The 54,443-nt window shown below is 71.2% G+C and carries 55 protein-coding genes (1 of these 55 running past the window's edge); 37 read left to right on the plus strand and 18 right to left on the minus strand.

All coding sequences use genetic code 11. From position 1 onward, the window contains the following. Positions 1-490: 490 nt before the first annotated feature. A complete protein-coding gene (locus ASF52_RS05345; protein ID WP_156629971.1) occupies positions 491-1,387 on the plus strand; it encodes a glyoxalase superfamily protein in 897 nt (298 codons plus the stop codon). Here ASF52_RS05345 and ASF52_RS05350 read toward each other — a convergent pair. Then, the gene (locus ASF52_RS05350) at positions 1,374-2,297 is read right to left on the minus strand and encodes a manganese catalase family protein (RefSeq protein WP_056168855.1); all 924 of its coding nucleotides are present in this window, start codon (positions 2,295-2,297) and stop codon (positions 1,374-1,376) included. The two genes, ASF52_RS05345 and ASF52_RS05350, sit on opposite strands and share 14 nt — an antisense overlap. A 278-nt stretch (positions 2,298-2,575) precedes the next feature. Between ASF52_RS05350 and ASF52_RS05355 the strand changes: the two genes are divergently transcribed. The 3 genes from ASF52_RS05355 to ASF52_RS05365 all read left to right on the plus strand — a co-directional run bounded on the left by ASF52_RS05355 (position 2,576) and on the right by ASF52_RS05365 (position 5,856). After that, complete coding sequence (locus tag ASF52_RS05355; RefSeq protein WP_056169028.1) at positions 2,576-4,261, plus strand: L-lactate permease; 1,686 nt, start codon at positions 2,576-2,578, stop codon at positions 4,259-4,261. A 175-nt stretch (positions 4,262-4,436) separates the two neighbouring features. Continuing rightward, complete coding sequence (locus tag ASF52_RS05360) at positions 4,437-5,297, plus strand: DMT family transporter (RefSeq protein ID WP_056168859.1); 861 nt, start codon at positions 4,437-4,439, stop codon at positions 5,295-5,297. Positions 5,298-5,328: 31 nt separating this feature from the next. Further along, the gene (locus ASF52_RS05365; protein ID WP_056168862.1) at positions 5,329-5,856 is read left to right on the plus strand and encodes a GNAT family N-acetyltransferase; all 528 of its coding nucleotides are present in this window, start codon (positions 5,329-5,331) and stop codon (positions 5,854-5,856) included. Positions 5,857-5,903: 47 nt separating this feature from the next. Here ASF52_RS05365 and ASF52_RS05370 read toward each other — a convergent pair whose 3' ends face one another. The 8 genes from ASF52_RS05370 to copM form a co-directional block, all read right to left on the minus strand. Next, complete coding sequence (locus ASF52_RS05370) at positions 5,904-6,176, minus strand: helix-turn-helix domain-containing protein (RefSeq protein ID WP_244473702.1); 273 nt, start codon at positions 6,174-6,176, stop codon at positions 5,904-5,906. 78 nt (positions 6,177-6,254) lie between these two features. Beyond that, positions 6,255-6,539: a BrnT family toxin gene (locus tag ASF52_RS05375; protein ID WP_056168865.1), complete on the minus strand. Its 285-nt coding sequence runs from the start codon at positions 6,537-6,539 to the stop codon at positions 6,255-6,257. A gap of 104 nt (positions 6,540-6,643) precedes the next feature. After that, positions 6,644-8,074: a methylenetetrahydrofolate--tRNA-(uracil(54)-C(5))-methyltransferase (FADH(2)-oxidizing) TrmFO gene (gene trmFO, locus ASF52_RS05380; protein WP_056168868.1), complete on the minus strand. Its 1,431-nt coding sequence runs from the start codon at positions 8,072-8,074 to the stop codon at positions 6,644-6,646. A gap of 31 nt (positions 8,075-8,105) precedes the next feature. Then, positions 8,106-9,080: a S1C family serine protease gene (locus tag ASF52_RS05385; RefSeq protein WP_056168873.1), complete on the minus strand. Its 975-nt coding sequence runs from the start codon at positions 9,078-9,080 to the stop codon at positions 8,106-8,108. Between the two features lie 124 nt (positions 9,081-9,204). Beyond that, positions 9,205-11,436 carry a xanthine dehydrogenase family protein molybdopterin-binding subunit gene (locus tag ASF52_RS05390; protein ID WP_056168876.1) on the minus strand — a complete coding sequence of 744 codons (2,232 nt, stop codon included), beginning with the start codon at positions 11,434-11,436 and terminating at the stop codon, positions 9,205-9,207. Beyond that, complete coding sequence (locus tag ASF52_RS05395) at positions 11,433-12,470, minus strand: FAD binding domain-containing protein (RefSeq protein WP_056168879.1); 1,038 nt, start codon at positions 12,468-12,470, stop codon at positions 11,433-11,435. Before ASF52_RS05395 ends, ASF52_RS05390 begins: the two co-directional genes overlap by 4 nt. Beyond that, positions 12,467-12,985, minus strand: a complete 519-nt coding sequence (locus ASF52_RS05400) for a (2Fe-2S)-binding protein (protein ID WP_056168881.1) — start codon at positions 12,983-12,985, stop codon at positions 12,467-12,469. Before ASF52_RS05400 ends, ASF52_RS05395 begins: the two co-directional genes overlap by 4 nt. Before the next feature lie 137 nt (positions 12,986-13,122). After that, positions 13,123-13,596 (minus strand): CopM family metallochaperone, encoded by a 474-nt coding sequence (gene copM / locus ASF52_RS05405; protein ID WP_056169030.1) that lies wholly within the window; start codon positions 13,594-13,596, stop codon positions 13,123-13,125. Between the two features lie 338 nt (positions 13,597-13,934). On the opposite strand from copM, the gene cobF reads away from it, so the two are divergent. Then, positions 13,935-14,696 carry a precorrin-6A synthase (deacetylating) gene (gene cobF / locus ASF52_RS05410; RefSeq protein WP_056169032.1) on the plus strand — a complete coding sequence of 254 codons (762 nt, stop codon included), beginning with the start codon at positions 13,935-13,937 and terminating at the stop codon, positions 14,694-14,696. 243 nt (positions 14,697-14,939) lie between these two features. Further along, positions 14,940-16,253: a hypothetical protein gene (locus ASF52_RS05415; RefSeq protein WP_056168883.1), complete on the plus strand. Its 1,314-nt coding sequence runs from the start codon at positions 14,940-14,942 to the stop codon at positions 16,251-16,253. A 32-nt stretch (positions 16,254-16,285) separates the two neighbouring features. On the opposite strand, the gene ASF52_RS05420 is transcribed toward ASF52_RS05415, so the two are convergent. Together ASF52_RS05420 and ASF52_RS05425 are read right to left on the minus strand one after the other, a co-directional pair. Further along, positions 16,286-17,560: an NAD(P)/FAD-dependent oxidoreductase gene (locus ASF52_RS05420; protein WP_056169036.1), complete on the minus strand. Its 1,275-nt coding sequence runs from the start codon at positions 17,558-17,560 to the stop codon at positions 16,286-16,288. 248 nt (positions 17,561-17,808) lie between these two features. Beyond that, complete coding sequence (locus tag ASF52_RS05425; protein WP_056168888.1) at positions 17,809-18,432, minus strand: hypothetical protein; 624 nt, start codon at positions 18,430-18,432, stop codon at positions 17,809-17,811. Between the two features lie 365 nt (positions 18,433-18,797). Here ASF52_RS05425 and ASF52_RS05430 point away from each other — a divergent pair, with 365 nt between their 5' ends. The 10 genes from ASF52_RS05430 (at position 18,798) to ASF52_RS05470 (ending at position 28,391) form a co-directional block, all read left to right on the plus strand. Continuing rightward, a complete protein-coding gene (locus tag ASF52_RS05430; protein ID WP_056168893.1) occupies positions 18,798-19,436 on the plus strand; it encodes a ParA family protein in 639 nt (212 codons plus the stop codon). Continuing rightward, positions 19,420-19,734, plus strand: coding sequence for a ribbon-helix-helix domain-containing protein (locus tag ASF52_RS05435; protein ID WP_056168895.1), 315 nt, complete (start codon positions 19,420-19,422; stop codon positions 19,732-19,734). The genes ASF52_RS05430 and ASF52_RS05435 overlap by 17 nt, the downstream gene beginning before the upstream one ends. Before the next feature lie 455 nt (positions 19,735-20,189). Beyond that, a complete protein-coding gene (locus tag ASF52_RS05440) occupies positions 20,190-21,599 on the plus strand; it encodes a septal ring lytic transglycosylase RlpA family protein (protein ID WP_056168898.1) in 1,410 nt (469 codons plus the stop codon). A gap of 181 nt (positions 21,600-21,780) precedes the next feature. Continuing rightward, complete coding sequence (locus tag ASF52_RS05445) at positions 21,781-22,968, plus strand: D-alanyl-D-alanine carboxypeptidase family protein (protein WP_244472927.1); 1,188 nt, start codon at positions 21,781-21,783, stop codon at positions 22,966-22,968. A 30-nt stretch (positions 22,969-22,998) separates the two neighbouring features. After that, a complete protein-coding gene (gene tmk, locus ASF52_RS05450) occupies positions 22,999-23,718 on the plus strand; it encodes a dTMP kinase (RefSeq protein WP_244473703.1) in 720 nt (239 codons plus the stop codon). Beyond that, a complete protein-coding gene (locus ASF52_RS05455; RefSeq protein WP_056169043.1) occupies positions 23,708-24,772 on the plus strand; it encodes a DNA polymerase III subunit delta' in 1,065 nt (354 codons plus the stop codon). The genes tmk and ASF52_RS05455 overlap by 11 nt, the downstream gene beginning before the upstream one ends. 68 nt (positions 24,773-24,840) lie before the next feature. Further along, positions 24,841-26,409 (plus strand): methionine--tRNA ligase, encoded by a 1,569-nt coding sequence (metG, locus tag ASF52_RS05460; protein WP_056168903.1) that lies wholly within the window; start codon positions 24,841-24,843, stop codon positions 26,407-26,409. 139 nt (positions 26,410-26,548) lie between these two features. Further along, positions 26,549-26,728 (plus strand): hypothetical protein, encoded by a 180-nt coding sequence (locus ASF52_RS22435; RefSeq protein WP_156368879.1) that lies wholly within the window; start codon positions 26,549-26,551, stop codon positions 26,726-26,728. Positions 26,729-26,734: 6 nt separating this feature from the next. After that, positions 26,735-27,514 carry a TatD family hydrolase gene (locus tag ASF52_RS05465; RefSeq protein WP_056168905.1) on the plus strand — a complete coding sequence of 260 codons (780 nt, stop codon included), beginning with the start codon at positions 26,735-26,737 and terminating at the stop codon, positions 27,512-27,514. 73 nt (positions 27,515-27,587) lie between these two features. Next, entirely contained in the window at positions 27,588-28,391 is an 804-nt protein-coding gene (locus tag ASF52_RS05470; protein ID WP_056168908.1) for an MBL fold metallo-hydrolase, read from the plus strand. A gap of 28 nt (positions 28,392-28,419) precedes the next feature. Here ASF52_RS05470 and ASF52_RS05475 read toward each other — a convergent pair whose 3' ends face one another. Then, the gene (locus ASF52_RS05475; RefSeq protein ID WP_244473704.1) at positions 28,420-29,262 is read right to left on the minus strand and encodes an SGNH/GDSL hydrolase family protein; all 843 of its coding nucleotides are present in this window, start codon (positions 29,260-29,262) and stop codon (positions 28,420-28,422) included. 360 nt (positions 29,263-29,622) lie between these two features. On the opposite strand from ASF52_RS05475, the gene ASF52_RS05480 reads away from it, so the two are divergent. From ASF52_RS05480 to ASF52_RS05490, 3 genes are all read left to right on the plus strand, one after another. Next, positions 29,623-30,522, plus strand: a complete 900-nt coding sequence (locus ASF52_RS05480) for a DNA-3-methyladenine glycosylase family protein (protein ID WP_244473705.1) — start codon at positions 29,623-29,625, stop codon at positions 30,520-30,522. Between the two features lie 4 nt (positions 30,523-30,526). Next, complete coding sequence (ada, locus tag ASF52_RS05485) at positions 30,527-31,681, plus strand: bifunctional DNA-binding transcriptional regulator/O6-methylguanine-DNA methyltransferase Ada (protein WP_056168911.1); 1,155 nt, start codon at positions 30,527-30,529, stop codon at positions 31,679-31,681. A gap of 86 nt (positions 31,682-31,767) precedes the next feature. After that, positions 31,768-32,694, plus strand: coding sequence for a DMT family transporter (locus ASF52_RS05490; protein WP_244473706.1), 927 nt, complete (start codon positions 31,768-31,770; stop codon positions 32,692-32,694). Positions 32,695-32,707: 13 nt separating this feature from the next. On the opposite strand, the gene ASF52_RS05495 is transcribed toward ASF52_RS05490, so the two are convergent. Then, complete coding sequence (locus ASF52_RS05495; protein ID WP_244473707.1) at positions 32,708-33,634, minus strand: trypsin-like peptidase domain-containing protein; 927 nt, start codon at positions 33,632-33,634, stop codon at positions 32,708-32,710. Positions 33,635-33,988: 354 nt separating this feature from the next. Here ASF52_RS05495 and ASF52_RS05500 point away from each other — a divergent pair, with 354 nt between their 5' ends. The 14 genes from ASF52_RS05500 (at position 33,989) to ASF52_RS05565 (ending at position 46,847) form a co-directional block, all read left to right on the plus strand. After that, entirely contained in the window at positions 33,989-35,872 is a 1,884-nt protein-coding gene (locus ASF52_RS05500; protein ID WP_056168914.1) for a methanol/ethanol family PQQ-dependent dehydrogenase, read from the plus strand. A gap of 162 nt (positions 35,873-36,034) precedes the next feature. Further along, entirely contained in the window at positions 36,035-36,919 is an 885-nt protein-coding gene (moxJ, locus tag ASF52_RS05505; RefSeq protein ID WP_056169055.1) for a methanol oxidation system protein MoxJ, read from the plus strand. An 83-nt stretch (positions 36,920-37,002) separates the two neighbouring features. After that, positions 37,003-37,596, plus strand: a complete 594-nt coding sequence (gene moxG, locus ASF52_RS05510; protein WP_056168920.1) for a cytochrome c(L), periplasmic — start codon at positions 37,003-37,005, stop codon at positions 37,594-37,596. A gap of 89 nt (positions 37,597-37,685) precedes the next feature. Next, positions 37,686-37,976, plus strand: a complete 291-nt coding sequence (locus ASF52_RS05515) for a methanol dehydrogenase [cytochrome c] subunit (RefSeq protein WP_056168921.1) — start codon at positions 37,686-37,688, stop codon at positions 37,974-37,976. Positions 37,977-38,295: 319 nt separating this feature from the next. After that, on the plus strand, positions 38,296-39,327 hold the full coding sequence (locus tag ASF52_RS05520) for an AAA family ATPase (protein WP_056168926.1): 1,032 nt from the start codon (positions 38,296-38,298) through the stop codon (positions 39,325-39,327). Beyond that, complete coding sequence (locus ASF52_RS05525) at positions 39,324-40,217, plus strand: DUF58 domain-containing protein (RefSeq protein WP_056168929.1); 894 nt, start codon at positions 39,324-39,326, stop codon at positions 40,215-40,217. The genes ASF52_RS05520 and ASF52_RS05525 overlap by 4 nt, the downstream gene beginning before the upstream one ends. Then, on the plus strand, positions 40,217-41,140 hold the full coding sequence (locus ASF52_RS05530) for a hypothetical protein (RefSeq protein ID WP_056168932.1): 924 nt from the start codon (positions 40,217-40,219) through the stop codon (positions 41,138-41,140). Before ASF52_RS05525 ends, ASF52_RS05530 begins: the two co-directional genes overlap by 1 nt. Next, a complete protein-coding gene (locus tag ASF52_RS05535) occupies positions 41,140-42,204 on the plus strand; it encodes a vWA domain-containing protein (RefSeq protein WP_244473708.1) in 1,065 nt (354 codons plus the stop codon). Before ASF52_RS05530 ends, ASF52_RS05535 begins: the two co-directional genes overlap by 1 nt. A 265-nt stretch (positions 42,205-42,469) precedes the next feature. Beyond that, positions 42,470-43,090 (plus strand): hypothetical protein, encoded by a 621-nt coding sequence (locus ASF52_RS05540; protein WP_056168934.1) that lies wholly within the window; start codon positions 42,470-42,472, stop codon positions 43,088-43,090. Next, positions 43,087-44,085: a VWA domain-containing protein gene (locus tag ASF52_RS05545; protein ID WP_056168939.1), complete on the plus strand. Its 999-nt coding sequence runs from the start codon at positions 43,087-43,089 to the stop codon at positions 44,083-44,085. The genes ASF52_RS05540 and ASF52_RS05545 overlap by 4 nt, the downstream gene beginning before the upstream one ends. 5 nt (positions 44,086-44,090) lie before the next feature. Then, a complete protein-coding gene (locus ASF52_RS05550) occupies positions 44,091-44,639 on the plus strand; it encodes an SRPBCC family protein (RefSeq protein ID WP_056168943.1) in 549 nt (182 codons plus the stop codon). After that, positions 44,639-45,604 (plus strand): YncE family protein, encoded by a 966-nt coding sequence (locus ASF52_RS05555; protein ID WP_156629975.1) that lies wholly within the window; start codon positions 44,639-44,641, stop codon positions 45,602-45,604. Before ASF52_RS05550 ends, ASF52_RS05555 begins: the two co-directional genes overlap by 1 nt. Next, positions 45,601-46,209, plus strand: a complete 609-nt coding sequence (locus ASF52_RS05560) for a hypothetical protein (protein ID WP_244473709.1) — start codon at positions 45,601-45,603, stop codon at positions 46,207-46,209. The genes ASF52_RS05555 and ASF52_RS05560 overlap by 4 nt, the downstream gene beginning before the upstream one ends. Further along, positions 46,206-46,847, plus strand: a complete 642-nt coding sequence (locus ASF52_RS05565; RefSeq protein WP_056168945.1) for a response regulator — start codon at positions 46,206-46,208, stop codon at positions 46,845-46,847. The genes ASF52_RS05560 and ASF52_RS05565 overlap by 4 nt, the downstream gene beginning before the upstream one ends. Positions 46,848-46,871: 24 nt before the next feature. Here the strand turns inward: ASF52_RS05565 and ASF52_RS05570 are convergent, their stop codons facing one another. After that, positions 46,872-47,486, minus strand: coding sequence for a flavin reductase family protein (locus ASF52_RS05570; RefSeq protein ID WP_056168948.1), 615 nt, complete (start codon positions 47,484-47,486; stop codon positions 46,872-46,874). Positions 47,487-47,491: 5 nt separating this feature from the next. Beyond that, complete coding sequence (locus tag ASF52_RS05575) at positions 47,492-48,055, minus strand: nitroreductase family protein (protein WP_056168952.1); 564 nt, start codon at positions 48,053-48,055, stop codon at positions 47,492-47,494. Between the two features lie 176 nt (positions 48,056-48,231). Between ASF52_RS05575 and ASF52_RS05580 the strand changes: the two genes are divergently transcribed. The 3 genes from ASF52_RS05580 to cysC are packed head-to-tail and all read left to right on the plus strand — an operon-like array spanning position 48,232 to position 50,142. Beyond that, positions 48,232-49,152, plus strand: coding sequence for a hypothetical protein (locus ASF52_RS05580; RefSeq protein ID WP_056168955.1), 921 nt, complete (start codon positions 48,232-48,234; stop codon positions 49,150-49,152). A gap of 38 nt (positions 49,153-49,190) precedes the next feature. Continuing rightward, positions 49,191-49,580 (plus strand): hypothetical protein, encoded by a 390-nt coding sequence (locus ASF52_RS05585; RefSeq protein ID WP_056168956.1) that lies wholly within the window; start codon positions 49,191-49,193, stop codon positions 49,578-49,580. Between the two features lie 28 nt (positions 49,581-49,608). Next, positions 49,609-50,142, plus strand: a complete 534-nt coding sequence (cysC, locus tag ASF52_RS05590; RefSeq protein WP_244472920.1) for an adenylyl-sulfate kinase — start codon at positions 49,609-49,611, stop codon at positions 50,140-50,142. Positions 50,143-50,154: 12 nt separating this feature from the next. On the opposite strand, the gene ASF52_RS23125 is transcribed toward cysC, so the two are convergent. From ASF52_RS23125 to thrS, 3 genes are all read right to left on the minus strand, one after another. Then, positions 50,155-50,760: a hypothetical protein gene (locus tag ASF52_RS23125; RefSeq protein ID WP_056168962.1), complete on the minus strand. Its 606-nt coding sequence runs from the start codon at positions 50,758-50,760 to the stop codon at positions 50,155-50,157. Further along, entirely contained in the window at positions 50,757-50,936 is a 180-nt protein-coding gene (locus ASF52_RS05600) for a hypothetical protein (RefSeq protein ID WP_156368878.1), read from the minus strand. Before ASF52_RS05600 ends, ASF52_RS23125 begins: the two co-directional genes overlap by 4 nt. A 134-nt stretch (positions 50,937-51,070) precedes the next feature. Further along, the gene (gene thrS, locus ASF52_RS05605) at positions 51,071-53,083 is read right to left on the minus strand and encodes a threonine--tRNA ligase (RefSeq protein ID WP_056168967.1); all 2,013 of its coding nucleotides are present in this window, start codon (positions 53,081-53,083) and stop codon (positions 51,071-51,073) included. Between the two features lie 345 nt (positions 53,084-53,428). Here thrS and ASF52_RS05610 point away from each other — a divergent pair, with 345 nt between their 5' ends. After that, positions 53,429-54,443 carry the 5' portion of a 2-hydroxycarboxylate transporter family protein gene (locus ASF52_RS05610; RefSeq protein WP_056168970.1) on the plus strand. Its footprint extends 347 nt past the window's final position, so the window shows 1,015 of its 1,362 coding nt (coding positions 1-1,015); its start codon is at positions 53,429-53,431; the stop codon falls past the right edge of the window.

Below are 54,443 nucleotides of genomic sequence, written 5' to 3' on the forward strand. Positions count from 1 at the left end.
TGTGCGTCCGTCAGCCAAAACTCGTCCATCCGATCCTCCTTCGTCACAAAGGAATCACGGACACTCCTGACAAGCCAAATTTATGGGTCCGGAGCCTAAGACAATTGTGTAGGGCGGGATCAGGCTCGGGAAGAAGTCCGACCGACGCAGATCGCGGCAGCACTCCAACGATGGACGTTCCAAAGGCTCCAGTTCGTTGAATTTCGGTCATTACGGAGGGCACACCCCAACGCCGATGATGGGCCGGGGGCGGAGCGTCCGCTTCAGGGCAAGGGGTCAGGGCCCGCTCCCCACCCACCAAGGGCGCCACGCTCCCGGGTTGACAGCGAGGTCTGCCGGCGCTTCTGTCATGTCGGCTCGTGCAGCCGGCCGCTCGCGCCGCAAGGCATGGTGAATGTACGTTTCCCCCGATTCGGTCTGACCCCCTGGGCGGTCCCCTCGGCAAAGCGAGCCCCGATACGAGCGACTGCCCGGTTCGAGGATCGGACGCATGCATATCCCACATGACCCGAAGGCGATGGCCAAGAGCCTTCGTCAGGCGCTCGCCGAGCGCCGTGTCGAGATTTCCCACGGCGACAGTCTGGAATGTGTCGCGCGTCAGTTCGGCTGGCGCGACTGGAATACCCTGGCGGCCCAGCTCGACCGGCCCGTCCTGCGCCTCCCCGAAGATTGGACCGTCGCCGGCACCCGCAGCGACGATTACGAGATGGGTCTCGATCCGGCGGAAGGCTGCGCGCTCATCCGCTACCGGGTCGCCCTGGCCGACCCGTCCCTCGGTCCGGCATCGACGGGCTTCGGGGCGCTCATGCAGAACTTCCGCGCCGATGGCTTCCGCGACAAGCGCCTCGAACTCAGCGCGCACCTGAGAGCACGGGACGTCACGGGCGCCGGATCGCTGTGGATGCGGATCGATGGTGACAAGGGGCGCATGTTGGCCTTCGACAACATGGATGGGCGCACGTGCGAGGGGCCGCTCGTCGGCACCGTCGGGTGGCAGGAACGGTCCATCGTCATGGACGTGCCCCCGGAGGCCCAGTCGATCCATTTCGGGTTTTTCCTGCGCGGCGGAGGCAGTCTGTGGGCCCGGCGGTTGCGCTTTGCCGAAGTGGGGGCGTCCGTGGCGGTGACGGATCACGCCGTCCCCCGGCGGGCGGCCCCGACGAATCTCGATTTCGCAGCCGGCGCGTCGTCTCGGGGCCAGTCCGGGCGACGGTCGCCCGGACTGGCCCCGTGCTCGCAAACCACCCGGACCAAGATGCGCAGCCGCCGCAGACGGAGCGATCCGAGCGCGCAGTCAGGGTCGACACGTTTGGCCGAACCAGAAGGGGCGGCCCCGAAGGAGCCGCCTCTGTTTCACATCGAGAGAACCCGCCTCAGCGCGCCTTGAGGGTCAGCTTCTTGGCGATCTCGAACATCTCCTCCGGGGCGTAGTCCGGGGTGAAGGCCGAGGGGACACCCGTGAGCTGGTGGATCTTGCCGCCGTCCGGCATGCCCTCGACGACGGAGAGCTCGCCGGGCGGATCGCCCGGAAGGGCGACTTCGCCGTTGCCCCAGATGCCCGCCATCTCCTTGTAGTCGCTCGGGCTGAAGGTGTAGAGCCGGCGGTGCGAACCCTCCTGCAGGTACTTCTGACACTCGGGGATCTTGTCGAGATTGATGTTCGGGGTTGGCAGGAACTTGTCGAGCTCGACGCCGGTGATCTTCTTGAGCGCCAGGGCGTAGGCGTGGGCGTGGACCGAGCCGCGCACCAGAAGATAACCGCAGACTTCGCGGCCCGTCGGGTCGGTCAGGGTTTCGTAGACCCGAAGCTTATGCAGGCGCGCGCCGCATTCGAGGTGGAAGTTGTGCAGCAGATCGACCACCACGTTGCCCGTGGTGGTGATGAAATCGTTGTTCCACGAGGCACCGTTGGAATTGACCGGGGTCACGCCGCCGCCGTTGGACAGGAACGCGGCCGCGAGGCGAATGTCCTTCATGTCCTCGAACGGGGCGCCCGAGATGTCGCCGCCGTTCGTCTCGTCGCCGTCGTTGTCCGGGCCGTTGTTGAGCATGGCGACGCCGTTGCTCACGAGCTCGACATGGCCGAGTTCCTCGGCCGTGATGGCTGCAACCAGACTATAGAACGGACGCAACTTGGACTTGCTGCGGAAGTTGAAGCTCTGGAACATGTAATTGCCCAGTGTCGACATCTCCCCGTACTTGCCGCCGAGCAGTTCCTGTAGGGCCGCGGCGGCGTTCGGATCTTTCTTTTTCGGGGCGGGAAGCTCGGCTTGAAGCTGATCGACACGCATAAACATAAGTTATTCTCCGGTTCCGGGGCTGATCGGCGTCTCGGTGGAACCGGAGCGAAGCGGGCATGTTCCGCCGTTGCGCCATGATCACGCAGGCGCGACCGAGCCGGAACCGACGGGCCGCACGCGCCACGGCCCCGGCCGGCGCCGTGGTGGCGCGCTCGCAACTGTCTCTGAATACATGATTAACCCGCGTTGAGCCGGCTCCGGGCGTCTGCTAGCAACGATTCCAAGGTTCCGGCGGAGATCGGGGCCACCTTGGGAGGACGTTGCCCGTGAACACCGTGACCACCTGGAATCAGGTCTACGACCCGTTCGGGAGCCCCTGGCTCTCGACGCTCGCCGCCTCGCTGCCGGTCATCGCGCTGCTGGGCATGATCGCCAGCGGCAAGGTCAAGGCCCACATCGCCGCCGTCCTCTCCCTGGTGCTGGCCTTCTGCGTCGCCGTGTTCCTGTTCGGCATGCCCGCCGATCTCGCCGCCCGCGCCTCCGGCTACGGCATCGCGCTCGGCCTGTTCCCCATCGGCTGGATCATCCTCAACGTCATCTTCCTCTACCGCCTGACGGTGGAGAAGGGGTGGTTCGCCACCCTTCAGCAATCGGTGGCGGGCATCACCACCGACCGGCGCCTGCAGCTGCTCCTCGTCGCCTTCGCCTTCGGGGCGTTCTTCGAGGGCGCCGGCGGCTTCGGCACCCCCGTGGCGGTGACCGGCGCCATCCTCATCGGGCTGGGCTTCTCGCCGCTGGCGGCTTCCGGCCTCTCGCTCATCGCCAACACAGCGCCCGTGGCCTACGGGGCGCTGGGCGCCCCCATCGCCGGCCTCGCCTCCGTGACGGGCTACGACCCCTACATCCTCGGCGCGATGATCGGCCGGCAGCTGCCGTTCTTCTCCGTGCTGGTGCCGTTCTGGCTCATCTGCGTGTTCGCGGGCTTCCGCGGCATGCTCCAGATCTGGCCCGCCATCCTCGTCTGCGGCGGCTCGTTCGCGCTCGCCCAGTTCGGCATCTCGAACTACGTCAACCCGTGGATCGTCGATATCGGCGCGGCGCTGGTCTCCATGGGCGCCCTGGTGCTGTTCCTGCGCTTCTGGCGCCCGGCCGTGATCTGGACCTCGCCGGCCCTGCGTGGCAACGACCCGTCCATCGGCTACGTCACCGCCGTCGACGGCCCCAAGGCCGCCGCCGCCACCCGCACCGCCACCTCCTCCGAGATCCTGCTGGCGTGGGTGCCGTGGATCATCCTCTCGGTGATCGTGGCGATCTGGGGCACCAAGTTCTTCAAGGATATCGTCGATCCGATCTTCATCTGGAACTATCCGGTGCCGGGCCTGCACAACGTCATCATGAAGGTGCCGCCGGTGGTGGCCACCGCCCATCCGGAGGCCGCCGTCTTCAAGTTCGCCTACATGTCCTACACCGGCACCGGCGTGCTGTTCGCGGCCATCCTCTCCGGCCTGCTCATGCGGTTCTCGCCGTGGCGCCTCGTGACCGCCTACATCGAGACCATCTGGGTTCTGCGCTACTCGCTCATCACCATCTCGGCGATGCTGGCGCTCGGCGTGCTGACCCGCTACGCGGGCGTCGATGCCACCCTCGGCCTCGCCTTCGCCGGCACCGGCATCCTCTACCCGTTCTTCGGCACCCTGCTCGGCTGGCTCGGCGTCGCGCTCACGGGCTCCGACACGGCCTCGAACGTGCTCTTCGGCGGCCTGCAGAAGATCACCTCGGAGCAGCTCGGCCTGTCGGGCATCCTCATGGCCTCGGCGAACTCGTCCGGCGGCGTCATGGGCAAGATGATCGACGCCCAGTCCATCGTCGTCGCCTCCACGGCCACGGGGTATTTCGGCCAGGAGAGCAAGATCCTGCGCTTCGTGTTCTGGCACTCCATCGTGCTCGCCTGCCTCGTCGGCGTGCTGGTGATGCTCCAGGCCTACGTCTACCCGTTCAACGCCATGGTGATTCACCCCTGAGGGTGAACGCCCGACGAACGCGACGCAGCCCGCCCCGGTCCGCCGGGGCGGGTTTTTTCGTGCGGGGTGTCCGGCCGGGGCCCCGGACAGTGTGGCCGGATCGTCCGGCGCCATCGCTGTCGCGGGGGCGGGGAGGCAGCTATCGCCGGGGTTCCTCGCCAGAAAAGGGACCCCGATGCGACGGACGACGCGGGGATGGGGCAGCGGCCTCCTCGGAATCCTCATCTTCAGCGCCTCCCTGCCGGCGACGCGGGTCGCCGTCGGGGGCTTTTCGCCCCTGTTCCTCACCGCGGCACGGGCGGTGATCGCCGCGCTCCTCGGCGCGGGGCTGCTCCTGGCGCTCGGCCATACCCGGCCGGCCCGGCGCGACCTCGGATCCCTGGCCCTCGTGGCCGTCGGGGTGGTGGCCGGCTTTCCGCTGCTCACGGCCCTGGCGCTCCAGCACGTCACGTCCGCCCATTCCGTGGTGTTCGTCGGCCTGCTCCCGCTGGCCACCGCCGGGTTCGGAATCCTGCGCGGCGGCGAGCGGCCGCGTCCGGCCTTCTGGGCGTTCTCCGTCACCGGGGCGGCGGTGGTGGCGGGCTTCGCCCTGGCCCAGGGCGGCGGCGGCTCGTCGGTCGGCGACCTCCTGATGCTCGCCGCCATCCTGCTCTGCGGCCTCGGCTACGCCGAGGGCGCGGTCCTTTCGCGGCGCCTCGGCGGCTGGCAGGTGATCTCGTGGGCCCTCGTCCTGTCCCTGCCGGCGATGGCGGCCCTGGCCCTCGCGACCTTGCCGGCGACCTGGCGCGGGATCGGCTGGCCGGCCTGGGCCGGCCTCGCCTACGTCTCGGTGTTCAGCATGCTCGTCGGCTTCGTGTTCTGGTATCGTGGGCTCGCGCTCGGCGGGATCGCGGGCGTCGGGCAGCTGCAGCTCCTGCAGCCGTTCTTCGGCCTGGCGCTGGCCGGGCTCCTCCTGCACGAGCCCGTCGCCTGGTCCATGCTGGCGGCGGCCGGCCTCGTCGTCCTGTGCGTGGCGGGAGCCAAACGGTTCGCGTGAAGACCCGATGATGGGCTAGGATGGCGGCGCCATGTTCAAGCTCGCCACGCGCTACTCCCTCGCCAAGCTCTCCCCCGTGGAGACCGCCCGCCTGCGCCTCGCGCCCCTGGGGCCCGGGGACGCCGAGGCCGTGCGGGCGCTCACGGACGATCCGGCCATCACCGGCGCCATCGACTTCCTGCCCAGCCCCTTCACCCTGCAGGCGGCGCGCGGGCTCATCGGCCCCGCCAAGGTGAGGACCGATTGCTTCCTGGGCGCCCGCACGCATGCGGGGGCCCTCGTCGCCATCGTCGGCCTGCACCTGCGCGGCGACCACGCCGTCGAGCTCGGCTACTGGGTCGGGGGCGGGGCACGGGGCCAGGGCTACGGCGCCGAGGCCGTGACCGCGGCCATCGGCCTGCTGCGCCAGCGCTTCCCCCACCGCTTCCTCGTCGCCGAGTGCCGCCCGGACAACGCCGCCTCCCGCGGCCTTCTCCTCAAGGTCGGGTTCCGCGACACCGGGGACGAGGGCCACCGGCCGGGGCGGACGATCTTCGCGTACGAGCCGAAAGCGGATTGAATCGAGGACGATCGAGGCATGCGTCGCGCGCCCTCGATGCGACGCGATCAACCGGATTTGGTCTCCGCCGCGTCCTTCCCTAGAAGACTGCTCCAGTGGATGCCCAGGGCCCGCAGAGCGGCCTCCGGCTCCCGGTCGAAGATGGTGAGGAGCGAGCGTGCGGCCGGGTCGGGCACCTTCCGGCCTTGTTCCCAGTTCCGGTAGGTCGTGACCGGAACACCGAGGGCATCGGCGAAGGATTGCTGCGTGACGCCGAGATTCTTCCTGATCTCGGCCGGCGCGCGCGAGAACATACCCTGTGGGGGCTGCGTCCGGGTCACCTCCGTCCTCGCGGGTATGGCGGCGGATGTCGGCCTCGGTCGTGGCTTCGATCTTTTCGCGGTTCGCCTGAGGACGGTTCAGTCGAAGTTGATCGAGGCTGATGCGTGCCATCGTTGGCGCTCCCTGCGATTTGCGCAACGGGCCGAAATGATCCACCGCACAGAGCCGCGATCCGTAAAGGTAACGTGGGAGAGATCGCCCTCGATCTCTCCCAGGGCGTTCTGGCGAACCTCGCCGTAATCCAGCCGGTCGTCGGACTTCAGGAGCGTGCGCCCGAGGAAGATCAGGGCGGCGAAGTCGAAGCCGAATCCGCGCTCCCCAAGATTTCGGTTCGACTTCTCATCGTGCCACGCGAAGTCCATGGGTCAACCTACGCCCAGGGCTCACGGAATGTAACGATTCATACGCCCTGGGCGCAGTGATGGTCCGGGCGTGTCCGGCGCGATGGAGTCGGGGCAGGCGCCCGCTACTCCGCCGCGATCCGCGCCGCATCCGCCCCGATCCAGGCGGCGAGATCCGCCCGGCCGCGATCGGTGAGGGCCTTCTTCTTGGCCACCGCCTTCTCGGGTCCCTTGAGGCGCTTGCCGGCCTCGCCCTTGGGGGCGTGGTCCAGGGGCGGGAACAGGCCGAAATTCACGTTCATCGGCTGGAACGAGCGCGGGGCGCCCGCATCCTCGGCGGCGATGTGCCCGCCGGTGATGTGGCCGATGAGGGCGCCCAGGGCCGTGGTCGGCGGCAGCGGCGCCAGCGCCTGGCCCCGCGCCTCCGCCAGGGCGAAGCGTCCCGCCATGAGGCCGATGGCGGCGCTCTCGACGTAGCCTTCGCAGCCGGTGATCTGGCCGGCGAAGCGGAGCGAGGGCCGCGCCTTCAGCCGCAGGGTCGCGTCGAGGAGGCGGGGGCTGTCGAGGTAGGTGTTGCGATGCAGGCCGCCGAGGCGCGCGAACTCGGCGTTCTCGAGGCCCGGGATCGTGCGGAACACCCGCACCTGCTCGGAATAGGTGAGCTTCGTCTGGAATCCGACCATGTTGTAGAGGGTGCCCAGCGCGTTGTCCTGGCGCAGTTGGACGATGGCGCAGGCCTTCACCGTCGGGTCGTGCGGGTTGGTGAGCCCCACGGGCTTCATCGGGCCGTGGCGCAGGGTCTCGGGGCCGCGCTCGGCCATGACCTCGATGGGCAGGCAGCCGTCGAAGTAGGGCGTCGAGGCCTCCCACTCCTTGAACCCGATCTTGTCGCCGTCGACGAGGGCCTGAATGAAGGCGTCGTACTGCTCGCGGTCCATGGGGCAGTTGATGTAGTCGGCCCCCGTGCCGCCGGGACCGACCTTGTCGTAGCGCGACTGGAACCACGCCTTGTCCATGTCGATGGAATCGCGATGGACGATGGGCGCGATGGCGTCGAAGAACGCGAGCGACTCCGCACCCGTCAGGTCGCGGATGGCTTGCGCCAGGGACGGCGCGGTCAGGGGTCCGGTGGCGACGATGGTCCGGCCCCACTCCTCTGGCGGCAGGCCTTCGACCTCCTCGCGCACGATGGTCACCATCGGATGGGCTTCGAGGGCGGCGGTGACGGCGGCGGCGAAGCCGTTGCGGTCGACGGCGAGCGCCCCGCCGGCCGGCACCTGATGCGCGTCGGCGGCCTTGAGGATGAGGGAGCCGAGGGTGCGCATCTCCTGGTGCAGCAGGCCGACCGCGTTGCCGTTGGCGTCGTCGGAGCGGAACGAGTTCGAGCAGACGAGCTCGGCCAGATCCTGGCCGTGATGCGCCTCGGTGCCGCGCACGGGGCGCATCTCGTGCAGCACCACCGGGTGGCCGGCTTGCGCGATCTGCCAGGCGGCTTCCGAGCCCGCGAGCCCGCCGCCGACGATGTGGATTGGCAAAGGGTCTGCTCTGTCCGTCATCGTGTCGGGATAGACCCGCCGGGCGCCCGGATCAATGCAGGGGCGGGGAGACGAGGAAGCGGTCGCGGTTGGCCGACGTCACCGCGAGCTTGATGGTCTGGCCGTCGCGCCGGATGGTGAGGGGCACGCGCACCCCGGCCTCGCCGAGCGCCCAGACCTGCCGGAAGAAGCCCGCCAGATCCGCCACCGGCTCGCCCGCCACGGCGGCGACCACGTCGCCGGCCCGCAGATCGGCGGCCTCCGCCGGGCCGTCGTCGGCGAGCCCCATCACCACCACGGCATCGTCGCCGTCGCTGGCGTAGAGGCCGAGCCAGGGCCGGGGCGCCCGGTCGGCCCGGCCGCGGGTGACGAGGTCGTCGAGGATCGGCGTCAGGAGGTCGATGGGCACGATCATGTTGATGGTCTTCGGCCCCTCCGGGGTGCCCTGCTGGAGCTGGAGCGAACCGATCCCCAGCAACTCGCCGGCCGCCCCGATGAGGGCGGCGCCGCCCCAATGCGGGTGGGCGGGGGCGGTGAACAGGGCCTCGTCGAGGACGTATTCCCAGTAGCCGGCGAATTCCTGACGGGCGACGATCTCCACGGCGACGCTGCGCTGGCGGCCGCCGACCCCGGCGACGATGGCGCGGTCGCCGACCTTCACGCCGGCGGAGCGGCCGAGCGGCAGGGCCGGCAGGCCGAGGGTGCCGAGGGCCTGGACGAGGCCGAAGCCCGTCACCGCGTCGTAGCCGACCACATGGCCGGGGATCGAGCGTCCGTCCTGGGTGGTGAGCCACACGGTGTCGGCCTCCATGACGAGGTAGCCGATGGTGACCACGAGGCCGTCGTCGCCGATGACGACGCCGTTGCCGGCCCGCTCGGTGCCCAGCGTCTCGGCGGTGAAGGCCTCGTCGGGCACGCGGGTCGAGAGGGCGACGATGGCGGTCAGCGCCTGCGCGAGGTCGAAGGCATAATCGGCGGCCTTGGGCTGCACGGATGCGGGGATTTTCCAGTCTCCGGGCGAAGCCATGGGGGCGTCTTTCCTACCGTCTTCATGCGAGAGACCGTGAGATAGGTCGCCGGCCAAACTTTCAAAAGGTTCGGGCGGCGTCTTCCCGCAGCGACCGCCGCCCGGACTTGGGCGAAGGCTGCCCTCAGACCAGCAGTTTGTCGAGGGTGATGGGGAAGTCGCGCACCCGCACGCCGGTGGCGTGCCACACGGCGTTGGCGATGGCGCCCGCCGTGCCGGTGATACCGATCTCGCCGACCCCCTTGATGCCGAGCGGGTTCACGTGCGGATCGTGCTCCTCCACCAGGATCGCCTCGATGGACGGCACGTCGGCGTTCACCGGCACGTGGTACTCGGCGAGATTCGGGTTCATCACCCGGCCCGACCGGGTGTCGACCACCGCGTGTTCGTGCAGCGCCAGGGACACGCCCCAGATCATGCCGCCGTAATACTGGCTGCGCACGAGGCGCGGGTTGACGATGCGCCCGGCCGCGAACGCGCCCACCAGCCGCGTCACCCGGATCTGCCCGAGATCGGGGTCCACCGTCACCTCGGCGTAGACCGCCCCGTGCGCGTGCATGGCGTAGGTTTTTCGCGATGCCGGGTCGCCCGCCCCCGTGCCCTTCGCCTCCACCGAATCGCGGCCCGCTCGCGAAAGAATCTCCGTGAAGCCCTCGGCGCGGGTGGGGTCGTCGCGGCGGACGAGGCGCCCATTCTCCGCCACCGTGCCGGCATTGCCGGCGCCGTAGAGGGGCGAGGCCCGGTCGTTGACGGCGAGGTCCGCGAGCTGCGCCAGGGCCGCTTGCGTCGCCGCGTGCACGGCGCTGCCGGAGGTGGCGGTGCCGGTGGAGCCCCCGGCGAGCCCGCCGTTCGGAAGGTCGGAATCGCCGATGCGGAGTTCCACCCGGTCGCCGTCGAGGCCGAGCCCGTCGGCGGCGATCTGGGCCAGCACCGTCCAGGCGCCCTGGCCCATGTCCTGGGCGGCGGTCTCGATGAGCGCCGTGCCGTCGGCCCGGATGGTCGCGCGGGCCTCGCCCTGCATCATCCCGGCCGGATAGGTGGCGGTGCCCATGCCCCATCCGACGAGGAGGCCCTGGTCGTCGCGCATCTGGCGCGGCTGTTTCGGCCGCCTGCTCCAGCCGAAGCGCTCGGCGCCTTGGGTGTAGCATTCGCGCAGGGCCTTGGAGGAGAACGGCCGGTGGGTGATGGGCTCGACCTCGGCGTAGTTCCTCAGCCGCAGGTCGAGCGGGTCCATGTCGAGCCGGAGGGCGAGTTCGTCGAGGGCCGATTCCACCGCGACGCTGCCGGGGGCCTCGCCGGGGGCGCGCATGAAGATCGGCGTGCCGATATCGGCCCGCGAGACCGCGTGCGTCGTGGAAATCGCCTCGGAGGCGTAGAGGTGGCGGGCGATGAGGCCGCAGGCCTCCACGAAATCGTCGTGGCGGCTCGTCAGCGTCAGCGTGTGGTGATCCAGCGCCGTGAGGGCGCCGTCGGCCCGAGCGCCGAGCTTGAGGGTCTGGCGGGTCGACGCGCGATGGCCGACGGGGCCGAACATCTGCTCGCGCCGGGTCACCAGCTTCACCGGGCGTCCGACGAGCTTCGCCGCCATGATCCCAAGAATCTGCGGGGACGAGATGAAGCCCTTCGAGCCGAAGCCGCCGCCGAGATAGTGGCTGACGATGTGGATGTTGCCTTCCGGAATCCCGAACAGGCCGGCGAGGCGGCCCTTGGCGATCCACAGGGCCTGGGTCGGCGTGTGGAGGGTGAGGCGGTCGCCGTCCCACTGCGCCACGCTGGTGTGGGGTTCCAGCGCGTTGTGATACTGCGCCGCCGTCTCGTAGGTGGCCTCCATCCGGGTCTCGGCGGCGGCGAACCCGGCCGCCAGGTCGCCCGCGCCCTCCTCGGTCGGCGAGCCGGCACCGACGGTTCCGGGCGTGAAGATCTCTTCGCCGCCGAGTTCCACGCTCGCAGCTTGCGCCTCGTAGCGGGGATTGAGCAGGGCCGCGCCCTCGGTGGCCGCCTCCAGGGTCTCGGCGATCACCACCCCGATGGGCTGGTTGGCGTAGCGGACGCCCGAATTCTGCAGGAGGTCGAGGCGGAACGCGAAGGGATTGTCCTTGTCGTCCGGGGATTTGGCGAGTTTGGGCGCGTTCTCCGGCGTCATCACGGCGACGACGCCCGGATGCGCCTGCGCCGCCGTGACATCGAGGTGAGTCACCCGGCCGCGGGCGATGGCGCTCACGGCCAGGACGGCGTGGAGCATTCCCTTCGGGTGGAAGTCGGCGCTGTAGCGGGCCGCGCCCGTGACCTTGGCGGGGCCGTCGCGCCGGGTCAGGGGCTGGCCGATGGAGGCGCCGTGGCGCATGCGCTCGCTCATGGTCGGGCTCCTAAAGGACTGGCCGGCAGGGCCGGGATGCGCGCTGGGGTGCCGGCCTGCGCCAGGGTGAGCGCCCGCACGACGATGCGGCGGGCTAGCTCGATCTTGGCGGCATTGTCGCCGGACGGCCGCGCCCCGGCGAGCGCCGCCGCGGCGGCGCTCGCGAACAGTTCGGGGCTCGGAACCTGCCCGGCGAGCAGGGCTTCCGCCTCCCGCGCCCGCCAGGGCTTGAGGGCGACGCTGCCGAGGGCGAGGCGGGCCTGCCCGATGCGGCCCCCGTCGAAGGTGAGACCGACGGCCGCCGAGACCAGCGCGAAGGCGTAGGAGGTGCGCTCGCGGACCTTGAGGTAGCGCGAATGGGCCGCGAAATCTTTTGCGTCGGGGGGCAGCCGGACAGCCACGATCAATTCGCCCGGCGCCAGCTCGGTCTCGCGCTCCGGCGCGTCGCCGGGCAGGCGGTGGAAGTCCGCGAGCAGGATGTCCCTGCGTCCGGCCGGGCCCTCGACCTCCACCACCGCGTCGAGGGCGGCCAGCGGCACGCAGAAATCCGACGGGTGGGTGGCGATGCAGTGCTGGCTCCAGCCCAAGATCGCATGGGTGCGCGTCGCCCCGCCAATGGCCTCGCAGCCGGCGCCGGGCGCGCGTTTGTTGCAGGCGCTCGCCGTATCGTAAAAGTACTGGCAGCGGGTGCGCTGCAGGACGTTGCCGGCGGTGGTGGCGGCGTTGCGCAACTGCGCCGAGGCGCCCGACAGCAGGGCCTCGGCCACGGCCGGATACGCCCGGGCGAAGGCCGGATCGTGGGCCAGCGTCGCGTTGCGCACCAGGGCGCCGATGCGGACGCCGCCGTCCGGCAGGGTCTCGAGCGCATCGAGGCCCGACACCCGCGAGATGTCAATGAGGCGTTCGGGCCGGGTGACGCCGCCCTTCATCAGGTCGAGGAGGTTGGTGCCCGACGCCAGATACGCGGCCCCCGCCCCGTGGGCCGCCACGGCCTCGGCGACGCTGCCGGCGCGGACATAGTCGAACCGGTTCATGCCGCGTCCTCGATCAGGTGGCCGCCGGGCAGGACGTCCGGCGCGTTCATGGCCGCCTGCGCGGCGAGCACGGCTTCGGTGATCCCCGCATAGGCGCCGCAGCGGCACAGGTTGCCGCTCATGCCCTCGCGCACCCGCTCGGGATCGTCGCCGGCCTGGCCCTCCCGGATGAGGCCGACCGCGCTCATGATCTGGCCCGGCGTGCAGAAGCCGCACTGGTAGCCGTCGTGATCGACGAAGGCGGCCTGGACCGGGTGCAGCACGTCGCCGTCGGCCAGCCCCTCGATGGTGGTGATGGCCGCGCCGTCGTGGCTCACGGCCAGCGCCAGGCAGGCGTTGATCCGCACCCCGTCGAGCAGGATGGTGCAGGCGCCGCACTGGCCCCGGTCGCAGCCCTTCTTCGAGCCGGTGAGGTCGAGGCGCTCGCGTAAGGCGTCGAGGAGGGTGACCCGCGCATCCTCGAGGACGAGGCTGCGGGATTCGCCGTTCACGATCAGCGTGATGGGAAAGCTCATGCTCGGGCGGCTCCGCGCGGCTTGTCTGGAACCCGTCCAGATAGGGCCGGGCCGGAGTGCGACCAGCGGGGGGACGGATCGGGCGCGGGGGCGCCCGAGACGTTCCGATGGCGTACTCTGGCCCCGGCGCGGCCTTTCTACTTCGCCGGCGCAGGCTTGCGCTTCAGGATCGCCTGCATCTGGGCGATCTCGGCATCCTGGGCCTTGACGATGCTCTCGGCCAGCGCCCGCACCTCGGGGTCCTTGGAGTATTGCAGGGCGACCTTGGCCATGGCGATGGCGCCCTGGTGGTGCGGGATCATGCCGGCGGCGAAATCGCGGTCGACGTCGCCCGAATAGGCGATGTCCATGTCGCCGTGCATCTGCGTCCCGGCTTCGCGGAAGGCGCGGGTGGAGGGGGCTTCGGCGCCCGGCGCCGGTACCGGATGGACATGGTGGGGCGTGCCGTGGCCCGCATGGTCGTCGGGCCCGGGGGCGGCCTGGGCCGGGCCCGAAATCAGGGCCAGGCCGAGGAGGAGGGCGCCGGCGCGGGCGGTCCTGTTCGAGGGGGAAGTCTTGTTAGAGGGGGAAGGCGTGTTCGTGTTGGAAGGCGGGTTCGTCTTGCGCGTCATGGCGGTGCAGCTCTCTTCGGAACGCGGATGGGTGCCGGAACGGGGCGAGGCGCCGAGGAGTAGGATCGGGGCGCGTCCGTTGTCGAGGCGTCTCGCGCCCAGCCGGCGGCCCGCCGCGCACGGTCCTCGACCTCCATCCTTGGCCTCCATCCGTGGCGTTGTCCCGCCCGGGCTGGCCGTCGCCCCGCGACAGAAGCGATTTTCTCGCTTAGGCTGACGCCGCGGCGCGAATTCCGGTTCGTCGCCGTAAGAGCATGATAAAACAGGGACTTCGGGCCGGACTTCGGTCCAGGGAACGAGGCCGAAGCCGGGCGATGGGTCTGAGAGCGCGTCACATGTTGCGAACCATCCGGGTCATCGGCATCGGGACCGGCAACCCCGAGCACGTCACCGTCCAGGCGGTGCGCGCCCTCAACACGGTCGACGTGGTGTTCGTCCTCGACAAGGGCAGCGAGAAGGCCGACCTCGTCGCCGTGCGCCGCGAGATCTGCCAGCGCTACATCACCGAGCGGCCCTATCGCTTCGTCGAGGCGCAGGACCCGGAGCGCGACCGCAACCCGGCCGATTACGGGGCGACGGTGGAGGCCTGGCACGCCGCCCGGGCCGCCCTCTACGAGGCGATGATCGAGGGCGAATTGCGGCCCGACGAGTGCGGCGCCTTCCTCGTCTGGGGCGACCCCTCCCTGTACGACAGCACTCTGCGGATCATCGAGCGCATCGTGGCGCGCGGCCGCGTGCCATTCGTCTACGACGTGATTCCGGGGATCAGCAGCGTCCAGGCCCTGGCGGCGAGCCACCGCATCGCCCTCAACCGCATCGGCGCGCCGATCCACATCACCACGGGCCGGCAGATCGCCGAGGGGTTGCCCCCGGGTGCCGACACCACGGTGGTGATGCTCGACGGGCATCCGCGCTTCGACCACCTCGACCCGGAGCTCACGATCTACTGGGGCGCCTACCTCGGCACCGCCGACGAGATCGTGCTGTCCGGCCGCCTCGGCGACACCGCCGACGCCATCGGCCGGACCCGGACCGAGGCCCGCGCCCGCCACGGCTGGATCATGGACACCTACCTGCTGCGCGCGCCCGGCGAGGCGTGAGCCGCCCAACCCCTTGCCCCTGCGACATATTCGGCCGGCCCTGAGGATGCGATCCTGCGTGCGACGTTCGCGGCGGGAGATCGATCCGCCCGCGTCGGCACGGGCAGGCGAGACCGTCTCCGGAGGCCCGCGCGCCGCCCGGCGCGGCGATTTCCGGCGCCGGTGGGGGATTTGCCGGAGCCTCGCCAGGGGTGATCATCCCCCTGACGCGTCGTTGCGACGCGTTCGGGAGGCCTCGGTCGGATGGCAACGCGTACGGGAACGGCACGGTGGGGCGGACGCCTCGGACGCCTCGGACGCATCCTCGGGGCCGGCACCGCCTGCCTGACCGGGGCCGGGTGCCTGACCTTCGCAACCCTCGCCTGCCTCGACCGGCCGGGCATGAACAATCCGGGCATGAACACCAGTGTGAGCACCGGTCTGGGTCCGGTCATGAGCGCGGCCTATGCGGCTGTGTCGCTCCGCCTGGAAGAGCGCTTCGGCACCCAGACGCCCGCCGCGCCCGCCCGGGTCGTCCTCGGGCCCCACGGCCGCGACATTCGCCTGTCCGGCGAGCTGGGGGAGGGGACGGCGGAGCGCCTGCGTGCCCTCCTCGACGCCAATCCCCGGGCCGAGCGCCTGCACCTCACCAGCGAGGGCGGTCTCGTGGAGGAGGGCCAGGCCCTCGGCGACCTCGTCGCGGCGCGGGGGCTCGCCACCTACGTGCCCGATTACTGCGTCTCGGCCTGCACCCTCGCCTTCGTGCGCGGGCCCCGGCGCTTCCTCGTGGAGGGCGGCCGCCTCGGGTTCCACGCCCCCTACGAGGCCGGCCTGTTCGGGCAGGCCATCCAGGTGGACGGGACGTTCGAGCGCGCGGCCTACCTCGCCGCCGGCCTCGACCCCGCCTTCGTGACCGAGGCCCTGGCCACCGCCTCCGCCGACCTCTGGGTTCCGGAGGCAGGCCGGCTTCTCGCCGCCCGCGTCGTCACCGAGATCGTCGACACGGGGCGGTTTCCCGACTCGACCCTCGACGACGATGCGAGCCCCGCCGGTGCCCGGGCGGCGGTCCTGCGCACCCTGCCGCTCCTCGCCGCGGCCCCGGGCGCCGTGGACGGGCTCGCCGCCTGGTACGCCGACGCCTACCGCGACGGCCGCCCGGAGGCCGAGTCCGTCGCGGGCCTGCGCCGGCGCGCGGCCCTCGGGGTCGCCCGCGGCCTCGCCCGCGCCGACGATCCGACGGTGCTGGCCGCGGGCCGCGTGCTCCTGCGGGCCATGCTGGCCGCCCGCACGGAGGACCGGGACGCCTGCGCGCGGATCGGCGCGGGGGCCGACCTCGTCGAGGCCGGGGAGGTGTTGGCCGATGCGACGGAGGTGCCGGCCCTGGTGGCCCGCACCGGGCTCGCCCCGTGGATCGAGCCAGTGTCCGACGCCGCGGCCGCCGCGCCGCGCGGCTGCACCGCCGAGATCCACGCCTATGCCCGGGCCCTCGGCAAGCCCCCGGCCGAGGCGGCCCCGGCCCTGCGCGCCCTCGCGGCGCGGGTGGCCCGCCCCGTGCGCGCGGCGTCCGCCCTGCCGTGACCGCGCGGGGGGGGCGGGTTCCGCCGATCCCCTCAGAGGAAGCGGCGCGGATCGAACGGCGCGAGGGGGATCTCGGGCTCGGCCCGGCTCGCGAGCTGGGCGACGAGGCGGCCGGTCCGGGCCGAGCCGACGAGGCCCACATGGCCATGCCCGAAGGCGTAGATCACGTCGGCGGTGGTCCGCGCCGTTCCGATGCAGGGGCGCCCGTCCGGCATGCTCGGCCGGTGGCCGAGCCAGACCCGCAGGCCCTCGGCCGACACGGATCCGGCGAGATCCGGGAACATCGAGACGAGGTGATCGCGCAGGATGTCGGCGCGCTTCCAGTTGGGCAGCGCCGCGAGCCCCGCGAACTCGACCTGCCCGGCGGCGCGCAGCCCGCCGTTCATGTGGTTGACGATCATCTTGGCGTCGGAGGCCATCACCGGCGTGCGCGGACCCACCGCCGCGTCGGGCAGCATCACGTGGTAGCCGCGCTCGCTCTCCAGGGGCAGCGGGTCGCCGAGCGCGGCGGTGAGCGCCCTCGAACGCGCGCCGGCCGCCACCACGGCGCAGTCGCACGCGATCTCGCCCTGCTCGGTCACCACGGCGGCGAGCCGGCCCGCCGCATGGCGGAACCCCGTCGCCCGGGTGGTGACCGGGGTCGCGCCCCGCGCGCGGGCCAGATCCGCCAGGGCGGCGACGTAGCCGCCGGGATCGCGGCAATGCCCCGCCTCCTCGACCACGACGCCGAAGGTGTAGCGCGGATGGAGATGGGGCTCGCGCTGCCGCACCTCCTCGGCCGAGAGTTCGAGCCATGCGACGCCGACCTTCCGGCGGATGGCCCAGGACCGGGCCTCGGCCGCGAAGGCCGCCCGGTCGGGATAGACGTGCAGCACGCCGCGGCGCTCGATGAGGTGCGACACCCCGGCCTCGGCCGCCAGACCCGCGTGGAGCTTCGGCGCATCCACCAGCAGCGTCCGCATCGCCCGCGCCGTCCGCTCGATCAGGGCCGGATTCCGGGCCGCCAGCAGGTAGCGGATCAGCCAGGGCATGACCTTGGGCAGGTAGGTCCAGCGGATCGAGAGCGGGCCGAGGGGATCGAGGAGGAACGAGGGGACCCGCCGCCACATCCCCGGCTCGGCCGGCGGGATCACGGAATGCGAGGAGAGCCAGCCGGCGTTGCCGTAGCTCGTGGCGTGCTCGCCGCCCGGCTGGCCCGGATCGACCACGGTGACGCGGTGCCCCGCCCGCAGACATTCGAGGGCACTCACCGTGCCCACCGCGCCCGACCCGATGACGACGACGTGGCGACCTGACCCTGCGGACATCCGCTGCCTTCCCAAATGCACTGGCGCGTCGTCGCCCGGCCCGTGGCCGTGGGCACGATCGCGTTCGGAAAGGCCGGTGTAGATCATCTTCCGGGGCGAGGGGGGGCGGATTCTCGCCGTCGGCCCGCCGTTGCGGCGAGGCGGGGGCCGGGTTCGCCGCGGGCCGCGATCCCGCCGGATCGATCCGAAGGGGTCGCCGACTCCCACGGAAGGCCACGGCGCGGCAGGAGCCGCGGCCCGGCAGGGGGTCAGTGTCGGCGCTCGCCGGCCGCGTCCCGGAGGTGGCGGGCGAGTTCGCGGCCGATCTCCCGCATCAGGCCGTCGAGGAGCCGGGCGAGGGCAGGGCGGTGCAGGTGCCCGACGAGGCCGTGCAGGGCGATGGCGTGCTCGGCCATGCGGTTCACCGCGTGCTGGGCCGGCCGGTCGAGCCCTTCCTCGTGGGTGAGGTCGAGGGCGATGCCGCGCCCGTGCCGGGGCTGCCCGGCGTCGTCGCACTCGATCCGTCCGCGCAAGGACAGGGTGCGCCCGCTCCGCGCCGTGCGGAAGGCCACGTCGAACGGCGCGGCGCCCACGATGGCGGCGTGGACGACGTTCTCCACCCGGGCACGGTCCTCGTCGTGAATTCCGCCGAGGAGGCTCTCCAGCGGCATGCCGGGCGCCGCAGGTTCCTGCTTGGGATCGAGTTCCTGCCCGGGCTCGAGTTCCTGTCCGGGCTCGAGTTCCTGCCCGGGATCCAGGATTTCGGCGAGGTCGCCCGAGAGCACGAGGCGATCCGTCCAGATGTCGTAGGTCCACAGGCCGACGACGCCGGAGGCCGCCAGGGCCGCCTGCACCTCGTCGCCGTTCGCCGCCGCGTGCATGAGCCGGGACATGGATCTCCTGGAGGGGGCACCGCGAAGGGGCACCGCCGGAGCGCGGGGTCCGGAGCCGGTCGCGGGGCAGGCGGTGGAATTTACCTGAGGTTGATCGTGCGCGCGGCGCGACACGCCCTGGTCGACCCAGGCTACCCGTGAAACCAACTCAGGAGAAGGGGGCGGTTGCGCTTTTATGGCCAATCAGCAACCTCAGATTGGATTTTGGGAGTGGCGGCGGGGGCGGAGGACGGGCCGCGGTTTAACGAAGGATTAACCATGATCGGGGAGATGGATCAGGTCATCCTTGCGTCACAGGACGAACCGGCCCGCGCGGCAGGTCCTGGGTGGCCGGGACACGTCGAGAGCCGCGAAGGGGCGCCAGGATGAAGGCCATCACGTTCGTCACGCAGAAGGGGGGCAGCGGCAAGAGCACCCTGTGCATCTCGCTCGCCGTCGCCGCGCAGGAGCGCGGCCTGTCCGTGTGCATCCTCGAGATGGACCGGCAGGCGACGATCTCCGACTGGCTCGACCATCGCACCGCCGACGGTCCCGAGGTCGCACAGATCGACGCGACCCAGATCGACGGGGTCATGGCCAAGCTGCGCGAATCCTCCTACGATTACGTCTTCATCGACACCCCGGGCGTCGATTCCACCGGGACCCTCTCGGCGATCCGCGCGGCGGATCTCTGCATCATCCCGTGCCGGCCGACGCCGGCGGACCTGCGGGCGTTCAAGCCGACCCTGGCCGCCGTCTATCGCCTCGAGAAGAAGTTCGCCTTCGTCCTCAACCAGACCCCGCCGCGCTCCTACCGCATCCGCGACGCCGCCGACGGCCTCGCGGTGCTCGGCATCCTGCCCGACGTGAACATCGTCGCCCGCACGGACCACCAGGACGCCATCGGGGTCGGCCAGGGCGTCACCGAGTTCAATCCGAAGGGCCAAGCCGCGGGCGAGATCCGCAAGCTCTGGACCTGGATCGAGAAGCGGATGCAGGTCTCCAAGCATGTCAAAGCCGCCTAAGCCGAGCCTCGCCGCCATCGTTGCGGCCTCGGCCACGACGGGGCGCCCCCCGCACGCCACCGCCGAGATCGTCCAGCTCGACGTCGGCCCCCCCCGCCCCCGGCCCGCCGCCACCCTGAAGCAGCGGGCGCGGCAGATGTCGGTCTACCTCGAGCCGCCGGTCTACGATCAGCTGCGCGACATCGCCCATGCCGAGCGGGCCAAGATGCACGGCCTGATGCTGGAGGCCCTCGACCTGCTGTTCCGCCAGCGCGGCGCCCGCTCCATCCAGCAGCTGACGGAGACCGACCCGCGCTGAGGCGGGTCGGCGCGGACCCGTGTCGCTTCCGCGCGGCAGGGTTCGGTGTCTGCCCTGGACAGCCGAGTCTCCGCGCTCGGGATGATTCCTCGTTTCGATTCAGGTGGTTGCGCTGGGATTTCGATCCAACCTCTCAGCGCAACGCCCGAACCCCGGCCTTCGCGCGAGCAAGGCGGCTCACAAATTCATTGTACTGATCGTCACGTTTTTCATATTCTTTGGATAGTGCAAAGGGTTAGCGCCGATCCTGAAGGTAGTGCGTGACCCTGCGCCAGGCCGGCTGACCCGCCCGCACGGCAATCCCGTCGATCCCATTCAGCCTTCGTTTACGGCAAAGCGACAAACCTGTGGCCCTCGGGATGGCGTGCGTTCGCGCCGCTCCGGGCCCCGGTGGACCTCGTCGTCTCGGTCGCGGGTGTGTGTTGCGTAACGAGGCGGCGGGGCGGATTCTTGGGATGACGCGTTCGACGAAGGCCGGCCTCGTATCCGCTGTGCCGGGCCGCCCCCTGTGGCAGCTCCTCGGTGTCTGCGCCGTGGCGCTCACCACCGCCAACTGCGCCCAGAATCCGCAGCAGAAATTCGCCGGGCCCTCGGGCTCCACCCTCGATCCGAAATACGGGGTCAAGGCGAGCCCGCGCCTCTACAAAGAGGGCGACGTGATCCCGAAGGGCGGCGGACGCCGCTTCTCCGGCAAGCCCTACGTGGTGGCCGGCCGCACCTACGTGCCGCGCGAGGACGCCAAGGGTTACGTCCGCGAGGGGCAGGCCTCGTGGTACGGCGCCGCCTTCCACGGTCGCCTGACCGCCAACGGCGAGGTGTTCGACCGCAATTCCATCGCCGCCGCGCACCCGACCCTGCCCCTGCCGAGCTACGCCCGCGTCACCAACCTCGCCAACCGCCGCTCGATGATCGTGCGGGTGAACGATCGCGGGCCCTACCACGCCGACCGCATCATGGACGTGTCGGAGGAGGTGGCCCAGGCGCTGGAATTCCACCGCGGCGGCACCTCCCGCGTCCGCGTCGAGTATGTCGGCAAGGCCTCCACCGCCGGCAGCGACGACCGCAAGCTGCTGGCGACCCTGCGCACGGACGGCGTGCCCGCCGCGATCCGCGGGGCCTCGCCGGTGATGGTGGCCGACCTCGGCCCCGACGAACCCCTGGCCCGGGGCCGCTCCGCCCTGGCGTTCAAGCCCGCCGCCGACGAGGCACCGCGCGAGACCGCGCCGGAGGCCGCTTCCGAGACCGTTCAGGAGACGCCGCGCGAGGCGCCCCGTCCGGCACGGGTCCAGCCGATCCTCCTGGCGAGCGCGGCCGGCCTCGCCGTGCCGGCCGCCGTCCAGCCGACCGCCGTGCGGGAGACCACCTTCCGGCATGTGCCCACCGCCCCCGTGCGCCTCGCGCCGGCGCCCCTGGCCCTGACCCCGCCGCCCGTGCGGCTGGCGGCGCGCGGGATCGAGGACGGTCACCGGACCGGGGGCCGGATGCAGGCCGCCGCCCAGCCCCTCACCCGCACCGCCGCCGCCTGGCCTGCGCCGTCCGTTCAGCCGAAGGCCGTGGCCAGAGGGACGGGCAGGGACGTCGCCCCGGTGCACGCCGTCGCTGCGGGCAAGACCACCGCTGCGGACAAGACCGTCGTTGCCTCGAAGGGCGGCGTGGGTAAGACCGTCGACTCAGCCAAGGCGGGCGGACCCGTGAAGGCCGTGGCGGTCGCGAAGGCAACGCTGCCGCCCGCGAAGGTGCCGGCCAAGGCCACGCCTGTCCTCGTGGGCAAGGCCACGCTGGCACCCGTGGGCAAGGCCGCCCCGGCCAGGACCGCCGTCGTGGCCGGCAAGCCCGCGCGCGCGCGGGTGGCCGAGGCGCGCTGACCCGGAACTCTGCCCCGGAACTCTGCGGCGTTGTGCGATGCGAAATGCCGTGAGGCATCACGCATTTGGGTTCGATCTCGCACGCAAATCCCTGTATCGTCACGCTTGATCACTGGTGGGGGCCGGTGATCGGGGTGACGAGATTCTGGCGTCGAGTGGTGTGAGGCGAAAGATGCGCGCGATGGTTCTTCACGCGAGCCGGACGGCCCTGGTCTGCGGCCTGCTCGCCGCCTCCGCCTGGGGCGCCCTTGCCCAGAGCTTCCAGTCGGCGGCGCCGCACGCGATCCTCATCGATGCCGATTCCGGCTCGGTGCTGTTCGAGAAGGGGGCCGACGAGCCCTTCTCCCCGGCCAGCATGGCCAAGCTGATGACCACCGAGATCGTCTTCAACGAGATCCGGCAGGGCCGGCTCACCATGGAGTCCGAATTCCAGATCACCGAGGACGCGTGGCGCCGGGGCGGGGCCGGCGGCGGCGGCTCCTCGATGTTCGCCCAGCTCAACAGCCGCATCAAGCTGTCGGACCTCCTGCGCGGGCTCATCGTCCAGTCGGGCAACGACGCCGCCATCGCGATCAGTGAGGGCATCGCCGGCTCGGAAGAGAATTTCGGGCGGATGATGACCAACCGGGCCCGCGAGATCGGCTTGTCGCGCTCGACCTTCCGCAACGCCACCGGCTACGCGGCGCCCGACCAGAAGGTGACCGCGCGGGACCTCGCCAAGCTCGCCCTGCACCTCATCGAGACCTACCCCGACCTCTACAAGATGTTCGCCGAACGCGAGTTCACCTGGAACAAGATCAAGCAGCAGAACCGCAACCCGCTGCTGGCGCTGGACATCGGCGCCGACGGGCTCAAGACCGGCTACCTCGAGGAATCCGGCTACGGCCTGACCGGCTCGGCGGTGCAGAACGGCCAGCGCCTGATCATGGTGGTGAGCGGCCTCAAGACCGCGCGCGACCGGGCCGCCGAATCCCGCAAGCTGGTGGAGTGGGGCTTTCGCGCCTTCGAGCCGCGTCAGGTCTTCGCCGCCGGCGAGACCGTGGCGGAGGCCTCCGTCTACGGCGGCGCGCAGGGAAGCGTGCCGCTGGTGGCGAAGAAACCCGTGCGGGTGCTGCTGCCGCGCGGCACCGGCGACAAGATCACCGCCAAGGCGGTCTATGACGGGCCTCTCGTCGCCCCCGTACAGGAGGGCAAGGCCGTGGGCCGCCTGCGGATCATGCGCGGCGACATCCAGGCCCTCGACCAGCCGCTCTATGCCGGCGCCGACGTCCCGGCCGGCACGATCCCGCAGCGGGCCCTCGACGCGGCCCTGGAGGTCGGCACCGGCCTGTTCCGCCGCGCCTTCGAGAAGGCCGGCGCCAAATCGTGACGGACAGCGAGTCGTGACGGAAGACAGGTCTTGACGGAAGGCGCGACAGGGATCGGCGCGACGGGGGCGTTCATCACCTTCGAGGGCGGGGAGGGGGCGGGGAAATCCACCCAGGTCCGGCGCCTCGCCGAGCACCTGCGCGCCCGCACCGGCCGCCCCGTGGTGGTGACGCGCGAGCCCGGCGGCTCGCCCAAGGCCGAGGCGATCCGCGCCGCCCTGCTCGCCGGCATCGCCAAGCCGCACGGCCCATTCGCCGAGGCCCTGCTGTTCTCCGCCGCCCGCATCGACCACCTCGACACCCTGATCCGCCCGGCCCTGGCCCGGGGCGAGACCGTGCTGTGCGACCGGTTCGCGGATTCGACCCGGGCCTACCAGGGCGCCGCCGGCGGCCTCGATCCCGCCCTCGTCCTCGGCCTGGAGCGCGTCGTCGTCGGTCCGACGCGGCCCGACCTCACCCTGATCCTCGACCTCGACCCGGCGCTCGGCCTCGCCCGCGCCGCCAAGCGCTCGGACGCGGCACCCGACCGGTTCGAGGCCGAGGCCCTCGAGTTCCACGCCCGCCTGCGCGCCGCGTTCCGCGCCATCGCCGAAGCCGAGCCGGAGCGCTGCGCCATCGTCGACGCCGGTACCGCCCCCGAGGCGGTGGAGGCGGCGATCCGGGCGGCCGTGGCGGCGCGGCTGCCCGCCCTTCTCGGCGATGCGCCTATCGGTGAGGGACATACCAGGGAGGGACATGGCGATGCGGCCTGAACGCCCGCCCGAGGATGTCGAGCCGGGCGACCTGCCCTACATCCCCCGCCCCCGCGAGCAGGCGGGCCTCGTCGGCCACACCGAGGCCGAGGCCGCCCTCGTCGCCGGGATCGCGTCCGGGCGCCTGCACCACGCCTGGCTCATCGGCGGCCCCCGCGGCATCGGCAAGGCGACGCTGGCCTACCGCATGGCGCGCTGGCTCATCGCCAATCCGGGCCTCGACGCGATCCCCGAAACCCTCCACGTCGATCCGGGCCACCCGGCGGCCCGCCAGGTCGCGGCCCTGTCCCACCCCAACCTCGTCGCCCTGCGCCGGACACGGCCGCCCACGGCGAAGACCCTGGCGACGAAGATCTCCGTCGATGCCGCGCGGGGCGCCCTGGAGCTCTTCGGCTCCACCGGGGGGGCGGCCGGCTACCGCATCTGCATCGTCGACAGCGCCGAGGACCTCAACGCCAACAGCGCCAACGCCCTCCTGAAGATGGTCGAGGAGCCGCCGCCCCGCTCCCTGTTCCTCATCGTCAGCCACGCGCCGGGCCGGCTTCTGCCGACCATCCGCTCGCGCTGCCGGGCCCTGACCCTGCGGCCGCTGCCCGAGGCCGAGGTCGCCCGGGTTGTGGCGGGCTTTCCCCCGCCCTTCGTCCAGCCCGAAGCCGAGGCGCTGGCCCGGGCCGCCGCCCTGTCGGAGGGCTCGGTGGCGCAGGCGATGGCGATGCTCGATCCCGCCACCGCCAACCTCATCGCGGAAGTCGAGACCCTGCTCGCCCGCCTCGACCACCCGGACTGGCGCCGCATCCTGGCGCTCGCGGAGAAGCTCTCGGGCCGCGACTCCGACGACCTGTTCGCCGCGAGCCTCGACACGGTGTTCCGCTTCGTCTCGGCCGAACTCGACCGGCGCGCCCACGTGGGGCCGGCCCGCCTTGCGGCCCTGGTCGAGGTGTGTGACAAGATCGCCCGCGCCGCGCGGGAGGCCGCGACCTACAATCTCGACCGCCGGCCGCTGGTCCTGTCCCTGTTCGGAGACCTCGCCGGCGCCCTGCGCGCGGCGGCCTGAACCGGACGGACGTCCTGCGAGTCTTCGTCCTGTGATCCCATGAACCCAGCCTCCGGGGATACTTCGACGTGACCGACCCGGCCTCCGAAAAAACCTTCGGCCTCACCACCGCGATCTCCTACCCCAACGGCGCCCCGCATATCGGCCACGCCTACGAGGCGATCGCCACGGACGCCATCGCGCGCTTCAAGCGCCTCGACGGCTACGAGGTGCTGTTCTCCACGGGCACCGACGAGCACGGCCTCAAGATCCAGCAGGCCGCCGCCAAGGCCGGGCTGTCGCCGCGGGCCCTCGCCGACAGCATGGCCGGCCTGTTCGAGACCATGGTCAAGGCCCTCAACTGCTCGCACGACCGCTTCATCCGCACCACCGAGCCCGTGCACTACGCCGCCGCGCAGGAGCTCTGGCGCCGGATGGAGGCCAACGGCGATATCTACCTGTCGAAGTATTCCGGCTGGTACTCCGTGCGCGACGAGGCCTACTACGCCGAGGACGAGACCGAGATCGGCCCCGACGGGGAGCGCCGGTCGCGCGAGACCGGCACGCCCGTGACCTGGATGGAGGAGGAGAACTTCCTGTTCCGCCTCTCGGCCTATGGGGACCGGCTGCTGGCCCTCTACGAATCCCAGCCCGATTTCATCGGCCCGGAGACCCGGCGCAACGAGGTGGCGAGCTTCGTACGCTCCGGCCTCAAGGACTTCTCCGTGAGCCGCACGAACTTCGACTGGGGCGTGCCGGTGCCGGGGCATCCCGACCACGTCATGTACGTCTGGGTCGACGCACTCACGAACTACCTCACCGTCACGGGCTTCCCGGACGAGGCGGACGCGCGCAAGAAGTTCTGGCCCATGGACCTGCACGTCATCGGCAAGGACATCGTCCGCTTCCACGCGGTGTACTGGCCGGCCTTCCTGATGTCGGCCGGACTGCCGCTGCCCAAGCGCGTCTTCGGTCACGGCTTCCTGCTCTCCAAGGGCGAGAAGATGTCGAAGTCGCTGGGCAACGTCGTCGACCCCATGGACCTCATCGCCACCTACGGCGTCGACCCCGTGCGCCACTTCGTCCTGCGGGAGGTACCCTTCGGCGGCGACGGCAACTACTCCCACGAGGCCATCGTCATCCGCACAACGGCGGACCTGTCCAACGGGCTCGGCAACCTCGCCCAGCGTTCGCTCTCGATGATCGCCAAGAACGTTTCGGGATTGGTCCCGGAGCACGGCGACCTCACCGAGGACGACCGGGCGCTCCTGGCCCTGGCCGACGCCCTGCCGGGCGCCGTGCGCGATGCCATGGACCGGCTCGCGCTCCACACGGCGCTCACCGAGATCTGGGCCGTGGTGACGGCCTCGGACCGCTATTTCGACGCCCAGAAGCCCTGGGTCCTGCGCAAGACCGACCCGGCCCGCATGGCCGCCTCCCTCTACGTGGTGGCCGAGACCCTGCGGGCCATCGCCATCCTGGTGCAGCCGTTCATGCCGGATTCGGCGGGGAAGCTCCTCGACCTGCTGGCCGTGCCGGGCGACCAACGCCAGCTCGCCCATGTGGGGGAGGGCGGTCGCCTCGTGCCCGGCACGCCGCTCCCCGCCCCCGTCGGGCTGTTCCCGCGCTTCGTCGAGCCGGCGGCCAGTGTGGGGTGATGCGGGGGTCGAGGCCGCCGTTCCAGGATGAGGTTTCGCGCGTGCCCCCTCCCTTGGAAGGAGAGGGAGCCTGCCGCGACCGCTTTATCCGAAGCGATCAAACAGCTTCGGCATCACGTGTCCATCCAGGCTCGAGATCGTGAGGTTCGATAGCCTCGATGCGATGTTGCCTGTCGAGCCCCTCAGCTCGGCCTACAACGCGCTGAGCGACGAGGAAGCCGCCAGCCGCGCCGCGGCCGATCCGGACGCTGGTGTGATTCCCGTAGGCTTCTGGGAAACAGTTGCGCCCGTCGCATTTCCGTCCGCAAAGAAACCCTGAGCAACAATGCTGGTCGACAGTCACTGCCACCTCGATTTCCCCAACTTCGCCGAGGACCTGCCGGGCGTCATCGCCCGCGCGCGCGCAGCGGGGGTGACCCGCATGGTCACCATCTCGACCAGGGTCGCGAAGGCGGAGACCTACGCGGCGATCTCCGAGGCCCATCCCGAGATCTGGCACACCATCGGCACCCACCCGGACGGGGCCGGGGACGAGCCCGATGTGGCGACGGAAACCATCGTGGCCCTGAGCCGGCATCCGCGCTGTGTGGGCATCGGCGAATCCGGCCTCGACTTCCACTACGACAACGCCGCCCCGGAGGCCGTGCAGGAGCAGGTGTTCCGCCGCCACATCGCGGCGGCGCGCGAGACCGGCCTGCCCCTGGTGATCCATTCCCGCGACGCCGATGCCGAGATGGAGGCGATCCTCGTCGACGAGATGGGGCAGGGGGCCTTCAAGGCGGTGCTGCACTGCTTCTCGTCGGGCGCCCGCCTCGCCGAGGTCGGGGTCGATCTCGGCCTCTCCGTGTCGTTCTCCGGCATCGTCACCTTCCGGCGCTCGCACGAACTGCGCGCCATCGCCCTCAAGGTGCCGCGCGACCGCCTGCTGGTGGAGACCGACGCGCCGTTCCTGGCGCCCGAGCCGCACCGGGGCCGCACCAACGAGCCGGCCTACACCGCCGACACGGCGCGGGCCCTGGCCAAGACCCTGGAGATGGAGTTCGACGCCTTCGCGGCGCTCACCACCGCGAACTTCCACCGCCTGTTCCACAAGGCCGCCGCCTGAGCGGGCAGGGGACAGGCGAGGGGGGCGTGACATGCCCCTCCCCCCTCCGATACCAACGGCAGCGGAGGTGGCGATGGGTTCCTTGACGGTGACGATCCTCGGCTGCGGCTCGTCCGGCGGCGTGCCCCGGGTCGCCTATGGCTGGGGCGCCTGCGATCCGGCCGAGCCGAAGAACCGGCGGCGGCGCTGCTCGCTCCTCGTCGAGCGCGGCCCGGAGACCGGCCGCACCAGCGTCCTCGTCGACACTGCGCCGGACCTGCGCGAGCAGCTCATCGGCGCGGGGGTGACGCATCTCGACGCGGTGCTGTTCACCCACGCACATGCCGACCACACCCACGGCATCGACGACGTCCGGCCCCTCGTGCTCCACATGCGCCGGCGCATTCCGGTCTATGCCGACGCCCTCACCCGGGCGCTCCTGGAGCGACGTTTCGGCTATTGCTTCGAGACCCCGCCGGGCAGCGAGTATCCGCCGATCCTCGACATGAACGATCTCGTCCCGGGCGAGACGGTGGAGGTCGGCGGGGCGGGCGGCGCGGTGACGGCCCTGCCCTTCGCCATGGAGCACGGCAACGAGGCGGCGCTCGGATTCCGGTTCGGCCCGGCGGCCTACGCGCCCGATGTCAGCCTGATGCCGGCGGGGTCCCAGGCGCACCTGCACGGCCTCGACCTGCTGATCATCGACGCCCTGCGGGAGACGCCGCACCCGACGCACTACTCGGTCTCGGACGCCCTCGCCCTCATCGAGACGGTGCGGCCCCGCCGCGCCATCCTCACCAACCTCCACACCGACCTCGACTACGCCACCCTGGCGCGCAAGCTCCCGCCGCACGTGGTGCCGGCGTATGACGGCTTGCGGGTGACCGTGGACGTGTGAGCGGCGGCGGAGGAGGGTGGTCCCGGGATCAGTTGCGGGCCGAAGTCTCGTCCGGCAGGCCGGCACTCACCAGGATCTGCGTCATCGCCGCCTTGGCGAGGTGGTTGTAGCCCGCATCGGTCATGTGGAGGCCGTCGGGGCCGATCATCTGGGTGGGCGTGAGCAGGCCCTTGGCCACCCAGGCGCGCATCATGGCGTTGCGCCGGATCACCGGAACGTCGAGTTCGCTGGCGACGGCGTGCAGGGCGGTGCCGTAGAGCTCGGATCCGGCGGTGCCGGACAGGCGCTTGCACCATTGCTGGTCCATGAGGATCACGTCCGCCCCCGTGGCGCGGATCGCCAGGATGCCGGCCCGGGTCAGTTCGGCGAAGCGCTCCACGCTGACGCCGGTCATCGGGTCGTTGCTGCCCGTCTGCCAGATCACGAGATCGGGCTTGTCGGCCAGCACGTCGCGTTCCAGGCGCCGGGCCATGGCCTCGGCATCGTCGCCGCCCTTGCCCCGGTTGAGCACGGTGACGAACTGGTGGTCCGAGGCGGCCTTGTCGAGCCGCGACTCGAGATCCTCCTGCAGCTGCGCCGGATAGGTCGCGGCCGGGGAGGTGGCGCCGATGCCCTCCGTCGAGGACGAGCCGAACGCCACGATGCGGATATCCGCCCCCTTGGCCACGAGGCCGGCGAGGCGCGGCAGACGCGCCAGGGTGCGGGCGTGAAGCGCGGGACGCACCGTCTTGGGCTGCGGGATCGCGGTCTCCGCGTCCAGTCCGGCATGGACCGCATGCACGGGAACGGGCTCGGACCGGGCCGGCGCACAGAGCGCCACCAGGGCGAGGCCGAGCATCGGGATGACGGGAAGGCGTGCGGGGATCGGCATCACATTCGCTTCGGTAACGGTCTGCGCCCGGGGCGGTGCAGCCGTGTAGCACCCCTTGTGAGCCGGGATTATGACGAAGGCGAGGGCGTTTAGCGCCTGCTGTGCCACAACCGGACAGGATTGTTCGGGTTATGCGCCGAAGTCGGCGGACAGAATGAATTCAACGTTCACGGGTCGAGGAGCCCGCCGATCGGGTCGGGACGCCCTGGGGTACGAAGGCCCCCTGCCCCTGATTCCCTAGCTCTAGGTTCCATAATATATCTTATGCGAACGGCGTTCGGGAGGTGGGAAAGCGCCTTGGGGCGACTTCGGGTAGTGTCGGCGCGGTTTCGAGGGCCAAGTTTCGAGGTCCGCCCCGCCGTGCCGTCCGTCGCCCTGCCCTACACCCCGCCCTACGACTGGCCGGCGATCCGCGACTACCTCGCCGCCCGTGCCATCCCGGGCGTGGAGGCGGTCACGCCGGAGGCTTATCGCCGGACCATCGACCTGTACGGACGGCACGGCGACGTCACCGTCGGCCCGGGCGAGGGCGACGTCCTGGTGGCGCGGATTCGGCATCCCGACCCCGGTGCCGTGCCGGCGGTCATGGCCCGCCTTCGGCCGATGTTCGACTGCGATGCCGATCCGGCGGCGATCCGCATGGGCCTCGCGGAAGATCCCCGTCTGGCGCGTCTCGTCGCGGCCCGGCCGGGCCTGCGCGTGCCCGGCGCGTGGGACGGGTTCGAACTGGCCGCGCGCGCCATCCTCGGCCAGCAGGTCTCCGTGGCGGCGGCGACCCGCCTCGCCGGCCGGCTGGTGGCCGCCTTCGGCGCGCCGCTCACGGACCCCACCGACCCGCCGGGCCCGAGCCACGTCCTTCCCTCGAGCCACGTCCTTCCCTCGAGTCACGTCTTCCCAACGCCGGAGCGGCTGGCGGCGGTCGTGGCGGAGGCGCCCGGCCTGCTGGCGCCGGGCCAGCCGCCCGAGGCGGTCGTCGCCGCCCTCAGGCGCCTTCGCGGCATCGGCGACTGGACGGCGCAGTACATCGCGCTCCGGGCCCTGCGCGCGCCCGACGCCCTGCCGGCGGGCGACCTCGCCCTCCTGCGCGCCCTCGACGACGGGGGCGGGCGGCCGAGCCCCGCCGGTCTGCTGGCCCGATCGCAGGCGTGGCGGCCGTGGCGGTCCTACGCCGTGCTCCACCTCTGGGCGAGCGAGGGCGACCGGAACGGAATTCGGCAGCAAGAACCGGGATGCGCCCCCGGCCCGAAGGCGCCAGGGTAGGGGCATGACCGGTCCCGTTCCCAGCCGCTCCCTCCCCGCTCCCCCGGACGATGCCCCGGCCGCCATCGACGACGCGTGCTGGGCCGCCGTCGCCGCCCGCGATCCGGCGGCCGAGGGGCGCTTCGTCTACGCCGTGCATACCACCGGGGTGTATTGCCGGCCGGGCTGCGGTGCCCGCACCCCGCGCCGGGACAACGTGAGCGTCCACGCCACCCCGGCGGCGGCCCGCGCGGCGGGGTTCCGCCCCTGCCTGCGCTGCCGCCCGGACGATCCGCCCCGGGCGGAGCGTCACGCCGAGGCCGTGGCCCGCGCCTGTCGCCGCATCGGTGAGGCGGTGGAGCCCCCTGCCCTCGCGGCGCTCGCCCGGGCGGCGGGCTTGAGCCCGTTCCACTTCCACCGCGTCTTCAAGGCCATCACCGGCGTGACCCCGAAGGCCTATGCCGGGGCCGTGCGGGCCGAGCGCCTCGCCGCTGCCCTGCCCGCGGCCGGCACCGTGACCGAGGCGGCCTATGCGGCGGGCTACGGCACGGCGGGCCGATTCTATGCCGCCGCCGGCCAGCACCTCGGCATGACGCCCGGCGTCTTTCGGAAAGGCGGGGCCGGGGTCGCGATCCGCTTCGCCGTGGCGGCCTGCGCCCTGGGTTTCGTCCTGGCGGCGGCCACCGAGCGGGGCCTCTGCGCCATTCTCCTCGGCGACGATCCCGAGACCCTGGCGCAGGATCTGCGGGTGCGCTTCCCCCGCGCCGACATCACCGGGGCGGATGCGGACTTCGCCGCGTGGCTCGCCGCGATCGTGGCTTTCGTGGCGGCCCCGCAGGGCGGCCTCCCCCTGCCGCTGGACATCGGCGGCACGGCTTTCCAGCAGCGGGTGTGGGCGGCCCTGCGCGCGATCCCGCCGGGGCGCACGGCGACCTACGCGGACATCGCCCGAGCCATCGGCCGGCCCGCCGCCGTGCGGGCCGTGGCGCTGGCCTGCGCCGCCAACGCCCACGCCGTGGCGATCCCCTGCCATCGGGTTTTGCGCACCGACGGCGCGCTCTCCGGCTACCGCTGGGGCGTGGCGCGCAAGGCCGCGCTTCTGGCTCGAGAGAGTGCGGGATCGGACCCGCCGGGATCGGACCCGCCGGGATCGGACCCGCCGGGATTGGACCCGGAGTGACCGGCCCCGCCATGCGTGCGCCACCCTTGTCCGCGCGGCCGGAGCGGGGGAAGAGGGGGCCGGCCAATGGAGACACCCCCGGTTTCGTGAGCGTGACACCCCCCGCCTCCCCTGCCCCGCACCGTCCGGCGCCCCTTTCCGCCTACCCGCTCCTCGTCGGCACCATGCTGCTGTGGGGCGGCAACGTGGTGGCGGGCAAATGGGCCGTGGGCGAGGTCTCGCCGCAGGTGCTCACCTGCCTGCGCTGGGCCATCGTCTGCGTCGTCCTGGCCCTGCCGGCCCGGCCCGGGCTCGTCGCCGAATGGGGGCGGCTCAAGCCCCACTGGGCCTACGTGCTGCTCATGGGGGCGTGCGGCTACACCCTCTACGCGAGCCTGTTCTACGCCGCCGGCGGGTTCACCACGGGGATCAACATCGCCCTGTTCCAGGGGGCGATCCCCGTGCTCGTCATCCTCATCAACTACGCCGTCCACCGGGTGGCCGTGACCGGGGCGCAGGCGCTCGGCGTCGCCGTGACCCTCGCCGGGGCGATGGTGGCCGCCACCCACGGCGACTGGCGCGTCCTCACCCATTTCGGGTTCAACCGCGGCGACGTGCTCATGCTCGGCGCCTGCCTGTTCTATGCCGGCTACACCGTCGCGCTCTCCGCGCGCCCGAAGGTCTCGGGCCTGACCTTCTTCACCGCCATGGCGCTCGCCGCCTTCCTCACCGCCCTGCCTCCGCTCGCCGCCGAATGGGCGCTCGGCCACACGGTCTGGCCGACGCCGACGGGCTGGCTCATCGTCGCGTTCGTGGCGCTCGGCCCGAGCCTCGTCGCCCAGCTCGCCTTCATGCGGGGGGTCGAGCTCATCGGCCCGAACCGGGCCGGCCTGTTCGTCAACCTCGTGCCGATCTTCGGCGCGGGCCTCGCCATCCTCCTCGTCGACGAGCCCTTCCGCTGGAACGACGCCCTGGCGCTGGCCCTCGTCATCGGCGGCATCGCCATCGCCGAGCGCCTCGGCCGGCGGCGCTGAGGGCGCAGGACCGTCAGCGGGCCGCCACCGCCTTGCGCAGGGCGGCGAGAAGCTCGCCCTCGAAGGCCAGGGCCGAGCCGTAGTGGAACTCGATGTCGAACGGCTTGCGGGCGTTCATGGACAGGGAGGCGCTCTGCATGGCCACGAGGCGCCCGGCCTCGTCGAACAGGCCCGAGCCCGAGCCGCCGAAGCCGTCGTTGCAATCGTGGCGCAGGCGCCGGATGCCGCCTTCGCTCGGCGGATCGACCTGCCGGACGGCGCAGGCTTCGAGGCTCGCCGGCCCGCGGTAATTCTCGTGTCCGCCGGGCGAGACCATGACGATGGGCAGCCGCATCGGCCCCTCCCCCAAGTCCGGCGCCGCCGGCATCGGCTGGGGCCGCACGCCCTCGGCGGGCCGGACCAGGCGCAGGATCGCCCAGTCGTCGGTGATGTGGAGCGCCTGCGAGGCCGGCACCGCCCCGAGCTGGATGCTGCCCGGCACGAAATCGTAGTTGCGGCCGCCGATCTGGAAGAAGCAATCGGCCACCTCCCGCGTGGTCTCGAGGCGGCGGTTGCGGAAGTTGTGGGCGTTGAGCACCACCACGGAGGGGTCTCCGATGAGCCAGGCGGCGGCGGCCTTGCGGGGAATGCCGTCCGGCCCGTGGCAGAACAGCACGCCCGCCCCGGGATAGCGGTCGATGTCCGCGCCCGTGAGGTCCCGGCGCCCGTCCCGGGGATAGAGGGCGGCGAGGTCCTGGGCCTCCACCCGCAAGACACCAGGCAAGACACCAGGCAAGACACCGAGCAGCAGCACCGCCCAGGGCATCAGCGCGGCGATGCGGCGGGCCGCCCCGACCGGAGCACCCGCGATCCCGCGTCTCCGTGCAGCCCGGATGCGCCACGTCCGGATGCGCCACGTCCAGGTCCGCCACGTCCAGGTCCGCCAAGCCCTCGGCGCCATCGGCCCTCGCCCCCCTGATCGGCCCGTTCGCCCGGGCCGTTGCGACAGTCGTGCGATGCGCCAGGGGGACGGTCAAGCGTCGGGACGCCGCTGCGCGATCCTCATGCTGAACTTGCCGAAGTTGCCCGGCTAGAAATGTCGGATCGTCTAGAGACTTTGCTGCATGAAGATGGCTAGAAATAAGGGCTGAAGGAACAGTAATAAGCTTCTTATAAGACTTAGATAGTCTGATAAAAGCTTAAGAGGGCAGCGGTTCTTCTAAGAGCGGCGGCGCCAATGTTCCGAAACGGCGGGAGAAACAGCCACGCGCGACCGCAGGGTCGATAGACGGGGCGGCAGCTGAGGAGACGCACGATGATGAGGTACTTGAGTTCCGTGTCGGTGCTGGCCGTGATGGCCCTGGCGCCCATCGGGATGGCCACCAGCGCGGCCGCCAACGACAAGCTCGTCGAGATGTCGAAGAGCGACGAAAACTGGATCATGCCGGGCAAGAACTACGACTCGGACAACTACAGCAAGCTCAAGCAGATCAACCGCGACAACGTCAAGCAGTTGAAGCCGGCGTGGACGTTCTCCACCGGCCTGCTCAACGGTCACGAGGGCGCGCCCCTGGTCGTCGACGGCAAGATGTACATCCACACGTCTTTCCCGAACAACACCTTCGCCCTCGGCCTCGACGATCCGGGCCTGATCCTCTGGCAGGACAAGCCGAAGCAGAACCCGGCCGCCCGTGCGGTCGCGTGCTGCGATCTCGTGAACCGCGGCCTCGCCTACTGGCCGGGTGACGGCAAGGTGCCGTCCCTCATCCTGAAGACGCAGCTCGACGGCAACGTCGCCGCCTTGAACGCCGAGACCGGCGAGACGGTGTGGAAGGTCGAGAACTCCGACATCAAGATGGGCTCGACCCTGACCATCGCCCCCTACGTGGTGAAGGACAAGGTGATCATCGGGTCGTCCGGCGCCGAGCTCGGCGTGCGCGGCTACCTCACCGCCTACGACGTGAAGACCGGTGCCCAGGTGTGGCGCGCCTACGCCACGGGTCCCGACAAGGACCTGCTGCTTGGGCCCGACTTCAACGTGAAGAACGCCCATTACGGCCAGAAGGGTCTGGGCACCTCCACCTGGGAGGGCGATGCCTGGAAGATCGGCGGCGGCACCAACTGGGGCTGGTACGCCTACGATCCCGGCACCAACCTGATCTACTTCGGCACCGGCAACCCGGCGCCGTGGAACGAGACCATGCGTCCCGGCGACAACAAGTGGACGATGACCATCTTCGGCCGCGACGCCGATACGGGTGAAGCCAAGTTCGGCTACCAGAAGACCCCGCACGACGAGTGGGATTACGCCGGCGTCAACGTGATGATGCTGTCGAACCAGAAGGACAAGGACGGCAAGGATCGCAAGCTCCTCACCCATCCGGACCGCAACGGCATCGTCTATACCCTCGACCGGACCGACGGTTCGCTCGTCTCGGCCAACAAGATCGACGACACCGTCAACGTCTTCAAGTCCGTCGACCTGAAGACCGGCCAGCCGGTGCGCGATCCCGAGTACGGCACCCGGATGGACCACCTCGCCAAGGACGTCTGCCCCTCGGCGATGGGCTATCACAACCAGGGCCACGATTCCTATGATCCGGAGCGCAAGCTCTTCTACATGGGCATCAACCACATCTGCATGGACTGGGAGCCCTTCATGCTTCCGTACCGCGCAGGTCAGTTCTTCGTCGGTGCGACGCTGAACATGTACCCCGGCCCGAAGGGTGACCGTCAGAACTACGAGGGTCTCGGCCAGATCAAGGCCTACAACGCCATCACGGGCGAGTATAAGTGGGACAAGATGGAGCGTTTCGCCGTGTGGGGCGGAACGATGGCCACCGCCGGCGACCTCGTGTTCTACGGAACCCTGGACGGCTACATCAAGGCGCGCAACGCCGACAACGGCGACCTTCTGTGGAAGTTCAAGCTGCCGTCGGGCGCCATCGGTTACCCGATGACCTACAGCCACAAGGGCGATCAGTTCGTCGCCATCTACTACGGCGTCGGCGGATGGCCGGGCGTCGGCCTGGTGTTCGACCTGCAGGATCCGACCGCCGGCCTCGGCGCGGTGGGCGCCTTCAAGAAGCTCGCCAACTACACCCAGATGGGTGGCGGCGTGATGGTGTTCTCCCTGAACGGCAAGGGTCCGTACGACGATCCGAACGTCGGCGAGTACCAGACCGCCGCCAAGAAGTAAGTCTCTAGACCAACAGAGGACTCCGCCGGCCTCAAGGCCGGCGGGGTTCGCCCCGCCCTGAGATTTCGCGCGCGAAGGCCAACGGGAGGACACGCCATGTCCTGACCCGAGATATGCCGCCGTCGCGCAGCCCAGAAAACAACCGAACAACGGATGTCCCCCATGTCGCTCGTCACCGGACGTCGCCGCGCGGCGCTGGCCGCCTCGCTCTCGGCCGGCGCGCTCCTGGCGCTGGGTTTCGTGTCCTCCGTTCATGCGGCCGAGGACGTGAAAGCCTCGGCCCCCGCCGACGACAAGACCCTGCGCGTCTGCGCGGCGGTGCAGCCGCCCCTCTCCATGAAGGACGGATCGGGCCTCGAGAACCGGATCGCGAGCGCCGTGGCCGAAGCCATGGACCGCAAGGTCCAGTTCGTCTGGTCCGAGAAGCCGGCGATCTACCTCGTCCGCGACGGGCTCGACAAGAAGCTCTGCGACGTGGTGGTCGGCCTCGACAGCGACGACCCGCGCGTCCTCGTCTCCAAGCCGTACTACCGCAGCGGCTACGTCTTCATCACCCGCGCCGACCGGGACCTCGACATCAAGTCCTGGGCCGACCCGCGCCTGAAGAGCGTCGACCACATGGTGGTCGGCTTCGGCACCCCCGGCGAGGCGATGCTGAAGGATATCGGCCGCTACGAGGAGGACATGGCCTACCTCTACTCGCTGGTGAATTTTCGCGCCCCGCGCAACCAGTATACGCAGATCGACCCGGCCCGGATGATCAGCGAAGTCGCCGGCGGCAAGGCCGACGTCGCCGTGGCCTTCGGGCCCGATGTGGCCCGCTACGTCAAGGATTCGAGCACGCCGCTCCGGGTGACGCCGGTGCCCGACGACACCGTGCGCAGCGACGGCCAGAAGATGCCCCAGAGCTTCGACCAGTCCATGGGCGTGCGCCGGGACGACACCGCCCTGAAAGCCGCCCTCGATGCCGGGATCGCGAAGGCGAAGCCCCAGATCGATGCGATCCTGAAGCAGGAAGGGGTGCCCCTCTCCGTCGCCTCGAACTGATCCGCGCCAGCCCCGGGCCGCTCGCAGGGGCGGCCCGCCCAGAACCCGACCGGTCGGTCGGAGAACCCCATCAGAGCGATTTCATGCGTCATATCAAAGGCCTTCTGGCCGGATTCGTCGGCCTTGGCTTCGCGGCCGCCGGGCTGTCCGCCCTCGCGCAGCCGGCCTCCGGCCCGCAGAGCGGGTTCGTGTTCCGCAACACCGTGACGGGCGAGCAGCTCGACGTTTCCCAGGGCAAGGAGGGCGGCCGCGACACGCCGGCCGTGAAGGAGTTCTTCCAGACCGGCAAGAACCTCTACATCGACGACAAGTCCTGCCTGCGCAACGGCGAGTCCCTGTTCGCCACCTCGTGCTCGGGCTGTCACGGGCATCTGGCCGAAGGCAAGCTCGGGCCCGGCCTCAACGACAATTACTGGACCTACCCGTCCAACACCGAGGATACCGGCCTGTTCGCCACCATCTTCGGCGGCGCCAACGGCATGATGGGTCCGCACAACGAGAACCTCACCCCCGACGAGATGCTGCAGACCATCGCCTGGATCCGCCATCTCTATACCGGCCCGGTGAAGGATGCGGTCTGGCTCAGTGCGGACCAGAAGAAGAATTACACCCCCTACAAGCAGGGTGAGACCTTCCCCACGGACGTGAAGGGCCAGTGCAAGCCGCTGGAGAACTAGCGTCCCTGGGAAGCCACGCCGCGCCTCGACCGCGCGGTGAACGATGAGCGGCCCACGCGCCGCGCCAACCATAAACGGAGGAGACGAACATGCGGACGTTCATTTTTGCGGTGGCGCTGGGTACTGGCGCGGTGCTCGCTGCCCCGGCGATGGCCTACGACGGCACCAAGTGCAAGGCCGCCGGCAATTGCTGGGAGCCCAAGCCCGGCTTCCCCGAGAAGATCGCCGGCTCGAAGTACGATCCCAAGCACGACCCGAAGGAACTCAACAAGCAGTCCGAGTCGATCAAGGGCATGGAAGAGCGCAACGCCCGTCGCATCGAGGCCGCGAAGAAGTCCGGCAAGTTCGAGTACGACGTCACCAAGCTGTCGGCGAACTGAAGCCACGACGCGCCCTTGCCTATCCGCGACTGGCGCGCCGACCCCTCTCCCCGCTTGCGGGGAGAGGACCGCAGACACCCTGTCGTGTCTGCGGTGAGCGAGAGGCGAAGCCGAAGCGAGGGTGAGGGGGCGAATCCAGAGGAGTCTCCTCCGGATTCGCCCCCCTACCCTCGGCTGCCGCCTCGCCGCGCCGACGACGGGGTCGTCGCGGCCCTCTCCCCGCGAGCGGGGCGAGGGGACGCGCGTAGACCCGGTCGAGGTTCCGCCCCGGGGATGCCGTGCACCCGCTTCTCATAAAGTAAACCAAGGCCCCCGCGTGATGAACGAGACCCGCTCCGGCGACGCGATGCTCACCGATTGGCGCGAGGCCGCCGGCCGGTTCGAGCGGGCCGTGGGCGGCGCCGTGGTCGGCCAGGCGCGGGCGATCCGCCTCCTCACCATCGCGATCTTCGCCCGCGGCCACGTCCTGCTGGAGGGCGATGTCGGCGTCGGCAAGACCACCCTGCTGCGGGCCGTCGCCCGGGCGCTGGGCGGCGCCTACGAGCGCGTCGAGGGCACCGTCGACATGATGCCCACCGACCTGATCTACCACACCTACCTCGCCGAGGACGGGCGCCCCCGCGTCGAGCCCGGGCCGGTGCTGCGCCGGGCCGAGGACCTGTCGATCTTCTTCTTCAACGAGATCAACCGCGCCCGGCCCCAGGTGCATGCCCTGCTCCTGCGCCTCATGGCCGAGCGCAGCCTGACCGCGTTCAACCGCGAGTACCATTTCCCCAACCTGCAGGTCTTCGCCGACCGCAACCGCGTCGAGCGCGAGGAGACCTTCGAGCTGCCGGCCGCCGCCCGCGACCGCTTTCTCATGGAGATCGGGATGGAGGCCCCGCGCGACGCCGAGAGCCGCCGCGCCCTGGTGTTCGATCCGCGCTTCCACGACACCGACACCCTCATCGCGGGCATCGACGCCGAGGTCCTCGATCACGCGGCGATCCCCGGCATCGCCCGCGCGATCCAGCACGGCATCCAGGCGAGCCCCGCCATCGAGACCTACGTCGTCGGCCTGTGGGAGGCCCTGGTGCGGCCGGGCTCCGCCGGCATCCGGCTCCCCGGCATCGACATGGAGGCCCTGGTGCAGGGCGGGGCCTCGCCGCGCGGCGTCGCCTTCCTCGTGCGCGCCGCCAAGGTCCGCGCCTGGCTGGAGGGCCGGGAATGGCTGGTGCCCGAGGACATCCGCGCCGTGTTCCCCGAGGTGATGGCCCACCGCGTCTTCCTCGAACCGGTCTACGAGATGCGCCGCGCCACCCTCGTGCCCGAGCTCTGCCGCGCCGTGTTCGACACGGTGCCGGCCCCATGACGGTGCTGGATGCGGCGCCGGCCGATGCCGCGCCGGCTGATGCCGGCCCGGAGGCCGACATCGTCTACCGGCCGCGCGGGCGGGTGCCCGGGACGGCGGTGGGTGCCCATCGCGGCCGCGACGCCGGGGGGCTCGGCACCTTCCGCGATCAGGTGCCGTTCCTGCGCATGCCGGATGCCCGCCGCATCGATGTGCGCGCCACCCTGCGGGATCCGTTCGAGGGCACCCATGTGCGCCGCTTCGAGAGCCGCACGGCCATCGAGGTCTGGGCCCTCGTCGATCTCTCCGCCTCCATGCGCTACCGCGGCGCGGCCGACCGGATGGCGCTCGCCGCCGCCCTGTGCGGGGGGCTCGCGGCGTCGGCCACCCGCATCGGCGACGGCTTCGGCCTCATGGGCTGCGACGGCACCCTGCGGGAGGACGTGTCGATGCCCGCCACCCGCCGGCGCGGGATCGGGGCGTCCGTCCGGGCCCGCCTGCTCGCGGCGCGCTGCACCGGCGCGCGGGCCGACAGCATGCGCGAAGCCGCCCGCCGCCTCGTCGGACGCCCCAAGATCGTGTTCGTGGTCTCGGATTTCCGCTGGCCCGAAGCGCTGGTCGCCGAGGTCTTCGCGGCCCTTGCCCGGCACGACATCGTGCCCGTGGTGCTGGCCGACGCCTCCGAGGACGAAGACCTGCCCGCCTGGGGCCTGATGGAGCTCGACGACCTCGAGGGCGCCGGGCGCCGCACGGTGTTCATGCGCCCGGCGCTCCGCCGGCGCTGGCTCGCCCACGAGCGGGCCCGCGCCGACACCCTGCGCCGCATCGCCATGACCTACGGCCGCCCGCCGTTCCGCCTCGAAGGGCGCTTCGAGGCCGACGCCCTCACCCGCCACCTCATCGGGACGTGATGCGCGGTCTTATCCCTGTTCTGGTAGTCTTCCTCGCCGTGTCGGGCGCGGCCGAGGCCCAGGTGCGCACCGTCGAGGTTCGCGCGCCGCGCGCCTTCGGCTACGTCCTCGGCGACCTCGTGCGGGCGCAGGCCGACATCGTCGTGGATGCGGGCTTCACCCTCCAGAGGGCGTCCCTGCCGCAAGCCGGCCCCCTGGCCTACTGGCTCGACCTGCGCGACCTGCGCGTCGAGGAATCCGTCGCTGGCGATGCCCGGCGGGTGCGGATCTTCCTGACCTACCAGAACTTCTATGCCGCCCTCGACGCCCGCGCCCTGGAGATTCCGGGCTTTGCCGTGACCTTCGAGAGCGCCAGTGCGCATGGCGCCACCACCACGACGGCGCAGGTGCCGGCCTGGCAGTTCACCATCTCACCCCTGCGGGAGGTGGTGCCGCCCGCCCGCGAGAACCCGGCCGACTACATGCGGCCGGACGGGCGCGTCGCCGCCGTCGATGTACAGCCCCTGTGGTGGCGGGCTGGGGGCTGTGCCGCCCTCGCCCTCCTGGCCTTCGGGGCGCTCGCCCGCGACCGGGCCTGGGGGCCGTTCCGGGCCCGGCGCGGGCGCCCGTTCGGCGCCGCCCTGGCCAGCCTGCGCCGCCTCGCGCGCAGCCCCGACGCGGACGCCGCCTACGGGGACGCCCTGCGCGCCCTCCATCGCGGCCTCGATGCCACCGACGGCCGCCGGGTGCTGGCCGACGACCTGCCGGGCTTCCTCGCCCGCCACCCCGCCTACCGCCCGGACGCGGCGGGTTTGCGCGACCTGCTCGCCGCCTCGCGCCTCGCCTTCTTCGGTCCCGGCCCCGCCGCCGCCCGCGCCGCCCTGCCCTGGCCCCAGCTCGAAGCCCTGGCCCGGCGCCTCGCCGCCGCCGAGCGGGCGGCGTGATGGGCGGCGCCACCCCGATGGAAGCCCTGTCCCGGTTCGCCGTCGACACCCCCCTGGTCCTGTGGCTGCTGCCGCTGGCCCTGTTGCCGTTCCGGGCGTCGGCCCAGCGCGTGGTGCCGGTGGCGGCCCTCGACGCCGGCCCGGCCGACCCGCTCTCGCGCGCCATCGGCTGGGCCCTGCGGATCGCCGGGAGCCTTGCGTTGGCGGGCCTGATCGTCGGCATCGCCGGCCCGTATCGCCGGGGCGAGACGGTGACCCGCACCGGGATCGGTGCCCAGGTGTCGATCCTGGTCGACCGCTCGGGCAGCATGAACGAGACCTTCGCGGGGCGTCAGCCGTCCGGCGCCGAGGAATCGAAGGCCGCCGCCTCCCGCCGGCTGCTCGGCGACTTCGTCGGCAGCCGCGCCCACGACCAGTTCGCCGTGACCGCCTTCTCCACCGCCCCCATGCTGGTGGTGCCGATGACCGACCGGCACGAGGCCGTGCGCGCCGCCATCCGGGCCATCGACCGGCCGGGCCTCGACTACACCAACGTGGCCCGCGGCCTCGCCATGAGCCTGTCCCAGTTCGGGGCCCAGGGCGGGACCGTCTCGCGGGCGCTGCTCATCGTCTCCGACGGCGCGGCGGTGATCGATCCGCGCGTCCAGGGCACCCTGCGGGCCGAGTTCGCGAAGATCCGGCCCAACCTCTACTGGCTGTTCCTGCGCACCAAGGGCTCGCCCTCCATCGCCGACAAGCCCGCCGGGGAGGACACGCCCCAGGCGGCGCCCGAGCGCCACCTCGACCTGTTCTTCAAGAGCCTCGGCACGCCCTACCGCGCCTTCGAGGCGGAGGGCCCCGAGGCGGTGGCCGCCGCCATCCGACAGATCGAGGCCCTGGAGCGCGACCCGATTCCCTACACCGAGCAGCGCCCGCGCCGCGACCTGTCGTGGGTGGCCTTCGGGGTGGCGCTGCTCGGACTCCTCGTCCTCGTGGCGGGCAAGCTCGCGGAGGCGGATGTGCGGCGGGGGCGCAGGGGCATTCCGCAGGCGGCCGAAGCTCCATCCGAAAGGATCGCCGCATGAACCCGGCTCCGCATCGTTTCACGACGCTCGTGAGCATCCCCCTCGCCCCGCTTGCGCGGAGAGGGTTTCGGACCCCTTGCCGGGGCCGAAACGAGGCGGCAGCCGAAGGTGAGGAGGCCGCTCCGCCCGAGGCTCGTCCGGCGAGCCCCCCTCACCGTCGCTTCGGCTTCGCCTTCGCTCACCGCAGGCACGACGGGGTGCCTGCGGTCCTCTCCCCGCCTGGCGGGGAGAGGGGGACGCGCCCTATCGCCTTGGAGGCCACCCGATGACGGCGCTCGCCTTCCCCACCGAACGCGCCGGCCCCCTCCTCCGCGCCCGCATCGTCAACACCCTCCGGCGTGCCCGGCCGCGCCTGCTCCTCGCCCTGCCGGTGCTGCTCGGCCTCGCGGCCCTCGGGTTCGGCGTCGCGGCGTGGCGGGTGGCGCGCGACAACGCCGCGATCGGTGCCCTGCAGGCCGGGCGCGACGTGCCCGTGGGGACGGACGCCTCCGCCCCCCTGCTGCTCGCCCGGGTCCAGCACCTCGCCCGGCGCGGCCTGCCCGAGGGGATCGAGCCCCTCGTCGAGGCGCTCGCGCGGGCCGGCGACACCGACCGGGTGGCGCGCGCCCGCTACGCGCTGGCCAACACCCGCCTGCGGCAGGCCTTCTCCCATCTGGAGCGCGGCGACCTCGACCCGGCCGGGCCCCTCATCACCCTGGCGCGCCAGGATTACCGGCGCGCCCTGCAGAACGCGCCCGACCTCTGGGACGCCAAGTTCAACCTCGACGTCGCCTCGCGCCTCCTGCGCGACTTTCCCGAATTCGACCGCAAGACCGGCGACGAGCTGAAGGCCGAGCCCAAGCAGATCTGGACCGAGGTCCCGGGCCTCCCCAGGGGGGCGCCATGAGGGAGCATCTCGCCCGCAACCTGCGCGACGGCCGGTTCCAGGCCCTGGCCGGGGCGGCTTTCCTCGTCGTCCTCGCCCTCGTGCTGCCGGCCGTGCCGCTGACCCGGACCGGGGTCTCGGTGCTGGCCGTGGTCGACATCACCGGCAGCATGAACGTGCGCGACTACGCGAGCGCCGACGGCAAGCCGGCGAGCCGCCTCGACACGGCGCGGGGGGCCCTGCGCGACCTCGTCACCGCCCTGCCCTGCGGCTCGCAGGTGGCGCTGGGCCTGTTCACCGAGCGCCGGCCGTTCCTCCTGTTCACGCCCATCGAGGTCTGCGCCGATTTCGCGCCGCTGGACGGAGCCCTGGCGGCCCTCGACTGGCGCATGGCCTGGGAGGGCGACAGCCGCATCTCCGCCGGCCTGTTCCGCGCCGCGGAGATGGCGGCCAGCCTCGATACCGACCTCCTCTTCGTCACGGACGGGCAGGAGGCGCCGCCCCTGCCCAGCACGGGCGGGCCGCGCTTCGAGGGCAAGCCCGGCGCCGTGCGCGGGCTCATCGTGGGGGCCGGCGCCTACGCCCTGTCGCCGATCCCGCGCTACAACGACCGCGGCCGCGAGATCGGCTTCTACGGGTCGGGCGACGTCCAGCAGGAGAACCGCTTCGGCCCGCCCCCGGCCGATGCCGAGAGCCGCGAGGGTTACAACCCGCGCAACGCCCCCTTCGGCGGCGTCGCCGCCACGGGCAACGAGCACCTCTCCTCCGTGCGCGAGCCCTACCTGAAGACCCTCGCGGGCGAGACCGGCCTCGCCTACGTCCATCTCGAAGGGCCCGGCGGCCTAGCGGCTCCGCTCCGTGCCGCCGCGACCCCGCGCCCCTTGCCCGGCCGCCTCGACCTGCGCCCCGTCCTCGGCGGGGCCGCCCTGGCGCTGGCCCTCGCCGCCTTCCTGTTTCCCATGGTGCGCGCCCTCCCCTCGGGTCGCGCACGCGCCCTCACCCTGAAAAAGGCCTGATCCGTATGCGCCTCGTCGCCCCGACCGTGTTCCTCGCCCTGTTCGCCCTCGCCACCCCGGTCACCCCCGTTTTGGCCCACGGCCCGACGCCGCAGAAGGTCGACCAGTCCGTCACCATCGCGGCCAAGCCCGAGGCGGTGTGGAAGGTGGTCGGCACCTTCGCGGCCATCGACACCTGGCACCCCGACGTCGCCAGGAGCGAGGCCGTCGACGGCAACGCCGCCGGGGGACGGCGCAAGGTCACCCTCAAGAACGGCGGCACCCTCGACGAGGGCCTCGACGAGATGAACGACAAGACCTTCACCTACTCGTACCGCCTGTCGGATGCCGACCTGAAGGCCCTGCCGGTCTCGTCCTACTCGGCCACCCTGACGGTGACGCCCGACGGCGACGGCTCCAAGGTCGAGTGGCTCGGCCGGTTCTACCGGGGCGACACCGGCAACGAGCCGCCCGAGGAGCTGAGCGACGCCGCAGGCAAGACGGCGATGAACGCCTATTTCGGCAATGGTCTGAAGGGTTTGAAGGCCAAGGTCGAGGGTGGCAAGGCCAAGTGATCGGGCGGGTCGCCACGCTCGCCCTCGCGGCCCTCCTCGCCGGCGCGGTCTCCGGCCCGGCCTTGGCGGAGAAGGGCTCGGCTGAGAAGGGTTTGGCCCAAACCGTCTACGCGGTGAGCCAGGAGGGCGGCACCGTGACGCCGGTGGCGCCGTCGGGGGCGGCGATCCCCGTGGGCAAGGGGCCGGCGCAGGTGGCGGCGGGGCCGGACGGGCGGCTCTACCTCGCCCATTCGGACACCCATACGGTGTCGGTGGTCGACGGGCCGAGCGGCGCGGTGCTGGCCCGCCTGCCCTTCGCGGGCCAGCCCTTCGGCGTCGCCGTGGCCCCGGATGGCCGGAGCCTGTTCGTCGGCGACTGGTCGGGGGCCCGCGTGGTGCGACTCTCCACCGCCACGGGTGCGGTGGAGGGCAGCGTCGGCGTCGGGCGCGATCCGGCGGGTCTCGTCCTCGACACGCGCGGCCTCCTCTACGTCGCCGACCGCGAGAGCCGTCAGGTCAGCGTGGTCGACACCGCGACCATGACCCGGATCGCCACCGTGCCCGTCGGCGAGGGACCGTTCGCCCTGGCGTTGAACCCGGCGCAGGACCGGCTCTACGTCGCATGCGTGCGCAGCGGCGACCTCCACGCCATCGACACCGCCACCCTGACGATCGTCGGGCGCGCGGCCCTCGGCGGCATGCCGTACGGCGTCGCGGTGAGCGGCGACGGCGCGCGCATCCTGGTCACCAACCAGCAGGCCGGCACCCTCGTGGTCCTCGACGCCGCCCTGACGCCCGTCGCGACGATTCCCGTGGGCCGCTATCCCGAGGGCGTGGCGGTCTCGGGGGACAGGGCCTACGTGGCGAACTGGTTCTCGGATTCCGTCTCGGTGATCGACCTTCCCACCCTCACGGAGACGGCGCGGCTGCCCGTCGGCGAGGGACCGCGCGGCCTCGCCGTTCTGATGTCGAAGGAGATCCCATGACGGAGCGGCGGCGGCCTGCGCCCTTCCGGCGGCTCGCTCTTTGCCTCGTGCTCGGGCTTTCGGCCTGCGACAAGCCGGAGGAGCCCGCGGAGGCGTCGCGCGCGCCGGAGGAGCAGACGGTGGTGGCGACGAGATCGGATGCGGACATCCCGCCCTGGCTCTCGCCGACGGATGCCATGGAGCCGGCCCGCTGGCTCGCCAGCCGCGAACTCGGCCGCCCGGTGCCCGAGGTCGGATCAGGGGCCGATCACCTGCGCCACAGCCTCGCCCGCGCCAAGGACGCGTTCATCGAGGATCCCCGCATGGTGGCCAACCGCACGGTGCAGCTCGGGCAGATGCTGGCCGAGGCGGGCACGCCCGAGCCCTATGCCGACCTCCTCGACGGCCTGGAGGCCGTGGCGGCGGTGACCACGCGCAAGCAGCTCTACGGCGAGATGTGCCAGCAATACTACAACACCCGCCGGCAGGGCGCCGACCGGGCCACCGCCCTGGCCCGCCTCACGGAGCGCTACGCCGCGCAAGGAAGCGGGGACGACAGGGGGGGCGGGGATCACGACGGGAACGACAGATCAGGCCCGACCCCCGCTCCCGGGGCGGCGCGATGACGAGCGTCCTCATCGTGGACGACCATCCGGTGATCCTGCGGGGCTTCCGCCGCATCATGGAGGATGCCGGGGTCGAGACCGTCCACGAGGCCACCGACATCGTCGGCGGCTACCGTCTGTTCCACCGCCTGCGGCCCGGCATGGTGGTGGCCGACCTCACCTTCCGCACGGGGGCGCTGGCGGGCCTGTCGCTGATCCGCCAGATCCGCGCCCTGGAGCGCGACACCCGCATCCTCGCCTTCAGCATGCACGACGATCCCGTGATCGTGTCGCGTGCCCTGGAGAGCGGGGCCACGGGCTACGTGTTGAAGGACGTGCCGGCGGCGCAGTTCCACGCGGCGTTCGAGACCGTGCGGGCCGGGCGGAGCTACCTCGACCACGACCTCGCCACCCGCGTCGCGGTGCTGGGCCTCGCCGGGCAGCGGGCGCCGCTCGCCGACCTCACGGCCCGCGAACTCCAGATCCTGTCCCTGCTCGGCCGGGGCCAGTCCTACCAGACCATCGCGGACGGCCTCGCCGTGAGCTACCGCACGGTGATCGGCGCCTGCGCCAGCCTGCGGCACAAGCTCGGCGTGCGGACGCTCGCCGAACTCATCCACGTGGCCGTCTCGCAGGGCGAGGGCGGCCTGACGCGGTGAGGCGCCTCCTCTGACGGGGCCGAGTTACCGGCCCCCGCCGCCCGCCGGCCGCTCGAGGGAGAAGCGCGTCTCCGGCTCGGCGGTGAAGTAGTCGAAGGCGCCCGCGCGCAGGATCGGCCGCATCGCTCCGGTGTCGACGACGCCGTCCACGATGAAGGCGTCGTCGATGTAGATCGACACCACCTGCCCGATCACGAGGAAGTGGTTCGCGCCCCCGCCGCCGAGCGGCGTCAGCGGCACCGTCTGCACCCACTTGCACTCGATGGCGGCGGGCGATTCCCCCACCCGTGGCGGCCGCACATTTCGCGATGGGACTGGCGTGAGACCCGCGAAATCGAACTCGCTCTGCCCGCGCGGCAGCGGGGCCGAGGTGGCGTTCACTGCCTCCCGCAGGGCGTAGGTGGCGAAGTTGCACACGAACTCGCCGCCCTCCTCCGCGAAGGTCATGGCGTCCTTGCGGCCCGAGGACGAGAACATCACCATGTCGGGGCCCGAGGCCACGGCGTTGAAGTACGAATAGGGCGCCAGGTTCACTTCACCGGCCCGGTTCATCGCGCTGATCCAGCCGATGGGACGGGGCGCGACGAGGGCCTTCAGGGGATTGTGCGGCAGACCCTTGGTCTCGGAATCGTAATGCATGGAGCTCAGATCCGGGTGACGATGTCGGACAGCACCGGCCGGGGCCGGTCGCCCGGAACCTCCTGGGGATGGCCGATGTGGATGAAGCCCGCGAGCTTCTCGCTCGGGGCGAGCCCGAGGGTGTCGAGGACGCGCCGGTCGTAGGCGTACCATTCCGTCAGCCAGGACGTGGCGTAGCCCGCCGCGTTGGCGGCGACCACGAGGTTCATGCACACGGCGCCCGCCGACAGCACCTGCTCCCATTCGGGGATCTTCACGTGCGGCCCGGCGCGGGACACCACCGCCACCACCACGGGGGCGTGGGCGAGGCGGGCCCGCTCCAGATCGAGCCGGCCGGAATCCGCCTCCGGATGGTCGGCCGCGTAGGTGTCGGCGATGACGGTGCCGATTCGCACCCGCGCCTCGCCCGCGATGACGAGGAAGCGCCAGGGCGTGAGCTTGCCGTGGTCCGGCACCCGGGCGGCCAGCGTGAGGAGCGCGTCGAGTTCGGCCGGCGCCGGGCCGGGGCCGTCGAGGCGCATCGGGGGCACGGAGCGGCGGGTGCGCAGGAGATCGAGGGTGGCGTTCATCGAGACCTTTTGCGAGACCTTTTGGGAGGGATGAGGCGGAGTCCGTTGGAGTCTTGCGGTGCTGCGCGTGATCTAGCATGGATCTCGGTCCGAGAACGCCGGTCATGCCGTCGCCACGCTCCGGTTCCAGAGCATGCGGATCGGACGCGCGAAGGATGCGCGAAGGGAGAGGTCGCATGACGAGGGGCCCGATGCTCGGCGCCGCACTGACGGTCGCACTGTCGGCCCTGCTGGCGACGCCCGGCGGCGCCCAGGAGAGCGGCTTCCACAACCGGATCGGGCCGAACCTGCCGACCCCCTCCGTCACCGGGCCGGAGCTGCCGCCGCCCGTGGCCCAGGCCGACGCCGCCCTGAGCCTCAAGGCGATGTTCGCCGGCAGCGACAAGCCCATGCGCTCGGGGCTGGCCTGGCGCATCTACGAGGACCGCGCCGACGGCGTGCGGCCGGGCATCGTCGCGCGCTCGGAGGCGGCCGAGCCGACCTTCACCCTGGCGCCCGGCGCCTACGTGGCCACGGTCACGTACGGTTTCGCCAGCGCCTCGAAGCGCCTCACCATGGCGGGGGTGCCGGTCTCCGACGGGCTCAGGGTCAATGCCGGAGCCCTCAAGCTCTCGGGCGCCATCGGCGACGTGAAGATCCCGCCCGCCGAGGTGGCGTTCTCGGTGTTCGTGCCCATTGGCACCAATTCCGAGGGGCGCCTGGTGCGCAGCGGCGTCAAGGCCGGCGAGCTGCTGCGCCTGCCCGAGGGCACCTACCACGTGGTCTCGACCTACGGGGAATCGAACGCCATCCAGCGGGCCGACCTCAAGGTCGAGAACGGCAAGGTCACCGACGCGACCCTCAGCCACCACGCCGCCACCGTCACCCTCAAGCTCGTGGCCGCCGCCGGGGCCGAGGCCTTCGCGGGTACCGCCTTCAGCGTCCTGACGCCGGGCGGCGACACCATCCGGGAGGCCATCGGCGCTTTCCCCCAGGTGGTCCTGGCGGAGGGCGACTACGTGCTCATCGCCCGCCACGACGGGCAGGTCTACACCCGCGAGTTCAAGGTCGAGAGCGGGCTGGACCGGGACATCGAGGTGGTCGCCAAGGCGACGTGACCCTCGCCCCGATCGCTCCGTCGCCGCGAGACCGCCCCATGATCCTTCACCGCTGGATTTCCGTCGGCCTGACCCTCGTCACGCTCGTCGCCCCGGCCGCGCACGCCCAGCCCCTCCCGGAGGCCTCCGCGCTTCCGCCGGAGACCGCGCAGGCCGCCGTCGCGCTCCTCGGCCGGGGCCTGAAGGCGCCCGAGACCGCGCGCTTCGACCGGCTCCGCATGGGCCGGGCCGGGGCCGTCTGCGGCCAGGTGGACACCACGAACCGGATGGGCCAACACGTCGGGCCGCGCGGCTTCGTCGCCGATCTGGAGGCGGGCTTCGCGGCCCTCGTCCCGGACGGGGCGGAGCTGCGCAACCCGGCGAGCCCGGCGCATTACGCGGCGATGCAGAGGGCGCTGGCGCTGTTTGCCGCCAACTGCGCGGCCTGATAGGCCGCCCGGCATGAAGGAGTCGCCCATGACACCCGCCCTCACGAAGCCCGCCATCGTCTGGCTCACGGGCCTGTCCGGCGCGGGCAAATCGGCCACGGCCGAAGCGCTGCAGGACCTGCTCGCCGCGCAGGGACACCAGGCCACGATCCTCGACGGCGACGAACTGCGCCAGGGCCTCAGCCGCGACCTCGGCTTCGGCGACGCCGCCCGCATCGAGAACATCCGCCGGGCGGCCGAGGTGGCGCGCATCCTGGCGCGCTCCGGCATCGTCACCATCGTCTCGCTGATCTCGCCGTTCCGCAAGGAGCGCGCCCAGGCCCGTGCCATCGCGGGGGAGATCCCGTTCCTCGAAGTCTACGTCGATGCGCCGCTGGCCGTATGCGAGAAGCGCGACCCCAAGGGCCTCTATCGCCGCGCCCGTGCCGGCCTGATCCCGAACTTCACCGGCATCGACTCCGCCTACGAGGCGCCGGCCGAGCCGGACCTCCACCTGCACACGGATGCGGGCACGCCGCAGGACGGCGCCGCGCGCGTGGCCGTGGCGTTGGGCAAGCTCTGAAGGGCTGAGGGCCTATCGGATGGGAAGCGGCAGAAACAGGCCCAGGATACACCGCGGGTTGCGGACGGCGATCTGCGAGTGGCTTCGCCGCATGTATCCCGCGCCCGGGTAGAGCTCACCGCCCTCCGTGAACATCCCCCTCACGGTATCGTAGGGTTCCAGTTCGGGGACCCCCTTCCCCGCACTGTCGATCATGCTGTGAAGATGTTTGATCACGGCCCGGTCCAGGAACCGCAACAGACGATCGGAATTCGGGGCGCCCTTGACGTTTCGGTTTTCCGGTAGCGGCAGGCCCGCCATCGTCTGCGTTGCCACGAAGGAATCGTAAGCCAACCGAACGATCCCGAGATCCTCGCGATTGGTCAGATCGAGGCAATGTCTCAAATCGATGACCGCACCCACGACGAAGGGCTTTGCCGTCGTTGAGGTCGCGAACTTCGCTTCGGCCCATTCCCAGGCGCGTTTCGGATCGGACTCCCAGAAATACGCCCCGGGCCCGAGCCAGTCGTAGTCCTTGTCGCTCTGAATGAGTGCGGTATCGCCACGGATTGCCTCGCGCCCGATGGCTTCGTCGCATCCGTGGTAACCCAGGACGAAGGAAGTCGCGAGACGGCTCAAGCGGCGCGTGTCGCCTTCTCGTCCGGACCACCGAAAGTCGCGCGAAGCTCGCCGTCCTTCGTATAGATGCCCTCCTCGATGAGGGCCGCCCGCGCGGCAGCGGGACTTGCCGTATTCGCGGCGGTACGCTTGGCGATCAGAACCTTGATGGCCGCACGACGCTTTTCATCCGTCATGATCCCGGCACCTCCGACGTCGATCGCGCATGGCAGCGCGCCGTTGATCCCCAATCATAGGAAGAAACGCGGCGGACGTGCAACCGGCTCCCGAAAGCCCCTTCCGATCGTTGGATCGAAAGGGGCGCAGTCCCTCAAGGCGTCGGCGCTTCCTCGTTCTGGCCGTCGAGGGTGACCTCCGCGCTCGGCACGCTCGCCGCGATGCTGTCGGCGCGGATGCGGTCGGGGGAGGTCGCTTCCGCCACCAGGGCCGCGAGGGTCTCGTCGAGGCCGCCCGTGCGGGTGTGCTGGCTGCCCAGCCGCCGGACCGAGACCGTGCGCTCCTCGCCCTCTTTGCGGCCCACCACGAGCATCACCGGCACCTTCGCCAGCGAATGCTCGCGGACCTTGTAGTTGATCTTTTCGTTTCTCAGATCGGCTTCCACCCGGAGGCCGAGGCGGTCGGCGGCCGCCACCACTTCCCGTGCGTAGGGGTCGGCGTCCCCCGTGATGGTCGCCACAACGATCTGCACGGGCGCGAGCCACAGCGGGAAATGCCCGGCGAAATGCTCGATGAGGATGCCCGTGAACCGCTCCAGGGAACCGCAGATGGCGCGGTGGACCATGACCGGCGGCTTCTTCCCGCTGTCGGCATCGACGTAGAACGCGCCGAAGCGCTCGGGCAGGTTGAAGTCCACCTGGGTGGTGCCGCACTGCCAGTCGCGGCCGATGGCGTCGCGCAGCACGTACTCGAATTTCGGCCCGTAGAAGGCGCCCTCGCCCGGGTTGATCGCCGTCTTGATCCGGCCGCCCGACTGCTCCTCGATCTGGGCGAGCACGCGGGTCATCACTTCCTCGGCGTGGTCCCACAGGGCGTCCGACCCGACCCGCTTCTCGGGCCGCGTCGAGAGCTTCACCACGATGTCGCCGAAGCCGAAATCGGCGTAGGTCGACAGGATGAGGTCGTTGATCTTGAGGCACTCGGCGGCGAGCTGGTCCTCGGTGCAGAACACGTGCGCGTCGTCCTGCGTGAAGGCCCGCACCCGCATGAGCCCGTGCAGCGCGCCGGACGGCTCGTAGCGCGAGACCGCGCCGAACTCCGCCATGCGCAGAGGCAGGTCGCGGTAGGATTTCAGGCCGTGCTTGAAGATGAGCACGTGGCCGGGGCAGTTCATCGGCTTGATGGCGAAGACGCGCTCGTCCTCGGTCTTCGTGACGAACATGTTGTCCCGGTACCACTCCCAGTGGCCGGAGGTCTCCCAAAGGGCCTTGTCGAGGATCTGGGGGGCGTTGACCTCCTGGTAATCGCCCTTCAGGCGCCGGCGCATGTAGGCGATGAGCTCCTGGAACACCGTCCAGCCCTTGGCGTGCCAGAACACCACGCCCGGCCCCTCCTCCTGGAAGTGGAACAGGTCCATCTCGCGCCCCAGGCGGCGGTGGTCGCGGCGCTCGGCCTCCTCCAGGCGGTGCAGGTAGGCGTCGAGGTCCTCCTTGGTGGCCCAGGCGGTGCCGTAGATGCGGGTCAGCATCGGGTTGTTGGAATCGCCCCGCCAATAGGCGCCCGCCACCTTCATGAGCTTGAAGGCGGTGCCGACCTTGCCCGTCGAAGTCATGTGCGGGCCGCGGCACAGGTCGAACCAGTCGCCCTGCCGGTAGATGTTGAGGTCTTCGCCGGGGGGAATCGCGTCGACGAGTTCGACCTTGTAGGCCTCGCCCTTCTCCGAGAAGATTTTTCGGATATCGTCGCGCTTCCAGACTTCCTTGGTGAAGGCGGCGTCACGCGCGATGATTTCGCGCATTTTCGCTTCGATCGTCGGAAAATCGTCGGGGGTGAACGGCTGGTCGCGGGAAAAGTCGTAGTAGAACCCGTTCTCGATGACGGGCCCGATGGTGACCTGCGTCTCCGGCCACAGGGCCTGCACGGCTTCGGCCAGCACGTGGGCGCAATCGTGCCGGATCAGCTCGAGGCTGCGCGGATCGGCTCGGTCGAGGAACTCGATGCGGGCATCGTGCTCGATGAGGTCGGAGAGGTCGCGGACCCGGCCGTCCAGCGCCATGGCGACGGTGCGCTTGGCGAGCGACTTGGCGATGCCCTCGACGACGGCGCGGCCGGTGACGGCATCCTCGAAGCTGCGGGTGTTGCCGTCGGGGAAGGTCAGGATGGGCATCGGGATCACTCTCGCGGTGGCTCACTCCTGCGAACGCAGCAGGTAAGCCGGGTGGGGTGGGATCGGGCGCGACACGCGCCGTGCCCGGCCGTTTAGACCGTTTCGCGGAGGGAAGGAATCCGCCTCGCGTCCGGGACCCGTCCGACGCGCGGCGGATGGCGTTCAGCTACGATCCGGCGCGGTTGATACAAGCTGACGTTGACAACCCGCCGCTCCGGACAGCCCATCGTCCGCATACGGACCCGGGCGGGGCGTCGGCCAGCACATGCGTCAGGACACGCGCCGCCACGAGGTTCGAACAGGCGAGCCGGCCCCATGGGGCGACGGGCTCACGGGAGAACACCCATGTCGAATCCCCTCTCCGTCTCCCCGGCGGAGACCCACGGCGCGGTCGGGGCGCCCGCGAAGAAATTCTGGCCGCAGGGCTGGTGGCGGATCGTCGACATCAAGATCGGCATCATCCCGCTCCCGGTCTACGCGATCCTCGTCGTCCTGCTGGCGATCCTGACCCAGGAGGGCGAGATCAAATCGGACGCGCCGACGATGATCGCCGTGCTGGTGCTCGGGGGCTTCACCTGCGCCGAGATCGGCAAGCGGTTGCCGGTGCTGCGCAGCATCGGCGCGGGGGCGATCTTCGCGACCTTCATCCCCTCGGCCCTGGTGTTCTACGGGTGGATCCCGCCGCAGATCTTCAAGGCGATCGTGGATTTCACCAAGTTCACCAACTTCCTCTACCTCTACATCGCCACCATCATCGTCGGCAGCATCTTAGGCATGGACCGCGACGTCCTGATCAAGGGCTTCCTCAAGATCTTCGTGCCCCTGGCTGCGGGCTCCGTGGCGGCCGGGATCGTCGGTACCCTGGTGGGCACCCTGCTGGGGCTGGGCGCCTACAACACCTTCTTCTTCCTCGTGGTGCCGATCATGGCCGGCGGCGTCGGCGAGGGCGCGATCCCGCTCTCCATCGGCTACGCGGCGATCCTCGGTCAGGGCCAGGGCGACGTGTTTGCCCAGGTGCTGCCGCCGGTGATGCTCGGCAGCCTCACGGCCATCGTCCTGGCCGGCACCCTCAATGCCGTTGGCAAGCGCCTGCCCCACCTCACCGGCGAGGGCCGGCTGCAGCCCGACCGGGAGAACGACGTCGCCGCCGTGAAGGCGGAGGGCATCCCCGTCGACGCCGCCACCGTGGGCGCGGCGGCGCTGACGGCGGTGACGCTCTACCTGCTCGGCGTGATGATGCACCACCTCACCGGCCTGCCCGCCCCCGTGGCGATGCTGTTCCTCGCGGTGATGGCGAAGCTCGCCAGCGCCGTGTCGCCGCGGCTCCAGGCCGGCGGCTTCGTCGCCTACAAGTTCGTGC

The organism is Methylobacterium sp. Leaf112, assembly GCF_001423295.1.
Lineage (GTDB): Bacteria > Pseudomonadota > Alphaproteobacteria > Rhizobiales > Beijerinckiaceae > Methylobacterium.

Excerpts from the sequence above, each read along its gene's own strand:
- ASF52_RS05345 (WP_156629971.1), top strand. The coding sequence starts at position 491 with ATGCATATCCCACATGACCCGAAGGCGATGGCCAAGAGCCTTCGTCAG.
- ASF52_RS05350 (WP_056168855.1), bottom strand. The coding sequence starts at position 2,297 with ATGTTTATGCGTGTCGATCAGCTTCAAGCCGAGCTTCCCGCCCCGAAA.
- ASF52_RS05360 (WP_056168859.1), top strand. The coding sequence starts at position 4,437 with ATGCGACGGACGACGCGGGGATGGGGCAGCGGCCTCCTCGGAATCCTC.
- ASF52_RS05365 (WP_056168862.1), top strand. The coding sequence starts at position 5,329 with ATGTTCAAGCTCGCCACGCGCTACTCCCTCGCCAAGCTCTCCCCCGTG.
- ASF52_RS05375 (WP_056168865.1), bottom strand. The coding sequence starts at position 6,539 with ATGGACTTCGCGTGGCACGATGAGAAGTCGAACCGAAATCTTGGGGAG.
- trmFO (WP_056168868.1), bottom strand. The coding sequence starts at position 8,074 with ATGACGGACAGAGCAGACCCTTTGCCAATCCACATCGTCGGCGGCGGG.
- ASF52_RS05385 (WP_056168873.1), bottom strand. The coding sequence starts at position 9,080 with ATGGCTTCGCCCGGAGACTGGAAAATCCCCGCATCCGTGCAGCCCAAG.
- ASF52_RS05390 (WP_056168876.1), bottom strand. The coding sequence starts at position 11,436 with ATGAGCGAGCGCATGCGCCACGGCGCCTCCATCGGCCAGCCCCTGACC.
- ASF52_RS05395 (WP_056168879.1), bottom strand. The coding sequence starts at position 12,470 with ATGAACCGGTTCGACTATGTCCGCGCCGGCAGCGTCGCCGAGGCCGTG.
- ASF52_RS05400 (WP_056168881.1), bottom strand. The coding sequence starts at position 12,985 with ATGAGCTTTCCCATCACGCTGATCGTGAACGGCGAATCCCGCAGCCTC.
- copM (WP_056169030.1), bottom strand. The coding sequence starts at position 13,596 with ATGACGCGCAAGACGAACCCGCCTTCCAACACGAACACGCCTTCCCCC.
- ASF52_RS05415 (WP_056168883.1), top strand. The coding sequence starts at position 14,940 with ATGGCAACGCGTACGGGAACGGCACGGTGGGGCGGACGCCTCGGACGC.
- ASF52_RS05420 (WP_056169036.1), bottom strand. The coding sequence starts at position 17,560 with ATGTCCGCAGGGTCAGGTCGCCACGTCGTCGTCATCGGGTCGGGCGCG.
- ASF52_RS05425 (WP_056168888.1), bottom strand. The coding sequence starts at position 18,432 with ATGTCCCGGCTCATGCACGCGGCGGCGAACGGCGACGAGGTGCAGGCG.
- ASF52_RS05430 (WP_056168893.1), top strand. The coding sequence starts at position 18,798 with ATGAAGGCCATCACGTTCGTCACGCAGAAGGGGGGCAGCGGCAAGAGC.
- ASF52_RS05435 (WP_056168895.1), top strand. The coding sequence starts at position 19,420 with ATGTCAAAGCCGCCTAAGCCGAGCCTCGCCGCCATCGTTGCGGCCTCG.
- ASF52_RS05440 (WP_056168898.1), top strand. The coding sequence starts at position 20,190 with ATGACGCGTTCGACGAAGGCCGGCCTCGTATCCGCTGTGCCGGGCCGC.
- ASF52_RS05445 (WP_244472927.1), top strand. The coding sequence starts at position 21,781 with ATGGTTCTTCACGCGAGCCGGACGGCCCTGGTCTGCGGCCTGCTCGCC.
- ASF52_RS05455 (WP_056169043.1), top strand. The coding sequence starts at position 23,708 with ATGCGGCCTGAACGCCCGCCCGAGGATGTCGAGCCGGGCGACCTGCCC.
- ASF52_RS05465 (WP_056168905.1), top strand. The coding sequence starts at position 26,735 with ATGCTGGTCGACAGTCACTGCCACCTCGATTTCCCCAACTTCGCCGAG.
- ASF52_RS05470 (WP_056168908.1), top strand. The coding sequence starts at position 27,588 with ATGGGTTCCTTGACGGTGACGATCCTCGGCTGCGGCTCGTCCGGCGGC.
- ASF52_RS05475 (WP_244473704.1), bottom strand. The coding sequence starts at position 29,262 with ATGCCGATCCCCGCACGCCTTCCCGTCATCCCGATGCTCGGCCTCGCC.
- ada (WP_056168911.1), top strand. The coding sequence starts at position 30,527 with ATGACCGGTCCCGTTCCCAGCCGCTCCCTCCCCGCTCCCCCGGACGAT.
- ASF52_RS05495 (WP_244473707.1), bottom strand. The coding sequence starts at position 33,634 with ATGGCGCCGAGGGCTTGGCGGACCTGGACGTGGCGGACCTGGACGTGG.
- ASF52_RS05500 (WP_056168914.1), top strand. The coding sequence starts at position 33,989 with ATGATGAGGTACTTGAGTTCCGTGTCGGTGCTGGCCGTGATGGCCCTG.
- moxJ (WP_056169055.1), top strand. The coding sequence starts at position 36,035 with ATGTCGCTCGTCACCGGACGTCGCCGCGCGGCGCTGGCCGCCTCGCTC.
- moxG (WP_056168920.1), top strand. The coding sequence starts at position 37,003 with ATGCGTCATATCAAAGGCCTTCTGGCCGGATTCGTCGGCCTTGGCTTC.
- ASF52_RS05515 (WP_056168921.1), top strand. The coding sequence starts at position 37,686 with ATGCGGACGTTCATTTTTGCGGTGGCGCTGGGTACTGGCGCGGTGCTC.
- ASF52_RS05520 (WP_056168926.1), top strand. The coding sequence starts at position 38,296 with ATGAACGAGACCCGCTCCGGCGACGCGATGCTCACCGATTGGCGCGAG.
- ASF52_RS05525 (WP_056168929.1), top strand. The coding sequence starts at position 39,324 with ATGACGGTGCTGGATGCGGCGCCGGCCGATGCCGCGCCGGCTGATGCC.
- ASF52_RS05530 (WP_056168932.1), top strand. The coding sequence starts at position 40,217 with ATGCGCGGTCTTATCCCTGTTCTGGTAGTCTTCCTCGCCGTGTCGGGC.
- ASF52_RS05535 (WP_244473708.1), top strand. The coding sequence starts at position 41,140 with ATGGGCGGCGCCACCCCGATGGAAGCCCTGTCCCGGTTCGCCGTCGAC.
- ASF52_RS05540 (WP_056168934.1), top strand. The coding sequence starts at position 42,470 with ATGACGGCGCTCGCCTTCCCCACCGAACGCGCCGGCCCCCTCCTCCGC.
- ASF52_RS05545 (WP_056168939.1), top strand. The coding sequence starts at position 43,087 with ATGAGGGAGCATCTCGCCCGCAACCTGCGCGACGGCCGGTTCCAGGCC.
- ASF52_RS05550 (WP_056168943.1), top strand. The coding sequence starts at position 44,091 with ATGCGCCTCGTCGCCCCGACCGTGTTCCTCGCCCTGTTCGCCCTCGCC.
- ASF52_RS05560 (WP_244473709.1), top strand. The coding sequence starts at position 45,601 with ATGACGGAGCGGCGGCGGCCTGCGCCCTTCCGGCGGCTCGCTCTTTGC.
- ASF52_RS05565 (WP_056168945.1), top strand. The coding sequence starts at position 46,206 with ATGACGAGCGTCCTCATCGTGGACGACCATCCGGTGATCCTGCGGGGC.
- ASF52_RS05570 (WP_056168948.1), bottom strand. The coding sequence starts at position 47,486 with ATGCATTACGATTCCGAGACCAAGGGTCTGCCGCACAATCCCCTGAAG.
- ASF52_RS05575 (WP_056168952.1), bottom strand. The coding sequence starts at position 48,055 with ATGAACGCCACCCTCGATCTCCTGCGCACCCGCCGCTCCGTGCCCCCG.
- ASF52_RS05580 (WP_056168955.1), top strand. The coding sequence starts at position 48,232 with ATGACGAGGGGCCCGATGCTCGGCGCCGCACTGACGGTCGCACTGTCG.
- ASF52_RS05585 (WP_056168956.1), top strand. The coding sequence starts at position 49,191 with ATGATCCTTCACCGCTGGATTTCCGTCGGCCTGACCCTCGTCACGCTC.
- cysC (WP_244472920.1), top strand. The coding sequence starts at position 49,609 with ATGACACCCGCCCTCACGAAGCCCGCCATCGTCTGGCTCACGGGCCTG.
- ASF52_RS05600 (WP_156368878.1), bottom strand. The coding sequence starts at position 50,936 with ATGACGGATGAAAAGCGTCGTGCGGCCATCAAGGTTCTGATCGCCAAG.
- thrS (WP_056168967.1), bottom strand. The coding sequence starts at position 53,083 with ATGCCCATCCTGACCTTCCCCGACGGCAACACCCGCAGCTTCGAGGAT.